The following is a 57671-nucleotide window of genomic DNA, read 5'->3' as shown; positions in this document are numbered from 1 at the left end:
ATTTGGTTCTAGGTTTTTGTCCACAAAGTGAGTTGTATATCTGTTGTCTAAACTTTCAATAAGTTTTAATCTTCTTCCATCTTTATGCATATTAGCTCTATAGAAGTTATATCCAACTACTCTTGGGTCTTCTACTTTTTTCCATTCAAAAGCAATAGATGTAATATCTGAAATAGCTTTGATAGAGTTATTATCAATTACTTCAAGAGTATCATCAATTTTAGGCTTAATAGGAGTGTTTAGGTTGTTTATACTACAACCACTAAGTAAAAGAACTAAAGCTGTTAATGATGTTGTTTTCACCAATGTTGTCATTTAAAATCTCCGTTTGAAAGTTGTTATTTAAAAAGTCATTCATATCATTTGGCAATTCTGCTTTAAAACTCATCTGTTTTTTTGTTATAGGATGAGTTAAATATAAATTATATGCGTGTAAATAAAATCTATTTATTTTATTTAAATCGCCCTTAAAACCATATAAATTATCTCCAAGTATATGCCTATTTATCGAAGCTAAGTGTACTCTAATTTGATGTGTACGTCCTGTAAATAGTTTTGCTGCAATTAGTTCATATTTTTCATTATTGCTTTGCATTATTTTTGAAAAAGCAGACTTTGCATTTTTTCCACTTACTTCTATTGACATTTTAAGTCTATTATTTGGATTTCTTCCAATTGGTTTTTCAATTATCATATTATCTTTTAAAGGTAAATCAATGATTGCAAGATAGTATCTTCCCATAGATTTATCTTCAAGTTGTTTTGATAAACCAATATGAGCCTCATTTGTTTTAGCAACCACCATAACACCACTTGTACCCTTATCAAGTCTATGTACTATTCCATGTCTTTCTTCACCTGAAATAGTAGATAAAGATATATTTTTAAGTTTTAACCAGTCTACTAAAGTCGCATCTTTTACACTTGGGGCATCATGAACTGTAAGATTATAAGGTTTATTTATAACTAAAATATGTTCATCTTCATAAATAACTTTTACATCTTTTCCTTCAAGAGATTCTTTTACAAAAGTTTCATCTTTTACAGGATTTAATTCTGTTTGTGGAAAATGAACTTCAATTTCTTGATTTATTTTTAACTTAAGACCTGTCTTACTAACGGTCTTACCATCTACTTTAACAAACTGTTTTTTTATAAGTTGTTCTATTTGGTTTCTAGATGCATCAATTTGTGATGCGAGAAATTTATCTAGTCTATTTGCTTCTTGAACAATAAAAATTTTATCCATATTTAGATACTCTTTCACTATGCGTTTATTTGATAAGAGAATTATATCCCATTTTGATTATTTATTACTGATATTTGTTTTACCTTTGGTGTTTTTATCGCACCATCTTATAAGTGAAACAAATGAAATATTAGCAAAGAAACAATTAATTTATTTTTCAATCTCATTATTTGCTTTTGCATTTGTGTTTATTTTACCAATTAGGAAAAAATTAAGACTAATTCCATTTTTATATTGGGTAGGAATAGCATTGCTTTTAGCTGTAGAGTTTTGGGGAGTAACAAAACTTGGTGCAAAAAGATGGTTGCCCGTACCTATTTTAAATACAACAATGCAACCCTCAGAGCTAATAAAACCTATCTATATTTTGATGTTAGGTTATTTAATACATAATAGACCTCCACCAAAATATGGTTATGGAGTGAAAGATTTTTTATATTTTTCATTTTATATTTTATTACCGTTTATTTTAATAGCCAAAGAACCTGATCTTGGAACAGCTCTTGTAATGCTTTTAGTAGGTTATGGTATTTTATTTATTATAGGTGTAAACTGGAAAATTTGGGCAACAATTATTTTAAGTATAGGTTTAGCTTCACCTTTGATTTATACATATTTAATTAAAGATTATCAAAAGAAAAGAATTAAAGATTTTATTTCTGAAAAACCAAGTTATCATGTCCAACAATCAATTATTGCTATTGGTTCAGGTGGTCTTGTAGGAAAAGTAAGTGAAGATGCAACCCAAACTCAATTGAAGTTTTTACCAATTGCTACAAGTGATTTTATTTTTGCTTACTTTGTTGAGAGATATGGTTTTTTAGGTTCTTTAGGTTTAATCTTTATTTATGCTTTACTAATAATGCATTTGCTTAGTATGAACTATTATTATAAAGATGATTACGTCATACGGTGTTTTGCTTCTGGATTGGCACTATTAATATTTTTTAATATGAGTGTGAATATTTTAATGGTTATTGGTTTTGCACCAGTAGTTGGACTTCCTTTACCACTATTTTCTTATGGTGGAAGTTCTTTTATTAATTTTGCGATAATATTCGCAATATTAGAAAATTTATTAGCTTTTAGATACATGGATATGTATAATTATGAGAGGAGATTATAAATATGAAAGCTCAAAGTAATACTTTTATAGGTTTTGAAGACGATTTTAGTTCTTCACAAGCAGTTTTATTTGGTGTACCATTTGATGGAACAACATCTTTTAAACCTGGAGCTAGGTTTGCACCAAGTGCAATGAGAGAAGAGTCTTGGGCAATTGAGAGTTATTCTCCTTATTTAGATAAAGATTTAGAAGATTTAAAGTTGTTTGATTATGGTAATTTAGAGCTTCCTTTTGGTGACAAAATGAGTGCTTTAGCAATGATTGAAGAAATAGTAGATGAAATAGTAGCTTCTGATAAAAAGCCTATTATGATAGGTGGAGAACATTTAGTATCTTATGCCCCAATAAAAGCATTGAGCAAAAAATACAAAGATTTAAATATTATTCATTTTGATGCTCATACAGATTTAAGAAAAGATTATTTAGGTGAAGAATTTTCTCATGCTACAGTTTTTAGAAGAGTTTATGATTTATTGGGAGATGGAAGATTAAATCAATTTTGTATTAGAAGTGGATTAAAAGAAGAGTTTGAGTGGGCAAAAACTCATGCGCACTTAGAAAAATTTACTTATAACACACTTGAAAGTAGAGTAGAGGCTTTAAAAAACAAACCTGTATATATTTCTATTGATTTAGATGTTTTTGATCCCTCTGTTTTCCCAGGAACAGGAACTCCTGAACCAGGTGGAATAAATTTTCATCAAATGTTAGAAATTATAGGAATTTTATCAAAATTAGAAAATGTTGTAGGTCTTGATGTTGTTGAGTTAAGCCCAAAACATGATGCAAGTGGCGTTTCAACGGCAGTTGCCTGTAAAACATTAAGAGAATTAGTATTAGCAACTATTAAATAACAGATTTACTTCTTTTTAAGGTTAAAAAAGTATCATTATTTTGTGTAGAAAAATTTATGCGAAAGGATAAGAATATGACACACGAATTAATGAAACTACCTTATGAAATGGATGCACTAGAGCCTTTGATGTCAAAGGAAACTTTAGAGTACCACTACGGAAAACATCACCAAACTTATGTAAATAAATTAAATGATTTAATTAAAGATACAAAATATGAAAATTTATCACTAGAAGAAATTATTAAAACTTCTGATGGTGGTGTTTTTAATAATGCAGCACAGGTTTTCAATCATGATTTTTTCTGGAATAGTTTAAGTCCAAATGAAAAACAAATACCAACAAATTTAGAAAATAAATTAGTAGAAACTTTTGGTTCAATCGAAGAGTTTAAAAAAGAATTTATTAATAAAGCTACAACTCATTTTGGTTCAGGATGGGCATGGTTGATAAAAGATGATGACAATAATTTGAGTATTATATCAACATCAAATGCAAACACTCCAATAGTAGAAGGTTTAAAGCCTCTTTTAGTATGTGACGTATGGGAACATGCATATTACATTGACTGTAGAAATGCAAGACCTACATATTTAGAAAACTTTTGGAAATTAGTAAACTGGGAATTTGTAGCCCAAAATTTAGAAAACTAAAAAAAAGGGCAACTACATTTGTAGTTGCCCTTTTTTATTATACTTTTATTTTTAATCTTTAATTTTCTTTTACTATTTTTTTTACTTCTTCAAGAAGCTCAACAGAAGCTTCAATCTCTTCTTTTCTAATAGCAACACTTTCTATATTACAACCTACAGGAATACCTCTTTTTTTACCAAAAATATAAAGTTCTTCAAAAATATCTCTTGATAGTTTTACTGATTCTTTTAAAATATTACCAGATTCTTTTAAATCTTCTTCTAAATAGTTTGGAATATTAATTCCCAACCATTTCATAAAATCAAGTGTTTTTGCACTACCACAAGGTGTCAATGTAAAAATAATTGGAACCATTTGTAGGTTATTTTCTTTTACATATTTTGCATAATCAGTTAAAAATATTTTAGAAGCTTCTAAATCATAAACACATTGAGTGATAAAAAATTCACAAGAACTATTTATTTTTGAAGCAACTCTTAAATGCTCATCATGTTTTTTTGAGTGACGTTCTGGTATTGCTATTCCACCTAAACAAAGATTGTCATTTACTTTTCTTTTTAATTCATAAGCTTGTTTCAATGTAATATTTGTTTGCTGCTCATGGGAAGCTGCTCCTACAAAAACTGAGTGAACTTGACTTTGTTTTGTTTCTTCAAGCCAAGCAGAAAACCTCTCTTCATTATAGTTTCCTACTGCTCTATATACTATTCTTGGAGTTTTTAATTCTTGTAAGTAGTTTTTTGAATACTCACAAGGATTGATAGTTTTGATAAATGGAAAAGGTCTTTTTTCATCAGTTCTATCTGATTCATCTTGAATATCATATAATACTAAACCATCAACATTTAGTTTTGAAATTCTTTCTACATGTTTTTTTGCTATTTGTTGTATTTCTTCTTCTGTATGTTTTACTTTAGGTGGCGTAATACCATATAAAATAATACCTTCTTCTTTATTTCTTATTTTGTCTGTTAACATCTAATACCTTAATATAAATCATTAAAATTATCGTATTTTACTATCTTATGTTTAAAATTATTTAAAAAATTACATTTGTCCTTGTTTGCTTAGTATTTCTTTTAAAATATCTAAATCATAAATACTTGGTCCACAAGTTTTTTTTGTAGTGTCTATATTGATAAGCTTGTTGCCTTTTTCATCTAAATAGCTATATTTTAAAACATAATCTTTTTTTAATAAGTCAAGTGTTGTTTCATCTTCACATAAAGAATTTTGAACATCTTTTTTGAAACTCTTTAAATTTAAATTGGCAATATGAGAAAATTTTTTATTTACAATTTGATAAGTATATAATATTTTATTTTCAATTTTATCAATATTTTTCAAGTTAGTGTATGAGTTTACTTTTATAGGAAGTTGTGCTTTATAGGCTTTTATTTGAGAACCAATAAAATAATCTTCAAAATAGTAAACTTTTAAAATATCAAGTGTTGAAAATAGAGTACTAATTAAATTTATTGTAACAGTAAGTTTAGCTAAAAAAGCTAAAAATTTAGAGCCTTTATATTGGTTTGCACTTTTAATTACAGCAATAAAAATAAATATAGTATAAATAAATAATAAAAAAAATAAAGCTAAATTAATATATGTTTGAGTTTTATTAAATGTTAATTCATAATAGCTATTATTTAAATCTATTTGAATAAAAATATTTAATAAAAATGTTACTAAAATAAAATATATCCAAAATACAATTTTTAATGGTATCTTTCCTTTAAGTAAATTTTTTATTAATTCTTTTATTCTTGTCATTTTAAGTATTCCTTTTAATAAAGTCTATAGTGTACATTAAAAATAAGTTTTGTAGGTGTTTTAGGTTTAGGATAGTCTTTATATGCTATTCTAATTAATTCCAATGAATATTCATCAAAAATAGAATATCCTGATGAGTTTGTGATTTTTAAATTTGTTATATCACCATTTGGATGAAAAATAAATGAAACTTGATTATTTCCTGATAATCTCATTTTTCTTGCAATATAAGGATATCCTAATCTATTTAAAACTCTTTGAGTAATAGCTTGAAATCTATTAAGATTCTTTTTTATAAATGCTTTTTGAACCTTAGTAAAAGTTTCAAATTCTCTTCCATAAAGACGTTCAACTTGACTTAACATTTTTTCTTCTTCTGGATTTCTTTGAGATAAAAAATCTTCAAGAGTTTTATGTTGAATAGAGTTTTCTTTTTTTACGATTTGATTCTTTAATATTTTATTTTGTAAGTCATTACTCTTTTTTATTTGTTTTTTTATAACTTTTTTAGTGGTTTTATTTTTTGCCTTTACTTTATTTTTTTTAACTAGTTTCTTTTTTGTTGTTTTTTTTATAATTTTTTTTGGGTTATCTTTTTTTTCAATTTTTTTTATAATATTTTCTTTTTCAACAACTTCTTTTTTCTTTAGTTTTACATATTTTATTTGTGTTTTATTTATTTGTTTTGTTTGTTCTTGTAAAGGTTTCTTCTCGACTTCTTTTTTAGTTATGGAAAAAAGAAATAAGAAATGAAGTGAAATTGATAGTAAAAAAGCAACAAGTATTATTTTCATAAAAAAGATTATATAAAAAAAATACTAATACAAGATTAACACAAGTATATAGATTTACTATAACATAAATGTTTTTTAGGTATCCTATGCCTAAAATTACTACTGAATAGGATATTAAATGTTTGATAATTCAATAAAAGCATACGAAGAAGCAAAAGAAGTTATTCCAGGTGGTGTAGATTCACCTGTAAGAGCTTTTAAAAGTGTAGGAGGAACACCACCTTTTATTGAAAAAGGTGAGGGTGCTTATCTTTTTGATATAGATGGAAATAAATATGTAGATTTTGTACAATCATGGGGTCCACTTATTTTTGGTCATGCCGATAAAGATGTAGAAAAAGCAGTTATTGAAACAGCTAAAAAAGGTTTATCTTTTGGTGCACCAACTACTTTAGAAACTGAATTAGCCCAAGAAATTGTTGAAATGTTTGATAATATTGATAAAGTAAGATTTGTAAGTTCAGGAACTGAGGCTACAATGTCAGCTATTAGATTAGCAAGAGGTGTAACAGGTAAAAATGATATTATTAAATTTGAAGGATGTTATCATGGTCATTCTGATTCACTATTAGTTCAAGCAGGTTCAGGGTTAGCTACTTTTGGAAGTCCTAGTAGTCCTGGTGTTCCAGCTGATTTAACTAAACATACACTTCTTTGTGAATATAACAATATTGAAAACTTAAAAAAATGTTTTGAAGATTCTTCTGATATTTCTTGTATTATTATTGAACCAATAGCAGGAAATATGGGATTAGTTCCTGCAAGTCCTGAGTTTATTAAAGCTTGTAGAGAATTATGTGATGAAAATGGTGCATTACTTATTTTCGATGAAGTTATGACAGGCTTTAGAGCTTCTTTAAAAGGTGCTAGTGGAATTTTAGAACAACAAGCAGATATTATTACTTTTGGTAAAGTAATTGGTGCTGGTATGCCAGTAGGTGCATTTGCAGCTTCAAAAGAAATTATGGGGCATTTATCTCCTGATGGTGCTGTATATCAAGCTGGAACATTAAGTGGAAATCCAGTTGCTATGAGTGCAGGATTAGTGAATCTAAAAAAATTAAAATCAAATCCAGAAATTTATGAACAGTTAAATGCAAAAGCAGTTAAATTAGTAACTGGATTAAAAGAAGTAGCAACTAAGAATAATATTGCATTACAAGTTGACACAAGAGGTTCTATGTTTGGTTTCTTCTTTTGTGAGGAAGTTCCGACAAACTTTAAAGAAGTAGGAAAATGTGATTTTGATAGATTTGCTAAATTCCATCATGAAATGATAAAAAAAGGTTTCTATTTCGCTTGTTCTCAATATGAAGCAGGATTTATGTCAACGGCAATTTCAGATAAAGATATTGAAGTTTGTATTGAAGCAGCTAATGAAGTTATGAAAAATTTATAGGAGAATAAAATGGAAATTTTAAAAAGCGTAGACCTAGTTAAAAAAGCAAATATATATTTTGATGGAAATGTAACAAGTAGATCTTTTGTTGATGCAAATGGAGAAGATAAATCTTTAGGTATTATGATGCCAGGATCGTATAATTTTGGGACTAATGCTGCTGAATTAATGGAAATACTTGATGGAGAAGTTGAAGTAAAACTTGCAGGGAGTGATACTTGGAATACATATACAGCAAACACTTCGTTTGATGTACCAGCAAATTCAAGTTTTGATATTAAAGTAAAAACAATTACTGATTATTGTTGTTCATATATAAAATAAAGGCTTTAAATGGAAAATAAAGAATTTAAAGAACCAAAACATCAAGGAAAACTAAGAGCATTAGATAACTTATCTTTGGGTATTTCAATGGTCGCTGCTGTTGCCATTGGCTTTGGTATTGGTTATGGACTTAAAAGTTTAACAGGCTATGAATGGACTTTATGGCTTGGTGTATTTTGGGGTTTAGCAGCAGCTGTTTTAAATATTGTTAAAGCATATAAAAGAGCGCAAAAAGAGTTTGAAGGATTAGAAAATGATCCTAGATATGCTCATAGAGCTAAACATGGAGACAAGTCATACGACGATGATGAAGATTAATAAAACTATTTTAGATTTTGCAAAGGTTTTTATTGTAATTGATTTTTGTTTAATTTTATACTCTTTATTTTTTCATGATAAATATTGGCTATTAAATGCACAAGTTGCATTTATAGCTTCTTTATTTATTACTATTACATCTTTCTTCTCTTATAAAAGAAATATACAAAATAGGCTTTCTACTGTTGATTATTCTAAGCAAGATTATTCAAGTGAGCAAAGAGATAAGATAGATGAAATTGATGATCCTTATGATTTATATAGTCAAAATGAGGAAATTCCAGAAGATGAACTTACTACTGAAAAAATAAAAGAAATAATAAATGATGAGAAATCAAAAGTAAAAAGAAATTCTTTGAAAAATACAATATTTTCAGCAGGTGGCTTTTTATCTATTTATAGAGTTTTAGGATATGGTTTATTAGTTTTTTCATTTTTTGCATTAAACAATAATAATTTATTTTTACCTATTGCTTTTTTAATTGGTCTAGGTGTAGTTCCTATTGGTGTTTTATTCTCTAAGTTTGTGTTTAGAACTTAGAGAATAATTTAAATAATCAGAGGTAGATCAATAATAATATTGTCTTCTTCACAGCTTAAAATAAAAGATGAATGATCTTTTGCTTTAAGTGTTGTAACATCTGCTTTTTTATCTGCTTGAAATTTTACACTTATTAAAGAGTATTTTTTCCCATCAATTCTAATATATTCACCAATTTTAAGCATTACAGAACATTTGATAGTTTCTGCATTGTTAAATGTTTGTAATATTTCATTTACTACTTTTATAAAAGAACTTGCTTCTATTTTAAAATCAGGAATAGAAGGGTCATAATTTTTTATATAGTTAATATTATTTTTGATTTTTTGTGTTGAGATAGCCAAATCAAGTATTGTAAAAATATTTGTATTATCAACATTAGAAATATTTAGTTTTGATTCTTTTTTTACCATTGCACTTTTATAAAGTTTAATGTGAATTTCGTCTTCATCTTCATACTTTACTGTAATGGCATAAAAAGTATAACTTTTCATAGTTAAATTAATGTATGAAGTTTTTACTCCAAAAGATTGAGAAGCATATTTCAATGCTAACTCAAAAAGCTCATTTTGCTTAATTCTACTAAGCAAAAATTGAGCTTCACTATTGGAGTAAGTAATTTTACCACTTTGATTAAAAGATATTATAGGGTTTAAATCTAAATCAACCCAGTCTTCAAAGAAGTTCATTTTAACTCTCTACGTAATTTTTAAGATTTTTACCTACTTTAGGATGTTTTAGTTTCTTAATTGCACTTGATTCAATTTGTCTTACTCTTTCTCTAGTAACTGATAACTCTTTACCAATTTCTTCAAGTGTTCTATCAGAAGCATCATCCATAAGTCCAAATCTCATTCTAACAACTGCTTGCTCTCTTTCATTAAGCTGTGCTAAAATTTGATCAATTTGTCCTTGTAAGTCTTCTTTCATAATATTATCAACTGGAGTTGGGGCTTTTTCATCAGGTACAAAGTCACCAAACTTACCATCATCATCAGATCCAATAGGTGCTTCAAGTGATACAGGTTCTTTCGTAATCTTAATTACTTGTTTTACCTTGTCAACTGCAAGTCCTACTTCTTTTGCGATATCATCAACATCTGGCTCTTTACCATTTTCTTGGATACCTTTTCTAATGATTTTATTAATTCTATTAATAGTCTCAATCATGTGAATTGGAATTCTAATAGTTCTAGCTTGATCTGCAATTGCTCTTGAAATTGCTTGTCTAATCCACCATGTTGCATAAGTAGAGAATTTATAACCTTTTTTATACTCAAACTTATCAACAGCTTTCATAAGACCAATATTACCTTCTTGAATTAAGTCTAAGAATGGTAAACCTCTATTTGTGTATCTTTTTGCAATAGATACAACAAGTCTAAGGTTTGATTTAGCCATTCTAGTCTTAGCCTTATCAGTAATTTGTTTACCTCTTTTGATTTGTTCTAAAACATCTTTAAGCTCTTCTGGTTCAAGATCAAATCCACCTTTTGAGGCTTCTTTAGTTTGAAATAACTTTTTAATTTCCATATAAGTAGAAACCATTGTTGCTTCTGGAACCATAGAAGTAATTTGTACTTTTGATAAATTAACAATATTATCTAAAATCTTTTGGTGATTAGCTAATAATGTATCATTAAATAAAGGTAATCTATACTCTAATCTTTTAAGTTCACTATCAAAACCAGTATCAGATTTAAGTGCAGTTTCCATAGCTTTTACAATTTCAGTAATAAGTTTAGATGTTGGACCTAAATCTAATAAAGCTTCTTTTAAAACTCTTTTTTTATAAGCAACTGCTAAATTAAATTGCATTTGATGAATTTCATCATCAGATTTTGCTGATTCTTTTGCTAAGAATTTAAGCCAATCTTTTTTAGCTTTTTCTAAAATTTTAAAAGAATCAATAATAGTTTGAGCTCTTTTATCAAGTTTTTTATTTTTCTTTCCAGCTTCATCATCAGAATCATCAGAATCTACTTCTGTTTCAACATCATCAGCAGAATCATCAGAATCTTCATCATCAAAGTTTCTGAAAAGTTCTTTTACTTTTCTCTCTCTATTTACAAGAGGTTCTTTGTACTCTAAAATAAAATCAATTAAGTATGGTACATAACAAATGGCATCAAGAATAACATCCTCACCCATTTCAATTTTTTTAGAAATTTCAATTTCTTCTTCTTTTGTAAGTAATGGAATTTGACCCATTTCTCTTAAATACATTCTTACAGGAGAATCAGATCTAGACCACTCTAATAATTCTTTATTCTTTAATAAATCAAAAACATCATCTTCATTTTCGATTAATTTTTCTCTTTGTTCTCTTTTCTTTTTGGCTTCTTCAGCATTCATTCTTTTTGCTTGTTCTTGAGAACTAATAACAGTTACGTTGTATAGTTGTATAAAAGCTAAAAGTTTTTTTACATTTGCTGCTGATGGAGCTTTAGGAAAGATTTTAATAATTTTTTCATAAGTTAAAATAGAGTCTTTGTATTCTTTTACAGTTTGCTCTATAGCTTTATTTAAATCTTTGGCACTCATTGACGAAAAATCCCCTTCTTAAGATAGGCATTTATTATACCGAAATTACATAAGAAACTTATTAAAAAAATGTTATTTAATCAAATATTACTAAAATTTTAGATAAAATGTATGTTTTCTGAAAATAATCATGTTTAATAGATTAAAGATTTATTGAATACAAGGATACAAAATATGAATAAAATTACTGGAAAAGTATGGAATTTTGGTGCAAATATTGATACAGATGTAATTATTGCAGCAAGATATTTAAATAGTTCAGACCCTGAACATTTAGCAAAATATGTAATGGAAGATGCAGATCCAGACTTCCCAAAGAAGTTACAAAAAGGTGATATTATCGTTGCAGGTGAAAACTTTGGATGTGGAAGCTCTAGAGAACATGCACCAATTGCTTTAAAAGCAGCAGGTGTTGCAGCAGTAGTTGCACCTTCATTTGCGAGAATCTTTTATAGAAATGCATTTAATATGGGTTTACCTATTTTTGAATTACCTGAGTCTTTAGAAATTAAAGAAGGTGAAGAAATTTCTATTAATTTAGATGCAGGTGAAATTACTAATAATACAACTAATAAAACATATAAATTTATTCCTATTCCAGATTTTATGCAAGAGCTAATTGCAGCTGGTGGATTAATTAACTTTGCTAATATTGAAGCAGCAAAAGAAAAGGAAAATAACTAAATGAAAAGATATAATATTTCTTTAATTAAAGGTGATGGAATTGGTCCTGAAATAGTTGATGAAGCTATTAAGGTTTTAGATACAGTTGCAGGGGCTTGTAATTTTACACTTGATTATAAAGAATACTTAATGGGTGGAATTGCGATTGATGAAACAGGTGTTCCTTTACCTCAAGAAACAGTTGATGGTGTTTTAAATTCTGATGCTTGTTTATTTGGAGCAATTGGAGGTGAAAAATGGGATACTTTACCAAGAGAATTAAGACCAGAAACAGGACTTTTAAAATTCAGAGAAGAAATGGGTGTTTATGCTAACTTAAGACCTGCAATTGTATATGACGAATTAGTTAATGCATCTACATTAAAACCTGAAGTTATTGAAGGTTGTGATATCATGGTTGTAAGAGAGTTAATCGGTGGTATTTACTTTGGTCAACCAAGAGCAAATGATGGACAAAAAGCTTATAATACTATGGTTTATACAAAACCAGAAATTGAAAGAATTGGTAGACAAGCTTTCGAATTTGCTATGAAAAGAGACAAAAGAGTTTGTTCTGTAGATAAAGCAAATGTACTTGAAGTATCTCAATTATGGAGAGATACAATGGAGGAAATTGCAAAAGAGTATCCATCAGTTGAGTTAACACACATGTATGTTGATAATGCAGCTATGCAACTTGTAAGAAATCCAAAACAATTTGATGTAATTGTAACAGGAAATATTTTTGGAGATATCTTATCAGATACAGCTTCAATGGTTGTTGGATCAATTGGATTATTGCCATCAGCTTCAACTGGTGATAAAACAGCAATTTATGAGCCAATTCATGGTTCAGCTCCTGATATTGCAGGACAAGGTATTGCTAATCCTATTGCTACTATTGAAAGTGCAGCAATGATGTTAAGATATTCATTAGGTGAAGAAGAAGCTGCAAATAAAATTGAAACAGCTATTAGAAATGTACTAAAAGATGGATACAGAACAAAAGATTTAGCCGCTTATGATGCTAAAGAAGTTGTAACAACTGCAGAAATGGGTGATATAATCGCTAACTACATTAAATAGTAAAAAAGGGAAACCCCTTTTTTACTAAACCTTTTAATACTTTTTAATTAAATATAATTATTTAATAGAATTTAATAATCATTTATGATAGAATAATCAAAACTTTAATTTAGGAAGTTCTTATGGATAAGAAATATAGACTTGTTACTAGAAGTGATATGGATGGTTTAGTGTGTGGAACACTTATGAAGTATCTTGGAATAATAGATGAAATTACATTTGTACACCCAAAAGATATGCAAGATGGAAAAGTAGAAATTACTTCTAATGATATTACTACAAATTTGCCTTACGTTAATGGTGTTTATTTAGCTTTTGATCATCATTTTAGTGAAACATTAAGAAATGAAAAAAAAGATAATCATATTATTGATGCAAAAGCACCAAGTGCCGCAGAAGTTGTATATCAATACTATGGAGGAAAAGAAAAATTTCCAGAAGCTTTTGATGATATGATGATTGCAGCTAACAAAGCAGATAGTGCAGCATTTACGAAAGAAGATATATTAAATCCTAAAGGTTGGGAGTTATTAAGTTTTTTAATGGACAGTAGAACTGGACTTGGAAGATTTAGAGAATTTACAGTGTCAAATTATCAATTAATGATGGATTTAATTGATTACTGTAAAGATCATACAATTGAAGATATTTTATCTTTGAGAGATGTTAAAGAAAGAGTTGATTTATACTTTAAATATGAAAAAGAGTTTAAAGAACAACTTGAAAGATGTACTACAGTTCATAAAAATTTAGTAATTATAGACTATAGAGATGAAGAAATAATTTATCCAGGTAATAGATTTTTAGTTTATGCTATGTATCCTCAAACAAATATTTCAATTCATGTTGTTTGGGGAAGAGATAAACAAAATGTAGTTTATAGTACAGGTAAATCTATTATAAATAAAACTTCAAAAACAAATGTAGGTGAGTTAATGCTTAAATATGATGGAGGAGGACATGAGGCAGCTGGTGGATGTCAACCAAGTCATGAGGATGCACCAAAAGTTTTAGAAGAATTAATTGCACAAATCAATGCAGATGGATAAACTCCATAAAATAAAGAAAAGTTTATAAACTTTTCTTTATTAATTCATAAAACCCTTCAAAAGAAGGTAGTCTAAGATCAGATTCTCTTTGTTTTTTTCCCCACATTGGTTCAGGGAAATATGAGTCTTCTTTAAATCTTGCCATTATATGAAAATGTACATGAGGTACATAATTTCCAAATGAAGCAATGTTTACTTTGTCACAATTAAAATAATCAAGCATTGTTTTTTCAATAATATCTAAACATCTAAATATTTCCATTTTAGTTTCAGTATCACAATGAGATAATTCTTTTAAATTTTTATTTGTGAAAATTTTAAGCCATGGAATTTCGCTTTGTTCAATTTGTATGTTTATTAATTCATTTGTAAAAATTTTAGACATTTAAATCCTTTTATAAGTGTTATTCGTATTTTACAACAACAAAGCTGAAATAAGTTTAAGCTTTAAACTATATTTAAGTAAAAATTAATTATAATCCGAATCCATTTTTTCAACCATCAAGGAAGTTTTTATAAAATATTTGTGTTTTATAAAGAGTTGGTAGGAGTAGCGTTAAAGCAAACGCTTTACTATAGCCTACTATTTTTACTCCTGAATATTTAGAGAAAATATAGGTTAAGACAAATGATACGGTAAAGATTATATCGTTTGTTTACGTCTCTTGCCTGTTGAAAAGTGGTAATAAACACAAAAAGAGGAATGACTGATGAAAGTTAGAGCTTCAGTAAAGAAAATGTGTGATAAATGTAAAGTTATCAAAAGAAATGGTATCGTAAGAGTAATCTGCGAAAACAAAAAACACAAACAAAGACAAGGATAAAAAGACATGGCAAGAATCGCAGGTGTTGATTTACCAAATAAAAAGAGAATGGAATACGCGTTAACTTATGTTTACGGTATTGGTTTACATAACTCTAGATTAATCTTAGATGCTGTAGGTATTGATAGAAACAAAAGAGCACACGAATTAACAGAAGATGAAGCAGCAGCAATTAGACTTGAAATCCAAAAGAACTACCAAGTTGAGGGTGATTTAAGAAAAAAAGTTGCTATGGATATTAAAGCTTTAATGGACTTAGGTTCATACAGAGGTTTAAGACACAGAAAAGGTTTACCTTGTAGAGGGCAAAAGACTAAGACTAATGCTAGAACAAGAAAAGGTAAAAAGAAAACTGTTGGTGCAGCAGCTAAATAAGGGATTGTAGATGGCAAAAAGAAAAGTTACTAGAAAAAAAATTGTAAGAAAAAATATTGCTGACGGTGTTGTACATATTGCTGCAACATTTAACAATACTATGGTTACTGTATCTGACAATGCAGGTAATGCAATCGCATGGTCAAGTGCTGGAAGCTTAGGATTTAAAGGTTCTAAGAAGTCAACTCCATTTGCTGCACAAGCTGCTGTAGAAGATGCAATGCAAAAAGCAATGGAACATGGAATTAAAAACGTTGGTATTAAAATTCAAGGACCAGGATCTGGTAGAGATACTGCAGTTAAATCTGTAGGTGCTATTGAAGGTATCAGAGTTACTTGGTTTAAAGATGTTACACCATTACCACATAATGGTTGTAGACCACCTAAAAGAAGAAGAGTGTAAGGGGCAATTATGGCAAGATATAGAGGACCAGTAGAAAAAATCGAAAGAAGATTAGATGCAGACCTTGGATTAAAAGGTGAAAGAAGACTTAACGGTAAATCTGCATTAGAAAAAAGACCATTTGCTCCAGGACAACACGGACAAAGAAGAACTAAAATTTCTGAATATGGTTTACAATTAAGAGAAAAGCAAAAAGCTAAATTCATGTATGGTGTTTCTGAAAAACAATTCAGAAAATACTTTAAAGAAGCTGCAAGAAGAGAAGGTAATACAGGTGCTAACTTAATTACTTTAATCGAGCAAAGACTTGACAATGTTGTATATAGAATGGGATTTGCTTCAACTAGAGCAAATGCTAGACAATTTACAACTCATGGACACATCTTAGTTGATGGTAAGAAAGTTGATATTCCTTCTTACGTTGTTAAACCAGGTCAAAAAATTGAAATCAGAGAAAAATCTAAAACTAACCCACAAATCGTTAGATCTTTAGAGTTAACTAACCAAACTGGACTAGTTGACTGGGTAGATGTAGATAAAGATAAAGTATTCGGAATTTTCACAAGAATCCCAACTAGAGAAGAAGTTGTTATTCCTGTAGAAGAGAGATTAATCGTAGAGTTATATTCTAAATAATTGAGAGCAAAAAGGTAGCCAATGAAGAAGTTTGCAGATACACCGTTTTTACCAACTGAAGTTGAAATTGAAGCTATTAGTGATAACGAAGCTAAGATTTCTGCATATCCATTTGAGAGTGGTTTTGCAATTACTTTGGCACACCCTTTAAGAAGACTTTTATTAAGCTCTTCAGTTGGTTACGCACCAATTGCAGTTAAAATTGAAGGTGCTTCTCATGAGTTTGACTCATTAAGAGGGATGCTAGAAGATATAGCTATATTTGTTATTAATCTTAAAAATATTAAGTTTAAAATAAATAGCGAAGAAGAGCAAGTAGTAGTTGAATACTCTTTTAACGGACCAAAAGAGATTAAAGGTGAAGATTTAATTAATGCTGATGTAGAAGTTGTTTCTCCAGATGCACACCTAGCTACTATTAACTCAGATTGTAATCTTACATTCTCTGTAATTATTCAAAAAGGTATAGGATATATGCCTTCTGAAGATATTAGAGATATTGTTGGACCAGATTACATTCCAATCGATGCTTTCTTTACACCAGTAAAAAAGGTAGTTTACGATATTGAAAAAATGTTAGTTGAAGATAATCCTAACTTTGAAAAAGCTGTATTTAACGTACAAACAAATGGACAAATTTCTCCAATTACTGCTTTTAAAGAAGCAGTATCTGTTATGTATTCACAAATGTCAGTATTTAACAAAGTATTTGATTTATCTGAAGTAACAGTAAGTGATGCAGGTGAAGAACCAGTAGAACTTAAAGATTTAATTATTAAAATTGATGATTTAAATTTAAGTGCTAGATCATTCAACTCTTTAGATAGAGCTGGATTAAAATTCTTAGGTGAATTAGTACTTATGAGTGAAGTTGAAGTAAAAAATATTAAAAACTTAGGGAAAAAATCTTACGATGAGATTGCTGAGAAATTAGAATCTTTAGGATTCCCAGTTGAAGATACACTTCCAGAAAATGTTGCTTCTGCATTAAGAAGAAAGTTAGAGCAACTAAAAGCATAATTAAGGGTTAGTAATATGAGACATAAGCATGGATATAGAAGATTAAGCAGAACTTCTTCTCATAGAAAAGCGTTATTAAAAAACATGGCAATCGCTTTAATCGAGAGAGAAAAAATTGAAACAACTGTTCCAAAAGCAAAAGAATTAAGAAGATATATTGAAAGATTAGTAACTACTGCTAGAAATGCAGATTTAAACACTCACAGAGCTGTTTTCAAAGCATTACAAGACAAAGAAGCTACTAAAAAACTTATCAATGAAATCGCACCAAAGTACGAAACAAGAAATGGTGGATATACTTCAATTGTTAAAACAAGAATTAGAAGAGGTGATGCTACTCAAATGGCATTCATTTCATTCGTATAATTTTTATTTATACAATATAAGAAAGGTAGAAGTTTTAACTTCTACCTTTTTTTTTACAAAAAAATAATACTTTCAAATACTATTTAGCTTAAAAATTTCTTTTTAATTTCATTTAATTTTAATTTACCAAAATTTAATCATTTTTTAGATAAAATCGGGTGTATACTATAATTGTAAAACACAGGAGAGCCTTTTGATAACTCTAAAAGAAGCACTTACTTTAAGTGATGATGAGATTAAAAAATTAAGAGATGATTTAAAACAAAAAATTAAAGATGATAAAACTGGTGCGTATGTTGAGCAATTAACTTCACAAAATATTTCTGAATCAGGTTCTGGTATTCCAATAGCTATTAAAGATAATATAAATGTTAAAAATTGGGAAATTACTTGTTCTAGTAATATTTTAAAAGGTTATAACTCACCATATAATGCAACTGTAATTAATAAATTAAATGAAGCAGGTTTAAGTGCGTTTGGTAGAACAAACATGGATGAGTTTGCTATGGGAAGTTCAACTGAATCTTCTTGCTATGGAAAAACTCTTAACCCTGTAGATAATACAAAAGTTCCAGGTGGAAGTTCAGGTGGTTCAGCTGCTGCAGTTGCTGCTGGTATTGCTGTTGCGGCACTAGGAACAGATACAGGTGGATCTATTAGACAACCAGCTGCTTATTGTGGTGTTGTTGGGATGAAACCTACTTATGGAAGAGTTTCAAGATATGGTATTACTGCTTATTCTTCTTCACTAGATCAGTGTGGACCAATCACTCAAAATGTAGAAGATGCTGCTATTTTATATGATATTATTTCTGGTAATGATCCAATGGATTCAACATCTGCAAATGTAGAATATGAGGCAGTTGCACCTAAACTTGATTCTAATAGAAAATTAACAATTGCAGTGATTGATAGTTTTGTTGAGCAAGCTAGCCCTGCTATTAAAGCTGGATATGAAAAAGCTATTAAAGCTTTAGAAGAAGCTGGTCATACTATTGTTCATAAAAATATGTTAGATACTAGTAAAATTTTATCATCTTATTATATTGTTGCTACAGCTGAAGCTTCTGCTAACCTATCAAGATTTGATGGGGTTAGATATGGAAATAGAAAAGGTGAAGCTGGTTTAAAAGATATGTATACTCAAACTAAAACTCAAGGTTTTGGTGAAGAAGTGCAAAAAAGAATTATGTTAGGTTCTTTTGTTTTAAGTTCTGGTTATTATGATGCTTATTATATTAAAGCTCAAAAAATTAGACATTTAATTAAAGATGAGTATGAAGCTATTTTTAATGATGCTGATTTAATTCTTTCTCCTGTTGCTCCTACAACAGCTCCTGAATTTGGAAGTTTTAAAACATCATTAGAGATGTATTTAAGTGATATTTATACAATTTCAGTTAACTTAGCTGGTTTACCTGCAATTTCATTACCTATTAATAGAGATCAAGATGGTATGCCTGTAGGTTTACAGTTAATTGGAAAAGCGTATGATGAACAAACTGTGTTTGATGGTGCTTTATCATTAGAAAAAGCCGTAGATTATAAATAAAGAAAAGATTAGGATAATATATTATGAGAATTAGAAAAAGAGCATTAACATTTGAAGACGTTTTATTAGTACCAGCAAAATCAGAAGTATTACCAAAAGAAGTTTGTATTAAAACTAAGCTTACAAAAAATATTGAATTAAATATTCCATTTGTATCGGCTGCTATGGATACAGTAACAGAATACCAAGCTGCTATTGCTATGGCAAGACTTGGAGGAATTGGTATTATTCATAAAAATATGGATATTGAATCACAAGCATTACAATGTAAGAAAGTTAAAAAATCTGAATCAGGAATGATTATAGATCCTATTACAATTGGTCCTGAACAAACTTTACAAGATGCAGAAGATATCATGGCTTCTTATAAAATATCAGGTGTTCCAGTTGTTGATGAAAATAATACTTTATTAGGTATCTTAACAAATAGAGATATGAGATTTACTAAAGATTTTAGTTTATTAGCAAAAGAAAAAATGACAGCTATGCCACTTGTTGTTGCTAAAGAAGGTACAACTTTAGATGAAGCTGCTGATGTAATGCATGCAAATAAAATTGAGAAATTACCAATTGTTGGTGAAAATAATAAATTAATTGGTTTAATTACAATTAAAGATATTAATAAAAAAAGAGAATATCCAAATGCAAACAAAGATGAATTTGGAAGACTAAGAGTTGGTGCTGCAATTGGTGTAGGACAAATGGACAGAGTAAAAGCACTTGTTGATGTAGGTGTAGATGTATTAGTTCTTGATTCTGCTCATGGACATTCAAAAGGTATTTTAGATAGTGTAAAGGCTATAAAAGCTGAATTTGATGTTGATGTTATTGCAGGTAATGTTGCTACTGCTGAAGCAACTGAAGACTTAATTGCAGCTGGTGCTGACGCTGTTAAGGTTGGTATTGGACCTGGTTCTATTTGTACAACTAGAATTGTTGCAGGTGTAGGTGTTCCTCAAATTTCTGCAATTGATGAGTGTGCAGCTGCTGGTAAAAAATTAGGTGTTCCTGTTATCGCTGATGGTGGTATCAAATACTCTGGTGATGTTGCTAAAGCTTTAGCAGTTGGTGCATCTGCTTGTATGATGGGTTCTGCTTTAGCAGGTACTGATGAGTCTCCAGGTGAAGTTGTATTATTCCAAGGAAGAAAATTCAAAACTTATAGAGGAATGGGTTCTATCGGTGCTATGACTAAAGGAAGTAATGATAGATATTTCCAAGAAGGAACAGCAGCTGATAAGTTAGTACCTGAAGGAATTGAAGGTAGAGTAGCTTACAGAGGAAGTGTAAAAGATATCATTCACCAAATGGTAGGTGGACTTAGAGCTTCTATGGGTTACTTAGGTTCTAAAGATATTCCTACATTCCAAGAAAAAGCTGAATTTGTAGAGATTACATCTGCTGGACTTAAAGAGTCTCACGTTCATGATGTTACTATTACTAACGAAGCTCCAAACTACCACGTATAAAAAAAGAGGTTTATAACAGCCTCTTTTCTTAAATTTCTGCGTTTATCGCAGAAATTTTTTTACTCACGTACTACTTGTATGCTCCCACAAAAAATTTTGCTCCTGCCTTGAACTTTAAAAAAATAGTCAATTCTAAACCTATTTTTGTTAACATATAAATTATAATTATATAGGATATTAATTTGCAAGAAATAAAAAATACGGAAGAGTGGAAACAATATGAATGGTTAATTTCAAAAATTTTTCATAATAGATATTATTCTATAGAAGTTAAAGTATTACCAAATACAAAAATTTCTGGTAAATATTCTGAACGTTCGCGACAAATAGATATTTTAGTTATTGATGGAGATAAAAAAATTATACTTGAGTGTAAACATTATTCTGAACCATTAGATGTTAAAAATATTGAATCATTTATTGGTATGTATAATGATGTAAAAGCATCAGAAGGAATTATTATATCTTCAAGTGGTTTTTCTAAGTCTGCAAAAAAGAGAATTAGTGAATATAAAGGCAGTATAAAATTAGAGCATATTGAGTGGGAAGAAGCCTATAGTTCATTTAAAGATATTCAATCAGGACATATTAATGATTTATGTGATAATTGTCGAAAAAAAACTGGGACACAAGTTGAAGTTCCGGGTTTACTTTTATGGAATTATGGGTATGCTATTGAAAAACTAGGAATAGTATATTTATTTCATTATGCTAAATGTTTAAAATGTAATAAGTTTACAATAGCCTGTGATAGTTGTGGACATAATTTTATTGCATATGAAGAAGAACCTTGTTGTAAGGAATCTATTAAATTTGAATATGAATTATTATGTGGTAGGTTAGATAAGGTGGATACTCCTCTCTATTCATGATGAAAATTCATATATAAATATTAATAATAGGTTACATATGAATTCCAAAGTAAAAGCTTTGGAACTAGACAGAGTTATATAAAAAATTGTTAAACTTTAATTATCTCGCTTAGCTTTTTTCATCGCTTTCTTTATATCTTTCTGACGTGTTGGCGTAAATTGATTTTCAGTTCTTTTATTCTCTGCTCTTTTTTTTCTAATAAAGTAGATAATAACGCCAGAACAAGCAAATGAGAGTAAAGCTATTAATTCAAACATTGATTTCCTTTTTTATGTAATCATAGTAAAAATATATGTAAATCTGATGTAATAAAAAATATACTCTGATTTAGAAAACAGAGCTTAAGTAATAGTGATGTTATCATTCAGAATGGATACTTAGAACATTATACTTTTAGTAATCCCTAATACTTTATTTAAAGCTTCTTCATCTACTCTTTCTACAAACTTGACTTTTCTAGCATTAAAATCTATAGATTTTATTTGCTCAGTCATTATGAATCCAGTTAATTTTTCACTTTTAACTTTTACATGAAAGGGGAAGTTTCTATTTGTATTTGTGATTGGGCAAGCTATTGCTAATCCTAAAGCTTTATTAAAGGCTTCATTACTTATTATAAGCGCTGGCCTTCGCCCTTTTTGCTCATGTCCAGCTTGTGGGTCAAAAGTAAGTATTACTAAATCTCCTTTTTTAGGAATATAGTTTTCTACCATTCCTCTTTTCCTATTGTTGTATCAAACTCTTCATTTGCTTTATAGTCTTGTGGTATTTTAGATATTAGTTCATTTAAATCATAATCTGGAATATTTTGTCTGATAGGTTCAATAATTGCTTTACCATCTACTATTGTAATATTTACATTGTCTCCAATATGAAGTTGTAAACTTTCCATTATGTCTTTTGGTACTCTAAGTCCTTGAGAGTTACCCCATTTTGAAATTTTAGCAGTCATTTTAACTCCTTAATGTATATCCTAAGTATATCTTTTATGCTAGATAATGTCAATAGATAAATTTAAAGTGTTAGAATTAAACCAAAATAGATATAATCAATATCACAAAAAATTAATTAGGAAAATTTATGAATGAAATGATAATCTATTCAATTCTTGTAATAGTAGCTTTCATATTTTATAAAAAATATACTCAATATAAGGTATTAAAACTTGTACCATCACTTTTAGAAGAGGGTGGACAAATTATTGATGTTAGAACAAAAGGTGAGTTTATAGAAGGTAATAAAGAAGGAAGTATCAATATTCCTCTAGGTTCTTTAAAATCAAGATTAGATGAGTTAGACAATAGTAAACCTATAATTGTTTGTTGTGCTAGTGGTAGTAGAAGTGCTTTAGCAAGACGACTTTTGATTACAAAGGGCTTTGAAAATGTACATAATACTGGTAGTTGGAAGTCTCTTCTAAAGTTTTAAAAGAGACTTTAAATGATAAAAATGAAGCTTATCTTATTAAGGGTTTTGTGAAAAGTCATGTGTAACAGCAAAATTATTTATATGTTCTTCTAATGCTAATTTATACTCTTTTGTAAAATACTCAATAATTTTTTCTTTTTCAGCTAACATATCTTCTGCATTGTCAAATGATGTACATGTCATATAAGTAGTAAATCTAGCTGAACCATACATAAGTGAAGCACTTACTTCTCCTAAAGTTAATCCTCTTTCTAATTGTTCATTAGCAACTGCTATGTGTTCATCTGCTCTTTGTAAAAATTCGTTTGATTTCTCGCTCATTAAAATTCCTATTTTTATTTGGATTATAGTTAAAAAATGATTATAGAATAAAACTTTTTAAACTTTTCTCTAGAATATTTGAAAATTTATCAATATTTTTATTCTATTTTTTCACTTTTTTTATCTATAAATGGTACTATTATTTATAAAAAGGAAGCTATTATGTTAGATAAGGTAAAAAAATATTATAAATTAGCTAAGCAAAAAGATATTGATGGCTATTTAATTAAGCTTGGAATTTTAGGTGTTATTATTGGTATTGTTTTTTCAATTCCTATTATAAATCAAGTTTTTGTATGGCTTATTTTATTTGGTATATGTATAAAGCTATATGATTTCACTGAAAAAATTGAACATGATATTGTACCTTATGATTTTAATAATATTTTACCAGCACCTAAAAAAGAAGATTAATATTTCTACTTTTTATAAAAATTTAACTACAATACCAAACTTTAAAAATAAGGTTGAAAATGTCTGGAAAAGAATTAAATATATCTAGTGTAAAAACTACAAAAGGTGATAAATTAGCAGCTAAAGGAAATCAAAATAAAAATGCCACAAGAGTTGCTTTTTCACAAGATAAAAATCAAAAAGAGCAAATAGTAAATGCTAGAAAAAGTACTAATGGTCAATTAGCTAAGAAAAAAGCAAAAAGAAAAGCTGCAAAAGCTTCTAAAAAGAAAAGTAAAAAGTAGTAAAGAAATTATATGAAAAAAGTATCTACTATCTCAACAAATAAAGATGATTTATCTAAATCAATTGAAGATGCTTTTCATAAACTTATTTCTGATTATAAACAAATATCTTTAGATTATATTCAAATAAATGAAATTGAGGGTAATTTAAAAAATACCAAAATAAATGTATGTGATACTTTATCTTACTTAATAGGTTGGGGTAGGCTTGTTCTTAAATGGTATGATAAAAAATCAAAAAATTTGGAAGTTGATTTTCCTGAAAGTGGTTTTAAATGGAGTGAGTTAGGCTCTTTAGCACAACATTTTTATTTGAGTTATAAGCAGTATTCATATTCAGAATTGCTATTAGAATTTGAAAATACGATAAATAGTATATTAAAGTTAGTTTCATCTTTAGACAATGAGGAATTATATGGAAGCAACTGGTATAAAAACTATACTTTAGGAAGAATGATACAGTTAAATACATCAGCACCTATGAAAAATGTAAGAACTAAAATTAGAAAATTTAAAAAAGTTTATAAGATAGATATTTAATTTGTATATCTAATTAATCTGTCTTAGGTGTTATTAACTACTTTTTTTATACAATCACGTAAAAGAAAATCAAGGAAATCTAATATGAATTTAATGTTATTTGGTGCACCAGGTGCAGGAAAAGGTACACAAGCAAAATTTTTAATTGAAAAGTATGATATCCCTCAAATTTCAACAGGTGATATTTTAAGAGCTGCTATTGCTGATAAAACTGAAATGGGTATGGAAGCTAAAAAATTTATGGATGAAGGGCAATTAGTTCCTGATTCAACTATTATTGGTATTATTAAAGATAGATTGGCTCAAGAAGATTGTAAAAAAGGTTTTATCCTTGATGGTTTCCCAAGAACGTTACCACAAGCAGAAGCTTTAAATGCTTTAATGAACGATATGGGAATTTCTTTAGATAAAGTTATTTCTTTAAATGTTCCAGATGAATTAATCGTAGAAAGAATTACAGGAAGAAGAACTTCTAAAGTTACTGGTAAAATCTACCACATGAAATTTAACCCACCAACAGATGAAAAAGAAGAAGATCTAATCCAAAGAGCTGATGATACAGAAGAGACTGTAACAAAAAGATTAGCAGCTTATCATGAGCAAACTGCTCCATTAATTGATTTTTATACTAACATGGGTGTTATTGTAGAACTTGATGGTACAAAAGATGTATCAGAAGTAACTGCTGATATGTTTGCTGCTATTGAAAAGTAGTAGTAAGGTTTAAGAGTTAAAGCTTTTGCTTTAGCTCTTAGTTTTAATACTATTATTGATTTTGTCTAATTCTAAGTTTGATTTTTTTTCTAACTCTTCTATTTTCTTTATAAGCTCTTCTTGCGTTGAAAATTCATAATTTTTACAAATATTTTCAATTAATTTATATTTAGTCTCTTTTGAATTATTTATTTTTGATTTTTCATTTTCTTTTTGAATATTATTTCTTTTCGTTATGACGTTTTTTAGGTATAAATCTACGGCTTTTGTGTTAAGCTCATCTTCAATCAAAAATATATCAACATTTTTTAATATCTTTTCAACTTTTTGTTTTAATTGTTCAAATGTATATGTTTGTTTATCATTTATTAAATCAATAATTTGTTTATCTATTATATCAAGTATATTTGTATTCATATTTGCCATTTTATATTGTTTTTTGAATTTTATCATAATATAAATCTAATTTAGTTATAAGTAAAAATATATAATTAAACATTTAGGATAAAAATGACAACAATTGAAAATATAGCTGATAAAGAAAACTATACAGCAGTAGATCTTGGAAATTTAGATAATTTAATGAAATACTCATTGATTCATAAAGTAAATAAGCAAAAAATTGAAGGAAAAGTATTTTTAAAAGATGCTACAAAAGCTACTGGTACAGAAATATCATTTAATTCTTTAGCTCCTAATACTGAACAGCCATACTTTCATATTCATACAAAAAATGAAGAAACATATATTATCTTAAAAGGCTTTGGCTATTTTCAAGTTGATGAAGATTGTTTTGAAATAAAAGAAGGTTCAGTTATAAGAGTAGCTCCTAAAGGTGAAAGAGGTATTAGAAATGATTCTAATGAAATTATGACTTATATGGTAATACAATCAAAAGAAAACTCACTTGAGGAACATACTACAGATGATGGTAAAAGAGTAGGGTTTAATCCAAAGTGGTAAAATAAAGATTATAAAGGAAAAATATGAATATTGAAACATTATTAGTTTATACAACTGTAACATTTTTTTATGTTACAAGTCCAGGCCCTGCAATAATTTTAGCAATTGTAAATGGTCTAAGAGCTGATATGAAAATAGTTATGATAAGTTCACTTGCAAATATTATTGGGTTATTTATCTTATCTACAGCATCTATTTTAGGTTTAGGTGTTATTTTAAAGACATCATCAACACTATTTATGATTGTGAAAATACTTGGAGCTTTATACTTAATATATTTAGGTTATAAATTTTTAAGAAATAAAGGAGGTTTTAATATCTCTGATTTAGAAGATGAAAAGATAGTAAAAAGTAAAAAGTCATATTTTTTAGAATCTTTTATTCTTGCCGTAACAAATCCAAAGCCAATACTATTTTTTACAGCGATTTTTCCACAGTTTTTAGATTTAAATAGTTCTATTGCTCCGCAGTTTTTCATAATGACAGGCATTTTTCTATTTATTTCATTTTCTTCTTTATGTACTTATTCTTACATATCGAAAAAATCAAAAGCATTTTTCAAAAATCAAAGAAGAATAAATATTGTAAATAAAATAACAGGTGGATTATTTATATTTATGGGATTGGGTCTTTTAAAAATGAAAAATCAATAGTTATTTCAATTTTATACAAGAGATAAAAATTCTATTGAGATATACTTATATAAAAAGGAAGTTTTATGAATAAGATATTTACTAAAATATACTCGAATAAGAAACTGCCTTTTCTTCAACTTAGATATTCAAATTCAAATAAGCACTATAAAAAGCATTTTCATTCTTCTTTTTCTTTAGGTATAAATAAAGAGGGTTTAAGTATTTATACCAATCAAAATAAGAAGTTTATTCTTGATAAAAATAGACTAAGTATCATGAATCCTTATGAGGTTCATTCTTGTAATTCTTGTGGAAGTACTTTGAATAAATATTATATGATGTATTTAGATACTTCTTGGTGCTCAAAAATACAAAAAATCATAAATAATCGTATATCAAAATTTGTAGCTGTAGATAAAAAATTATTAGAATCAAAAGAGTTTTATAATAGATTTCTAAATTTATGTGAGTTTATTTATGGAGATAATAGCATAGAGGATAAAAAAAATGAACTCATAGAGTTTTTCTTAGACTTTTTTGCTTTATATCTAAAAAAAGATGGGGAATTTAAAACAGATAAAAGGTTTGAAGAGATTAAGGCTTTTATAGATAAGAACTATAAAGAAAATATCACTTTAAAGGATATATCAGATAGTTTTGATTTAAATGAGTACTATATAATAAGACTTTTCAAAAAGCATTTAAATATTACGCCTCATTCATACTTATTAAATTTAAGAGTAAATCATGCAAGAGTATGTTTAAAAGAGGGGATGAGTATAGTTGAAACTGCTTTAGAGTCTGGTTTTTATGATCAAAGTCATTTACATAGAAACTTTTTAAATTTTGTAGCTACAACTCCAAAAGAGTATCAACTCAATTTTGTACAATAAAAAAATTTTCTTTACTTGTTATTTTTATTATTATGTATTTTATTGTTTGTTATATATGTTTAAGTTTGTGGGGTATTTTAGGACATAAGGCAAGTATATTTTTTAATACACCTTTAAAAATAAAAATTTTCAATATATTTATGGGAAGTCTATTAATTTTAAGTGCTTTAGTATTATTACTAAATAGTATCTAAATATTTTTTGAATAAAATGCCTTTATGATTAAAAAAACAGTATTTTCAACACTATTTATAGCATCATCTTTATATGCAGGTTTTCAAGAAGTAAGAATTGGAAAAATTGATAGTTATTATAAAGATAAAATCAATGAAAGGCAATTAAAAACTATTTTAGATGAAATAGAAGAGCATTTTGAATCAAAACTTGGCTTCGATGTGTTTGATTACTCTTCTATGGGAAAACCTATAGATATTTTATATGTAAAACCATCAAGTATGGAAAGAAGAATAAACAGAGCCATGGATAGATTTGAAAGAAAAAAAGAAAAAATACATGCCTATCAAAAAGAGTTCACTTCTAAAAAACTTACAATAGATAGACAAACAAAAAACTATAAATCCCTAGAAAAAGAAGTAAATAAAAAAACAGAAGAGTTAAATAGCTATATTCATAAAGTAAATCAAAGAAGAAGTATATCAAAAGAAGAGTATGAAAAAATACAAACTTATGTAAAAGCTAAAAAAGTAGTTATAAATCAAAAACTAAAAGAGTTAAGAGTAGAGAGAAGGGCTTTAAAAAGACTAGTAAATAGTTTTAATAATAAAGTTCATTTATATAATACTCATATTCAAAATTATCATAATTTAGCTAATGAAATTGAGTCTTTAAATAGAGGATTTAAAAAAGTAAAAGGTCAAGCAATAGGAGAAAAACAAATAGTTTTAAAAACCTATGTAAAAGATGGAGTTACTATAAAAGAAAAAACAGTAACAAATAGTATGAATAAAATAGAAATTTATGGCTTTGATAATCTAAAAGAACTAAAAGCAATTTTAGCCCATGAGATAGCTCATTTAGCAGGTATTCCTCATATACAAGAGCAGGGTGCTTTGCTAAACCCTATCTTGCAGAAAAATCAAAAGCAGAATTTGAATTTAACTTATGCAGATATTATAAATTTTAAAAATAACTTTTAAATTATAATATCGCCTTTTGGAGTAGCTCTTACTTCTTCAATTTTAAAACACTCATTTGCTGTATTTCTAGGAGAAGTTTCTAGGTATTTTTCTACAACTTTATGGATTGTAGTTAATTCTTCTTTTTCAAATAGTTCTTCATCAAACTCTTCTTCCATTTTGATAAATTTTAATTCAATAAACTTATCATTTGCTTTTACTTCAATATCTAAGTAATCTAATAATTCTTGAATTAAAAATAGTCTTGGATCTACTTCGTCTAAGTCTTCTTCATTTGCGATTATGTCAAATAATTCACTTAAAACTGCAGGTTCTGGATTTCTAGCTGCTTTTATGTACTCTTCATTGAAGATTTTATTTCCACAATGTTTTGAATGGTTAAAATCCATTAAAAAAAGCATTATTGATAGTTTTTTGTCATTTAGATGTTTTACTTGCTTATGTAACATATATAAAATTACATTTGCTACTTTAGTCATATCTATATTCAAATAGTTTCCTTTGTTTAAATTAAATGAAGTATACAATATTTATGATATATAATACATAATAAATAAAAGGCATAAAATGCAAATAAAACTATATTATGATAAAGAGTGTCCTTTTTGTAGAAAATATGCTCAGATTTTAAAGTTAAAACAAAATCATGAAGTAAATATATTAAATGCAAGAGAAAATCAAAAAGATATTCTATTATTCAAAGAAAAAGGCTTTGATATAAATGAAGGTTTTATAATCTTTATAGATGAAAAGAAGATTTTACAAGGAAGTGATGCAGTTATATTTTTAGATAAATTAAGTGAAAAAAAGTTGTTTTTAGTAGATACTTGGCTTTTTAAAAAGATTGCTTATCCAATAATAAAGCAAATAAGAAAAGTGATTTTATTAATACTTGGGAAGAACCCAAATATTAAGTTTTAGATTTGATAATCAGGTGTATTATCATCCCAGTCAAAAATAAAACACATAGGTAGTTTATCTCTTTTATTTAAGTATTTAGCAGTGATAACTGCACTTATAAAAATAGAAATAATCGCAACAGCAGAAGCTAAAGCTAAAGTAGAAAGACCCGTAAGCCCTTGACCAACTGTACATCCTATTGATAAAACACCACCTGTTCCCATAAGTGCCCCACCAAACATATTGTATTTTGATCTATTTATATTTTGGTTTACTGTACATCCAAAGCTATATTGTCTATTTATTTTAGACATAGCAAAAGCTCCTAAAACAACACCAATTACAACAGCAATACTAAATGTTAGAACATTTACTTGATAGAAACTAAATAACTCAAAAGTTTTGGCAGTAGGATATATAAAAGTAATACCATTTAATTCAATCATTCTTTCAATACTCTCTTCCCCCATAACTCCTGTTACATACCATGAAGCTGCAATTAAAAGACCAATTAAAAAACCATCAATTAAGCTAATTAATCTTTTTGTTCTTTTAATAACAAATGCAAGAATTAAAACTAAAATACCAACTACAAAATAAACATTCATAGTTACATTTCCAAGTATTGCAGACCAGCTAAGTAAAGTTTCATTTTTAGTAATGGGTGAAAAGAAACCATTTAAAAGTCCATTTGCAGTAGCAAAGGCAAAAATACCTATAAATACTAAAGCTATTAGTGCATTTGGATCACCTTGCGCAAACTTTACAAGTTGTCTATTTCCACAACCATCAGCTATCATCATTCCTGCACCAAATAAAGCTCCACCAATAATAATAGAAAAATAATTTATATTTTCTCTATAATAGTTTGACTCAGTTAAATCTATCTCAAAGTAGTGTGCAACTATTGTAGTAGATATAATAGCTATAATCATAGCCATAAGTACAGAAGAGCCTCTTTTAGTAGATTTTGTTAACATATAGTCTTTGATTGAGCCACTAAAACAAAACTGTTTTTTTTGAGCTATTGCTCCAAAAGCAAGACCTATTATAAGACCTAGTATGTTTATTATTTCAAATACTTCTAAATCCATTTTAAACCTCTTGGTTTTCTGTTCTCATATCTTCAAGACCTTCCAAAATATCAAGTGCTTGTTCTTCTGTTAATTTATCATTTTGTATATCTAAAATAACCTCATCAAAGTATTGTTTTACTTGCTTTATATATTCTAATTCAGCTTTTAAGTCTTTAGCATCTTTTTTACTGGCAGATTTTATATTTATTTCAAGTTCATTAATAGTTTCATTTACTTCTACAAGTACATCTGTTTTTAATAGTTCTTCTAATTTTTTAATATTACTCATACCTCTCCTTTTTTTGAAATTATAACCAAATGTTTATAAATAAGTTGCTGTAATAAAAATCATAAAAGAAATAAATTTAGTTAGTTATTTTATAAAGTATTTAAGAGAGTAAACCCCAAGTAGTCTTGGGGTTTTATAATTTAGATAATTGTATTAATAGTAATAGAGAAGTTTAATTCTTGTCCTGCTAAAGGATGGTTAAAATCAACTACAATTTCATTGTCTCTAATCTCATCAACAACAACTTGAATTGGTTGACCATTTTCACCTTGACCTTGTAGTGGCATACCAACTTCTAGTTCCATATCTCCAAATTGTTCTTTTGGTAAAGCTTGTTTTGCTTCTGGGTTATATTCTCCATAAGCTTCTGCTGCTGGTACAGTAACTTCTTTTGTATCACCTTCATTCATTTCATTGATTCTTGATTCTAAACCAGGAATTAATTGCCCAATTCCAAAAGTGAATTCTAAAGGATCTTTACCAATATTGCTATCAACTACCTCTCCATTTACTTTTAATTCGTAATTCATTGTTACTACTTGATTTTCTTGTATAGCCATATTGACTCCTTTATTTATTATTTTAAACATGGTATCTAAAAAAAATAACAGGCACCTAAAATAAATTATTATTTTTTATGATTTTGAACAGTACTTGGTATTGTATTCCCACTTGCTTGGTGTGTTAAAGCTTCTTTATTATTCTTATAAAATTCTCTAACTTTATTTGCTAAGCGTAGTTTAGTATCAATATCAATTAAACCTTTGTCATTTATGCACGATACTAAGTCTTGAACTAAAGATTTTTGAATATTTGGAACTTTTGTAATCCATGAATTTAATAACTGTTTATCTATATACTTAGGAAGAGAACCCATAATACCTGCATCATTTTGATTATGTACTAAAAGTCCTGAGGTTGTTCCTCTATCAAGTGTTAGAACTTGAAATAAGTATAAAGTATGATAATCTAATTGTTGTTTTATATCATTTACACTAAATAAAGCTTTTTGTTGTATAGCATTTTCTAAAATTTCAACATAAGTATCAATAATTCCCTCACCAAAATTCATGGCAAAATCATAATCAGCTTTTTTATCATCAGTTTTATAGTTTTCTAAATAAAAGTGACTAACTCCTCTGTGTCTATCAAGTGCTGGAATAAAGAAGTATTTTTCCCCTTGTTTTACACCTTCTTCATACTTTTCTTTTGAAAGTTCTTTAATTGCTGTTTCAAACTTTTGTTTGTCATCTTCATTTTCTATACTTGGATTTAAATCAGCCATAACCCTCCAATAAGAATGAGAATCTCTTAAACAAGTAAGTGAGATATGTATATGTATTGATGGAAGTTTTGGATTATTTGGATGAATAATAGTTGAAATAGCTGTGGCACTTTGTAGTTTTTTTTCTTTCATATCATCATAATGAACTTGAGATACATTTATACTTGCAGTATTAAATAAAGACTCATCTCTAGCTTCAAATCTACTTCCTCCTCCATGAGTTCCTTCATCTCTTAACCATAAAACTTCTTCAAACTTTTTGTTTTGTCCATATTTTTTACTTAATTCATTTAGCTTTTGTGCAAATCTTTTTTGTAAAGCTCTTGTAAGTGTATAAGCATTTTTAGCTTCTTGTGAGCTTGCCATAATCATTTTCATAAAATAAAACCTTCAAATTTTTTCCTAATTGTAACATAGCACTATAAAAAACTATTAAGAAAGTTTATATATGTTTAGTTATACTTCCGAAAATTTTTAAAAGGAAATTTATTGAATATCGGAATATATATTTATGAAAATGCAGAAGTTTTAGACTTTAGTGGGCCTTTTGAGGTTTTCTCAACTGCATCAAGATTTTTAAAAAATAAAGATAAATTCAATGTTTTTTTAGTATCAGAAGAAAATAAAGCAATACAAGCAAGGGGTGGATTTAGCGTTTATCCTAAGTATAGTTTTGCGGACTGTCCTACTTTAGATGTGTTAATAGTAGTAGGTGGAGTTCACAAAAAAGAGTTAAAAAAACAAAATGTAATCTCTTGGATAAAACACAAATCAGAAAATGCACAATATACAGCGTCTGTTTGTACAGGGGCTTTTTTATTAGCAAAAGCTAAGGTTATTAAAAAACAAAAAGTTACAACTCATTGGGAAGATATAAAAGATTTAAGAAAACAGTTCCCAAAGCTTGAAGTTATTGAAAATGTAAGATGGGTTGAACAAAAAAATATTATTACTTCAGCTGGTATTAGTGCTGGAATTGATATGAGTTTGTATCTAGTAAGTAAAATCAAAAATAAAAAGCTTGCATATAAAATAGCAAAACAAATGGATTTTGATTGGAAAGAAAATAAATAGATTAAGTAGGAATAAATATGAAAGAATTAATTGAAGCTTTACCAAAAGCAGAACTACATTTACATATTGAGGGTTCTTTAGAGCCTGAACTTATGTTTAAACTAGCAAAAAGAAATAAAATACAAATTCCATATAAAAGTGTAGAAGAAGTAAAAACTGCTTATAACTTTACAAATTTACAAAGTTTTTTAGATATTTATTATGCAGGTGCAAATGTACTTATAACAAAACAAGATTTTTATGATATGACTTGGGAATATATTTTAAAATGTAAAGAAAACAATGTAGTTCATACAGAAATATTTTTTGATCCACAAACACATACCCAAAGAGATATAAGCTTTGATGTAGTAATAAATGGAATAAAACAAGCCTTAGATGATGCACAAGAAAAGTTTGGAATTACATCTGAAATAATCATGTGTTTTTTAAGACATTTATCTCAAGAAGAAGCTTTTAAAACTTTAAATGAAGCCTTAGCATATAAAGATATTATTATAGGTATTGGACTTGATTCATCAGAGCTTGGAAATCCTCCTAAGAAGTTTGAAGAGGTATTTAAAAAAGCAAAGGAAGAAGGTTTTAAACTAGTTGCTCACGCAGGAGAAGAAGGAGATGTATCTTATATAGAAGATGCCCTTGATTTACTTCAAATACAAAGAATAGACCATGGAGTACAAGCTATAAATAGCAAAACTTTAATGCAAAGACTAAAAGATGAGCAAATACCTCTTACTGTTTGTCCAAATTCAAATATAGAGTTAAAAGTATTTAAAAACTATAAAGAACATAATATAAAAGAGCTTTTAGACTATGGGCTTAATGTTACAGTAAACTCAGATGATCCAGCTTACTTCAAAGGATACATGAATCAAAACTTTTTCAATCTTTATGAAAATATAGATTTAAATAAAGAAGACATTGTAACACTTGTAAAAAATTCTTTTAAAAGTGCTTTTATAAATGATGAATTAAAACAAAAGTATTTAAAACAAGTAGAGCAAGTAGCAAAGGAGTTTTAAAATGGAAGAACTTTTAAACTATATAAAGATAAATGAACTAATACATACAAGTGGACAACCAACAAAACAACAGTTTAAAAAATTAAAAGAAGAAGAGTTTGAAGTAGTAATAAATTTAGCTTTATGTAACTCTTCAAATGCAATAGAAGATCAAGATAAAATAGTAAGTCAATTAGGAATGAGTTATATTCACTTACCTGTGGATTTTGAGGAAGCAAAATTAAGTGATTTAAAGCTTTTTATTAATATTTTACAAGCTTTAGGATCAAATAAAGTTTTAGTTCATTGTGCTAAAAACTATAGAGTTAGTGCTTTTATGTATGTATATCATAAGTATATACTTCAAACTCCCTTTGATAATATAGATTTATCTATATTTGAGCAATGGAGTCCAAATAAAACATGGCAGACTTTGATGAAAACCAGCCTAGAAGACTTAAAAAAGGCTCTTTAAGAAATAATAACTAAACCAAATTCTTATAAAAATTTTGCTAATATAAATAGGATTAAAAATATTAAGTATATTAAAGAAGATAGGTAAAATTTGAGAATAGAGACTAAAACTGAAAAATTTGAAGAACCTTTACATTTAGAAAGTGGTAGGATTTTAGAGTCTTTTGAGTTGATATATGAAACTTATGGAGAACTAAATGAGGATAAATCAAATGTAATTGTAATCTGTCATGCATTAGCAGGTTCACATCATGCAGCAGGAAGATATGCAAACGAAGCAAAACCTGGATGGTGGGATAAGTTTATAGGTGATGGAAAAGTAGTAGATACAACTAAATATTTTGTTATTTGTTCTAATAACTTAGGAAGTACCTTTGGGTCAACTAATCCTTTAAGTATTGATCCCTCAACTGGAAAAGAGTATAGATTTAAATTTCCAATACTTACAATTTCAGATGTTGTAAAAGCTCAAATGAGGCTTTATGATAGATTAGGGATTAAAAAAGCAAAAGCTGTTATTGGGGGTTCTATGGGTGGAATGCAAGCACTTTGTTATTCTATTGAACAACCTGATTTTTCCGATACAGTAATAGCTATGGCAACAACAGCATATACAAGACCATGGGCAATTGCTATAAATAAAATAGCAATAGAATCTATCAGACACGACCCAGCTTTTAAAGATGGTTTTTATGAACCTGATGATTTACAAGCCAAAGGACTTCCAGGACTTGCTATTGGTAGAATGGCAGGCTTAATAGCATATTTAAGTCCTACATTATTCAATGATAAATTTGGAAGAGAGTATTCAAGAACAGACGGTTTATATGAACTATTTGGTAGATTTGAAGTTGAGAGATACTTAGAATATAACTCATATAGTTTTCCTAAGTTTTTTGATCCTTTATCGTATTTATATATTTGTAAAACAATGAATATCTTTGATGCAGCAAGAAATAAAGATAAACTAGAAGACTCTTTTGATAAAGTTAAGTGTAATTTACACCTTATATCTTTTAGAGATGATATGCTTTTCTTCCCTGAGGAAATGGAAGAAATAAGAGATATTATGATAAAACTTGGAAAGCAAAATCAAGTAACATATAAAATGGTAGATAGCCAATCAGGACATGACTCATTTTTAGTTGAGGTTGAGAAGTTTGAAGACCATGTAAGAGATATTTTAAAAGGAATAGAATAAATGAGTGAAGAAATAAAAGAAGAAAAATTAGTATTTGAAGATAAAATAATAAAAGCAAAAAATCTTTTAGATAAACTTTCAAATCCAGAAATCACACTAAGTGATTCACTAGAAGTATATAAAACAGGAATGAAAGAGTTAGAAGAAGCTCAAAAGCTTTTAGATGAAGCAAAACTTATCTTTACTACTGAAAATAAAAACTAATATATAACTTATAATATTATTATGTAAACTTAGATAAACTTCTTCTATATAGGAGAAGTTTATGAAAACACTCACACAAGATTTTGATGATTGGAATGGCATCAAGAAAACTACAAATAAAAATAAAAGAAAATTAGGTATTAAACCAAGAGAAATATTTTGGGCTAAGATTGGATTGAATATTGGAAGTGAAAAGTATGGGAAAGATAAACACTTCGCTAGACCAGTAATAATCATAAGAAGATTAACAAGTGATTTATTTATTGGTGTGCCATTGACAAGTACTATAAAGAATAATGACTATTTCCATTCTTTTAAATATGATAATAAACAAAATGGATGTGTATATAATTCAGCGATGATATTACAATTAAAAGTGTATAGTATAAAAAGACTTATGAATAAAGTCGGAATTGTAAATAAAAGTGATTTCAATTTTATTGTGGAGAAGTGTCAAAAAATAGTTAGCCCCACTTAAAAAAGCGGGTGTGCCCGTAGGCGAATTATGAAAAATTATAACATAGTAAAATATTTTTGTCAAATAAGGTATAGTTATGAGTAGTATAAAAAAACTTGAAAATATAGATAAACCAAGGGAAAGACTTCTAAAACTAGGAAGTACTAATCTAAAAAATTATGAGCTTTTAGCAGTTTTGCTTGGAAGTGGTGTAAAAGATAAAGATGTGATAACACTTTCAAAAGAGATAATCAAACTATTTGAAAATGATTTTGAAAGTTTAGATTTACAAAAACTTCTTTTAGTACATGGTTTAGGAAAAGCAAAAGCTTGTCAAATAGTAAGTGCTATAGAGCTATCAAGAAGATATCTTATAAAAAACAATAGGATAAAAATATCATCTTCCAAACAAGTCTATGAAGAACTAAAAAAATATCACCACAAACAACAAGAATACTTCTTAGCTCTTTATCTTGATGGAGCAAATCACCTAGTAGACACAAAAGTTATAAGTATTGGTACTTTAAATCAAAGCTTGGTACATCCAAGGGAAGTTTTTTCTTATGCTATTGAGAAAAGATGTGCTAGTATTATAGTAGCTCACAACCACCCAAGTGGTATTTTAAAACCAAGTAATGAAGATATAAACGTAACAAAAAGACTAAAAGAGTCTGCAAAAATACTAGGAATAGAACTTCTTGATCATCTGATATTTACAAAAGAGGGCTTTTATAGTTTTCAAGAAGAGGGGATTTTGTAAAATTTTATTATTTTAGATAGAGTTATTAAACTCTTTTAATTCAGTTAATTTAAGTTTTAAATTTTCAAGTAGTGGTTTAGGAGCATAAGGTAAAAGAGAAATAACTTCATTTTCTAAACTTTTTGAATTATTATATTCACTTTTAGGTTCATTTACTACAAAGTTTTCATACTCTTTTATTTCTAGTTTATTTTTTATCATCTGCATCTCTTCATTTGTTGCAGATTTTAAAATATTTTGAAAAAATTTCTTTCTACTTTTTTTATCGTTTGTAAAAAGCTCTTGCTCTGTTACTTGAAGAACTTCTGCAATATAAGGAATAAGTTCAATTTTAATTGCATTGCTTCCATCGAGATATTTATAAATAGTTTTTTCTGTAGGAGTTTCTCCTGTGCTATTTAGCTTAGGTTCTAGATCTCTTAATCTCTTAGAAAATTCTCTTTTTGTAAGATTCTTTTCTTGTATTAAACTATTTATTCTCTCGTGTATATTCATCTAGTTCCTTTTTTCATAATTGTATTTAAAAATATTATTTAATTAATAGAACTTTAATTCTCTTATTTGTAGAATATAAAAGTAATTTACTTTAATATAAATTGCTTCTTTTCCTAAGATTATAAAGGTCTATGTATGATAGAAAAAATAGTGAATTTTATTCTGTTTTTAATATTTTGTTGTTTAAATTATTTTTTTTATTTAAAGATATATGAATATGAGGTGGCTGGAATAATTGGAAATAAATTAAGATTATTTTTTATTTTATTGATTTTTTTTAATATTATACTTTTAACTTTTATTTTTTTTAAAATGAAAAACAAAAAGACAGTATTTCTTAAAAGAATAGATGACTATGAAGAAAAGATATCAAAACTTCATTTTGGTTTAGAACAAGCTAAGCAAAAATCTATAAAAGAACTCCTGTCAAATATAGCACATCATTGGAGACAACCTCTAACTATAATATCCTTACTATCAACATCAATGCAAATGTATAAAAAAGAAAACATAGAATTAAGTGAAATAATAAAAAATGGACAAATCATAAATGATAATGCTCAATATTTATCAAAAATAATAGAAGAATTTTCTAAAAAACATATAGTTAATGAGAAAAAAGAAATGTTAAAAATAGATTTAATATTAGAAGATTTTTTATTAACTTATGATTTTTCAGGAATTAATATAAGTTTTGATTTAAAAGAAAATTTATATTTATATACATATAAAAAAGAATTTATAAAGATTTTAGATTATATCTTAACAAATGCTAAAGAAAAGTTTATAGAAAGAGATATAAAAAATAAGATGATTTTGATAGAACTTTTTGAAAATAAAAACTTTTTGATTATACAAATAAAAGATAATGCAGGTGGAATAAAAGAAGAAATTATAAATAGGATTTTTGAACCATACGTAACAACAAAATTTAAATCTAAAAATGTAGGTTTAGGTTTATATTTAACATATAAAATAGTAACACAAGAATTAAATGGCAAAATAGAAGCTAAAAATATAGAATTTTACGATGAGATAAGTCAAAAAAAATATAAAGGTTCACAGTTTATTCTTCAAATACCAAGAATTTAATATTATCTAAACTTATTTACTTGATTATATTTTGATACAAGTCAAAGAAATTTAACCTAAATGTGTTATCATTACAAGATAATATAACTTTTATAAACTTTACTTATTTACTAAGGATTTAAACATGAGTGAAATACATGAATTTTTTAACAGACAGATAAAACTTTGGGGTGAAGAAACACAGGACTCTTTACAAGACAAAAAAGTAGCTATTATTGGTAGTGGTGGTTTAGGTTGTACTTTAGGTATTGCTTTAGGTGCTTCTGGTATTGGAGAATTTGCTTTTGTTGATTTTGATGAAGTTGGTGTTCATAATATTCATAGACAAATTGGTTTTAAAGTTGGTGATGATGGAAAAGCTAAATGTGAAGTATTAAAGCAATTAGTTGAGGATAGATGTCCTTATACAAAAGTTACAGCTTACAATGAAAGCTTTGAAGAGTTTGCTTCAAGAGGTTTAGAGTTTGATTTAATCATAGATGCAACAGACAATCTACCAACAAGAGCAGCTATAAATGAATACTGCATGAAAAATAATCAAGCTTGGATTTATGGTAGTGTTGAAGAGTTTCATGGACAGGTATGTTTCTTTGATAAAGCATCTTATGAAGCTGTTTTCCAAATCAATGATAGAAAACCAAATGGTATTGCTTGTCCTATTGTAATGCATATTGGTTCACTTCAAGCAAATTTAGCTATTAGATATTTAGCAGGACTTCCTGTAAAAAAAGATGTTTTATATTACCTTTCATTTGATGAAGAGGGTGTCATTTCTACAAAGAAATTTAACTTACCTACAGCATAAACTATAAAAAAATAGCATTATGAGAAAGTAATGCTATTTTTTTAAGAAAATTTCTCTTATACATTTCGTGTAACCCTAGTTTAAGTCCTTTTTAGCTATACTTCCCAAATTTATAAAAAAATATGTGGGGAATTTTTTATGCCAAAAAGAGAAGATATAAAATCTATTTTACTTATTGGTTCTGGGCCAATCGTAATTGGACAAGCGTGTGAGTTTGACTACTCAGGTACACAAGCTACTAAAACGCTAAAAGAACTAGGATACAGAGTTGTTTTAATTAATTCAAATCCAGCTACGATCATGACTGATCCAGAATTTGCTGACAAAACTTATATTGAACCTATTACAGAAGAAGTTGTTGCTAAAATCATAGAAAAAGAAAATATTGATGCTATTTTACCTACTATGGGTGGACAAACTGCATTAAATGTAGCAACTACTATGTATGAAAAAGGTATGCTTGATGGAGTACAATTCCTTGGAGCACATCCTGATGCAATTAAAAAAGGTGAAGATAGACATCTTTTCAATGAAGCAATGATTAAAATTGGTATGGATTTACCAAAAAGTGCTAATGCTTATTCTGTTGAAGAAGCAATAGCAAAAGCTAAAGAGATTGGTTTCCCTGTTATTTCAAGAGCTTCATTTACACTAGCAGGTGGTGGTTCGGGTGTTGCTTATAATATGGAAGAGTTCAAAAAACTTGCAGAAGAGGGTATTGAAGCATCTCCAATCAACGAAATTGAGATTATGGAGTCTATGCTTGGTTGGAAAGAGTACGAGATGGAAGTTATCAGAGATAGAAAAGATAACTGTATTATTGTATGTTCTATTGAAAACTTAGACCCTATGGGAGTACATACAGGAGATTCTACTACAATTGCTCCTGCTTTAACTCTTACAGATAAAGAATATCAAGATATGAGAAATGCTTCTTTTGCTATTCTTAGAGAAATTGGTGTTGATACGGGTGGTTCAAACGTACAATTCTCAATTTGTCCAAAAACAGGAAGAATGATTGTAATTGAAATGAATCCAAGAGTTTCAAGATCTTCTGCTCTTGCTTCAAAAGCAACAGGTTATCCTATTGCTAAAGTAGCAACTTTATTAGCTGTTGGATTTACATTAGATGAAATTGAAAATGATATCACTGGTACAACTGCATCATTTGAACCTGTAATTGATTATGTTGTTACAAAAATTCCAAGATTTACTTTTGAAAAATTCCCTAAAGCAAACTCTACACTTACAACTGGTATGAAGTCAGTAGGTGAGGTTATGGCTATTGGTAGAACATTTAATGAATCAATTCAAAAAGCTTTATGTTCTATGGAAACAGGAATTCATGGCTTTGATCCTATTTGTGATGATTTAGAAAAAATAAAAGCAGAAATTAGAAGACCAAATGCTGATAGATTAAGATATCTAATGGACGGATATAGACAAGGTCTTACAAATGAAGAACTATTTGAATTATGTAACATTGATCCTTGGTTCTTATCTAAATTTAGAGAAATTTATAACATTGAAACATCAATTAGTGAAACTATTTTAAATAGTGAAGAAGCTATGAGAGAAGCAAAAACAAATGGTTTCTCAGATGCTATGATAGCTTTACTTATTGGTAAAACAGAAGAAGAAGTTTATAGTGCAAGAAAAGCTTTAAATATTGATTTTGAATACAACGAAGTTGATACTTGTGCAGCTGAATTTAAAGCCTTAACTCCATACCTTTACTCTTCTACAAATATTACAAAATTACCAAAAAGTGAAGCACCTAAGTCTTCTGATAAAAAAGTATTAATCATTGGTGGTGGACCAAACAGAATTGGTCAAGGTATTGAGTTTGATTATTGTTGTGTACACGCATCATTTGCATTAAATGAAATGGGTGTTAAAACAATTATGTACAATTGTAACCCAGAAACTGTATCAACTGACTATGATACTTCTGATATTTTATACTTTGAACCAATTGATTTTGAACACGTAAGATCTGTAATTGAGCAAGAACAACCAGATGGAATTATCGTACACTTTGGTGGACAAACTCCTCTTAAATTAGCAAATGCTATTCATGCTGCTGGTGGTAAAATCATCGGTACTACAGCAGAAGTAATTGATTTAGCAGAAGATAGAGAAAAGTTCTCAACTTTTGTTGAAAAAGTAGGATTATTACAACCAGATAATGGAACAGCTGTTGAAGTAACACAAGCAGTTGAAATTGCCCAAAGAATTGGATATCCAGTATTAGTTAGACCTTCATTCGTACTTGGTGGTAGAGGAATGAGAATTGTTTATTCTACTGATGAGTTAAAGCAATACATGGATGAAGCAGTATCTGTATCAAATGATGCACCTGTATTAATTGATAAATTCTTAGATAGAGCTATTGAACTTGATGTTGATTGTATTTGTGATGGAAAAGAAGTTTATATTGGTGGAATCATGCAACACATTGAGGAAGCTGGTGTTCACTCAGGTGATTCTGCTTGTTCTTTACCTCCTGTATCAATTTCAGAAGAGTTAATCAAAGAGTTAGAAGAGAAAACAAAAGCTATGGCACTAGGTCTTGGTGTTGTTGGTCTTATGAATACTCAGTATGCTATTCATAAAGGTAAAATCTTCTTAATCGAAGTTAATCCAAGAGCTTCAAGAACTGTACCTTTTGTATCAAAAGCAACAGGTATGCCTTTAGCTAAAATTGCTACTAGAGTTATGTGGGGTGAGAGTTTAAGAGATGCACTTGCAGTATATGATAAAAATATTGTACAAGAAGATAATGGTGTATTAAAACCTAAATTAAAAGGTCACATTGCTGTTAAAGAAGCTGTATTCCCATTTAATAAATTATCAGGTTCAGATCCAATTTTAACTCCTGAGATGAAATCAACAGGTGAAGTTATGGGTATTTCAGATAACTTTGGAGAAGCTTATGCTAAAGCACAAAGTGCTGCAAAAAATGGATTACCTGTAAGCGGTAAAGTATTTATTTCATTATGTGATTTAGATAAAGAGTTTGCTCCTGAAATTGCAAAAGGTTTAGTTGATGAAGGTTTCTCTGTAGTTGCTACTGGTGGAACTCATAAAGTGATAACAGAAGCTGGTATTGAGTGTGAAAAAGTTCTTAAAATTAGTGAAGGTAGACCAAATATTACTGATGCTATTACAAATGGTGAAATTGCACTTGCATTTAATACATCAGATGGAAAAGAATCATCAAAAGATGATGGTAAAAATATTAGAAGAGCTGTATTAAAAGAGAATGTTCCTTATGGTACAACTGCTGCAACAGCATTAGCTTGTATTGAGGCTATGAAAGCACTGAAAAGTACTGAGGGTGTAAATGTTCAATCTATTCAGGAATTTTTAGAGGACTAATGAATTCATCATTAGTTTATTTAGTACAAACTGATACAACTGTAGGTTTCTCATGTGCTTCACATGAGAGACTATCAGATGTAAAACAAAGACCTAGAAGTAAAAAAATACTAAATACGGTCGATTCTTTTAAAACTTTAAATCAAAATACAAGAGTGCCTAAAAGCTTTAGAAAACAAGTAAGAAGAGCTTCAAAAACTACATATATTTATCCAAATCAAAAATCTTTTAGACTTATAGATAAAAATTCAAAATTTCATCCTTTTATTTCAAAGTTTAAAATATTATATTCAACTTCTGCAAACCTTACAGGAAATAAATTTGATGAAAAGTTTGCTTTAGAAAATAGTGATATTATAGTAAATGAAAAAGATGGTTTTAGTGAAAAAATATCTTCTTCAATTTATAAGTTAAGTAAGATAAAAAAAGTTAAAATAAGATAATTTAAAATAAAGTAAAAAAATGTTTCTACAAAGAGAAGATGAATTAAGACTTTTAAACAATGATTATCAACTACCTTATGCAACTTTTGAGTTTGTATATGGAGCAAAAAATAGTGGTAAAACAGCACTTTTAAATGAGTTTACAAAAGATAAAAAAACACTTTTTATATCTAATTTTGAAATGATAAATACGCATTTTTTTACTTCCTTAGCAAATATAATTAGTAACTATTTTGATCAAAAAGATTGTAAGTTTACTTTTTCTAACTTTAAAGAGGTTTTAGAGTTTTTATCAAAACATGAAATTGAAAAAAAGTTAGTTATTATTTTTGATGATTTTCAAAATATACAAAAAATTGATAAAAATGCATTGTCTGAGTTATTAAGCTTTTGGAAAAAAAATTTAAAAAATAGAAATATACAACTTATTGTGTCCTCTTCTTTACTTTTTAATGAAAATCTACAAAGAAATATTGATAAGTTTGTTAGTAATATTATAAAACTTAAATATTTAGATTTTAGTGCTTTAAAAGAGTTTTTTCCAGAAATAAATAAACTAGATTTATTGTATATTTACTCTATTTTAGGAACAAGTACTACAAATCTAAAGTATTATAATACTAAAAAAAATTTTAGTGAAAATATTTATAATTTATTTTTATCTTCAAATGCTTATCTTTTTGACTATGGTATTAGACTTTTAAAAAATGACCTTTCTGATATAGGTGCTTATGCTTCTATTTTGCATGCAATATCTTTAGGAAACACTAAAATAGGAGATATTGCTCAATTCTTAGATGTTAAATCTACTTATCTTTCGAGATATATGCAAAAATTGCTTGATATGATGATTGTAAGTAAAAATGTGCCTTTAGGTGAAGATATTAGAAAAACAAAATATGGTAGATATGAAATTGAAGATAATACTTTAAAGTTTTGGTTTTCATTTATTTATCCAAATTTTGCTAAGTTAAAAGCCTCAAATGTTGAAGATGTTACTAAACTTATTGAAGATGAATTTATTAGTAAAATAGTTTTTAAATCATATAAAAAATGTATAAAAGAATTTATTCTTAAAAATAAAGATAGTACATTTGGATATAAACCACAAATCATAGGTTCTTGGTGGGATAATAGTAATAGTATTGATTTAATTGCTTATGATAATTTAAACATCACTTATGTACAAATACTATGGGAAGATAAAGATATGGCTAAGATATCTTATGGAAAATTAAAAGCCAGCTCTGAAAAATATAATTCATCACTAGAAAAAAATTTTTTAATAATAACTAAAGAAACCTTTTTTAATATCATTTAATATGTAGTATAACATAATAAAATTATTCTATAAATATCACTTGAAATAGCTATATTATATATAAATATGTAATATAACATAATAAATACAATAAATATAACATATAATGTTAATAATTTAGATATAATTTACTAATAATGTATTATTAGGAATAAATTATGGCAACAGATAACAAATATGTAAAGTATCAAAATAAAAGTGTAAAAATCATTGACAAACCAAAGTCTGGTGAAAATGTTTCAGTTTATGTAAGACCTGGAGATTTAGTAGATTTTAAAATACCAGGAATTAATTTAGAAGATTTAGAATATGAATTAGTTGGTGGGGATATTGTAATAGATATTCCAAATCAAGGAACTTTCACTTTTGTATCTATGGCTTTAATGGGATACAATGACACTCCACCTAGCTTTGCTAGTAACTCTGGTAAAAAGCTAAGTTTAGGTGATATTTTATCTGAGGTAGAAGAAATAAACTCTCTACCAATTGATGCCTTAGTTTCTAATATTGATGTTAATATTCCTGATAATACAGCAAAAGAGAATGAAGAAGGTGATGAAACACAACAAAATGCACCAACAACTCCACAAGTTATAATTCAAGAAGTAGAAGTTGCCCCAGAAGAAGATCTTGAAGAAAAAACTGATGAAAATGAGTTTGAATTACCACCTGAGCCAGCACCTGAAATTATTGAGGTTGATTTTACTGATGATGCACAAGATAGTTCAAGTAGTTCTGAAACATCTAAAACAGAGGGTGTTACGCCTACTTTAGAGTTTGATATAGATATTCAACACGTAAATGCTATTGATTCATCTGATGGTACAACACTTACTGTTCAAGGTGGGGGTGGAGTTGCTTATGGAAACTACTATCCATCTGAAAATGATACAAACATAAGTAGTGATGTTTTAAATCAATCTCAAAAAGAGACTTTAGATTATTCTGCTATTGAAGCAAGTCAATATAGTAACGTAGTAATTCATGCTGATGATAGCTCACTATTTGATACAAATAAGACTTCAAGAACTATTACAATCAAGCCAAATCAAGGTACTGGTTTTGCTCTTGATAAAATTGTAATTAGTGGAGATGATTTACCAAGTGGTTTTGATGTTAAATATGCAACAAAATCAGGGAATACATATACTTTAACAAAAGATAATCCTGATACTGATGAGATTGAAGGCTTCACTGTAGATGGTAGTGGAAATGCTCAAATTACTTTTTCAATTGATACTACAAATGTAACTGTAAATAATCTTGAAACTGCTACATTAAAAATAGAAGCTACTTCAAAATTTGATATAAACAATGTATCAGAAGATAAAAAAGCAGATGTAGAAACACCTGTTTTAACTGAAATTGTTGCACAAAATGAGTATGGGTTAAATATCAAAGAGCTTCTTGAAAATCCTACTAAATCAGATTATTACTATAAGGAAGGGGCTGTTGATAGTGCTGGAAATGAACTTCCTACAGGATTTGTAGTAACTGCAAATATAAATGACAACTTAATCAAAGGATCAGTAACTTTAGATAATACAATCTATGGTGGAATAGCAAATGATACTGTTATAACTGGAAGTGGTAAAGATAGTATTTATGGTAATACTGGTAAGGATATTATTGATTCTGGTGCAAATGATGATGTTATTGAATCAGGTGAAGATGATGACACTATAAATGCTGGAAGTGGAAATGATGATATTGATTCAGGAAGTGGTAATGATACTATTGTTTTAGGCCTTGGAGATGACTCTTTAGACGCAGGTGAAGGCATAGATACTATTGACTTCTCAGCTATTGATAATCAAAATAATATAGGTATTAATGCTAACTTAGAAACTGGAATCATCACAGGTGATGGATTAGATACTGTAAGAAATGTTGAAAATATTTTAGGTACGCAAGATAATGATATTCTAATTGGTTCTAGTGTAGATAATACTATAAAAGGTAATAAAGGTGATGATACTATCTTTGGTAATGCAGGAAATGATCTTATTGAAGGTGGAGAAGGTAAAGACACTATAGATGGTGGGGAAGGAGATGATTATTTAAATGGTGGAGCTAATAGTGATACCGTATCTTTTGAAAATAGTACACAAAAAGTTATTGTAGATTTAGAGACATCAACTACAAATAACCAAATAGGATCTGCAACTGGTGAGGGTGTAGATATCCTAGAAGATTTTGAAAATGTTATTGGTTCAATGTTCGATGATACTATTGAAGGAAATTCAGAAAACAATAGCATTTCAGGAAAAGCAGGAAATGATGAACTTAAGGGTTTAGAAGGAAATGATATCCTTGATGGCGGAGAAGGTAATAATAATTTAGCTGGAGGAGAAGGGAAAGATACTTTAACTTCAGGTTCTGGAAATGATAAATTAGATGGTGGAGAAGGAGATGATACTCTTGAAGCTGGAGCTGGAGATGATTCTTTAATTGGTGGAATTGGTAATGATACTTTAAAAGGTGGAGAAGGAAATGATACAGTTGATTTTTCAAATGCTTCATCTTCTGAAGAAGTAAACTTATCAACTAATCAAGCTTCTGGGGGAGAAGGAATTGATGATATTTTTGGTATTGAAAATGTTATTGGTTCAAAATTTGATGATAAAATTACAGGTGATAATGAAGATAATATTTTAAAAGGTGATAGAGGTTCTGATATTCTTGATGGTGGAATAGGAAATGATACTTTAAAAGGTGGAACTCAAAATGATGTACTTACAGGTGGATTAGGTGATGATACTCTTGATGGTGGAGATGGTTCTAGTGATACAGCTAGCTATGCAGATATTACAGCAGGTGGAGTTAATGTATCTTTAGAGATTACAACTGAACAAGATACAAAAAATGCAGGAACAGATACTTTAAAAGATATTGAAAATTTAACTGGTACAAGTTCTGATGATACATTAAGTGGAAATGCCCAAGATAATACTCTTTTAGGTGGAGCAGGAAATGATACTTTATATGCAAATGGAAGTTCAGCTTCTGGGTATGATTACTTAGATGGTGGAGCAGGAAATGATGACCTTGTAAGTTTTAGTAATTTAAATAGTTCAATTTCTATTGACCTTTCTTTAACAGATAAACAAAATACTGGTACACAAGACATAATTGTAAGAAATATTGAAAATGTAGAAGGTAGCTCTCAAAACGATTCAATAATTGGTTCAAATATTTCAAATGATTTATATGGTTTAGATGGGGCTGACTATATAGATGGAAAGGGTGGAAATGACACTATTTATGGTGGAAATGATTCAGATACTCTTTTAGGAAATAGTGGAAATGATGAACTTTATGGTGAAGCTGGAGATGATACACTAGAAGGTGGAGCAGGTGATGATAAACTTGATGGTGGAGCAGATAATGACACTTTAATTGGTGGTTTAGGAGATGACTTAATTGATGGTGGAACAGGGGTTGACTTAGTTGATTATTCTGCTTCAAATGCTGTTAAATTGACTTTAGCAGAAGCTGATCAAGAAGCAACAGCTACTATTGGTTTAGAAGAAGATACTGTTAAAAATGTTGAAAATATTAAAGGTTCACAATTTAAAGATATTTTAGGTGGGAATAGTGAAAATAATGAACTTGATGGTAACAGTGGAGATGATATTTTACTTGCAAGTGATGGAAATGATATTCTTAATGGTAATGAGGGAAATAATGATACTATAGATTATAGTGCTAGAAATAATGGAGGTATTGAACTTACTTTAGATTCAAACAACCCTGCAACCTTAAAAGAAAATGGAGTTGATAAAGATACTATTCTTCAAGTTGAAAATGTAATAGGTTCACAAGCAAATGATAAAATAACAGGTGATGAGAAAAACAACATCATAGAAGGTAAAGAAGGAGATGATACTCTAGCTGGTGGTAAAGGTAATGACTATCTTGATGGTGGAGATGGTGTAGATACAGTTGACTACTCTTATATTGATAATATTAAAGCTGATAATAAAGGTGTTAATGTTGATTTATCAAATAACAGGGGTACTGATTTAAATAATAATAACATTGACACTTTAGAAAATATTGAAAATGTTACTGGTACAAAACATGATGATATTATTACAGGAAATAGCCAAGATAATATCTTAGATGGTAAAGAAGGTGATGATACTTTAAAAGGTGGAGCTGGTGATGATAGTTTTATTGGTGGAGAAGGACTTGATACAGCTGATTATTCAGATGTAGATGAAAAACTATTTATTGATTTAAAATCTACAACACCAAGAGAGGTTTCTACTGGTTTAGGTGTAGATTCATTTGATTCAATTGAGGGTGTTTTAGGTGGATCTAATGATGATACTTTAATAGGTACAAACACAGAAAATAACTTAGTTGGTAACGGTGGAAATGACACTTTAATTGGATTTGGTGGAGATGATACTTTATCAGGTGGAGCTGGAAATGACTGGGTTAGTTTTGGGTTTACTCATGAAGATGTAAAACTTGATTTATCTGATACAACATTGCAAGAAAACACAGGAGCAGGGAATCTTATCGTTTCAGGTGTTGAAAATATTGAAGGAAGCTTTGGTGATGACACTTTTAGAGGTAATAGTGATGAGAATACTTTAGAAGGTGGATATGGAAATGACACTTTAATAGGTAGAGGTGGAAATGATGTACTTGATGGAGGTAAAAACCAAGACTCTTATACTTTAAGAATCACAAATCCATCAATAGCTGTATCTTTTGTAATTGGAGCTTTAACGATTTCTACAAGTGCAAGTGCAAATGAAGATATGATGCTAGATGCCTTAGTAGATGATTTTAATTCTAAAAATACAGATTTATCTTTAGGTAATCTAGTTCGAAATGGAAATGAACTTTTACTTCAGACTTCACAAAATGTAGACTCTTTTACAAATGTTACAAATACACAAAAACAGTTTATTGATACTGCTGATTACTCTGAACTTTCAGGTTCTTCTATTGATGTAGATATGGAAAATGAAACTGTAGATGTTAGTGATGGTTCAAGTGATAGAATTATTGATATTGAAAGAATTGTTGGTACAAAACAAGATGATAGAATAGTAGGTGATAGTAAAAATAACATCTTAGAAGGTAATGATGGTGACGATTTCCTTTTAGGTGGAGCTGGAAAAGATATTTTAAAAGGTGGAGCTGGAAAAGATGTTTTAGAAGGTGGTGCAGATGACGATACTATTGATGCAGGTGCAGATGATGATAAAATAATTGCAAATTTTCAAGCTTCTAGTTTTGATACAAATGGTAAAAATGATGATGTAGATGGTGGTTCAGGTGTTGATACTATTGATTATAGTAGAACTGATTTTACTAATCATAAAATAACTGCTAATTTATCTCAAAATAAAATTGAGGTTGAAGGTGGTGACTATGATAACGTACGAAATGTTGAGAATATTGTAGGTACAGATTATAATGATGGGGATAATTCTACTGTAGAAGATGTTATTGTTGGTGATGAAAAAGACAATACTTTTGAAGGTAAAAAAGGTGATGATTCACTAAATGGTGCAGCAGGAAATGATAAGCTTTATGGTGGAGAAGGTTTTGATAAACTAGATGGTGGATCTGGTGATGATAAGCTATTTGGTGATACAGGAAATGATACATTAGTTGCAGGAAGTGGAACAGATGAACTTGATGGTGGATTAGGTGATGATACTTTAAGTAGTGGTTCAGGAGATAATGTACTTAATGGTAATTTAGGAATTGATACAGCTGATTATAGTGGAAGTAAAGCTATAAATGTAGATTTAAATATTACAACTTCACAAAATGTATTTTCTGATGGAACTTCAAATGATACACTATTATCAATAGAAAATGTTACAGGCTCTAATGCCAATGACATTATAAAAGGAAATGCAGAGGATAACTCATTATTTGGTTCTAGTGGAAATGATACTTTAGTAGGAAATGCTGGAAATGATACTTTAAATGGTGGCGCAGGATTAGAAGATGTAGCTGATTATTCAAATCAAACAAGTGCAATTACAGTCAATCTAAAAACACCAGATTCAAATGGAAACCAAGTAACGAATGATGGTCAAGGCTCTTTTGATACTTTAGAAAATATAGAAATTATTAAAGCTTCAAAAGGCAATGATGATTTAACAGGAAGTGATAACTCAGATACATTTATAGCAAATGAAGGAAATGATGTTATAGATGGTCAAGGAGGAAATGATGTTCTTGAAGGAAATGCCGGAAATGACACTTTCAAGGGGAGTAATAATGATGGAATTGACTTTATAGATGGTGGAGAAGATTTAGATACACTAGATTATAAAGATATTTCAGGTGATATAGAAGTAACTTTAAATGGCTCAACAGAAGCTACTTTAAAAATTGATGGTGTTGATAATGACAGCATCAAAAATATAGAAAATATCACAACAGGTGATGGTGATGATACTATTACAGGTGATGATTTAAATAATACTATTATTACAAATGCAGGTGATGATAATGTACAAGGTGGAAGAGGAAATGACTATTTAGATGGAGGTTCAAATACTTCTGTTGGTGATAGTGTTGATTACTCTTATTTAGATGATATTACTGCATATACAAGTGGTGTAAAAGTAGATTTATCAAATGAAACAGCAACAGATTTAAATGCAGGTGATGCTGTTGGTACTGACATCTTAAAAAACTTTGAAAATGTAACTGGTTCAAAAAATGATGACTCACTTATTGGAAATAACTCAGAAAATACTTTAAAAGGTAATGATGGGGATGATATACTAGAAGGAAAAGATGGAAATGATTCACTTGATGGAGGTCTAGGAGAAGATACTTTAAAAGGTGGAGCTGGTGATGATATTTTAAATGGTGGTATTGGTGATGATATTGATACTGCTGATTTTTCTGATGCAAATGGAGATTTAAATATTGATTTAAATGCTTCTGGTGAAGTTGATATAGGTGCAGGATTAGGAAAAGATACATTTATTTCTATTGAAGGTGCTATTGGTGGGGATTTTAAGGATACTATCAAAGGAACATCGGGTGCAAATACTTTAAAAGGTAATGATGGAGACGATACTTTACTTGGTGGTGGAGCTTCATCTGGTTATGACTATATAGATGGTGGAAATGGTACAGATTTTGTAAGCTATAGTTATATCAAAGATGAAACTCAAGATGTTACTATAAATCTTGGTTTAGAGTATGACGGAGATGGGCATGCTTATAATGACTCTGATGGAGATGTAGATACTTATCAAAATGCAGGGGCAGCAGGAAATTTATTTATTAAAAATGTAGAGAACCTTGAAGGTGGAGCAGGAAATGATACACTAATAGGAAATCAGAAAGAAAATAAACTAATTGGTGGAGTTGGTGATGACTGGCTTATTGGAGGTACGAATAGCAATACTTTAATAGGTGGAGAGTCTAAAATATCAGATAGCAAAGAGATTGATGAAACAAATAATGATGCCCTATCAGGTTTAGGTATAGATACTGTTGATTACTCAGGTATTACAAGTAGTATTGGAATAAATGCCAATATGAATGATGGCGATGATACATCAAGTCAAGCAGGAGAAGTTCAATACAATGGGAGTTTTGTAGATAAACTTTTTGGAATTGAAAATATTAGAGGCTCAAAAAACAATGATAATATTAAAGGTGATACAGATGATAATGTAGTAAATACTTTTGAAGGTATGGGTGGAGCTGATGTTATCTCTGGTGGAGCAGGAGATGATACTATTTATGGTGCATCTGCTACTAATGACTTAACATTTACTGATGGTGCTGATGAATTATCAGGTGGAACTGGAAATGATAAACTTTATGGTCAAACTGGAGATGATACTTTAATAGGTAATGAAGGAGATGATAGCTTAATAGGAGGAGATGGAAATGATACAGCTGATTACTCTTATTTAGATACAAGCTCAAATAGTGTAATTGCTGATTTCACTACAAATACTGCAACTGTTTCAAATGGAATTGATACAGATACTTTTAATAGCATAGAAAATGTTACAGGAACAAAAAACAATGATACTTTTATCATGCAAAGTGGAAATGTAGCAAATGTTATAAAGGGTGGAGCAAATGGTGTTGACACTATTGACTACTCAAACTACACAACAAATGGAATTAAAATAGATTTAAGTCTTACAGCCGCTCAAGAAATTGTATCAGGAGATTTTGATACAGTTGAGGGAATAGAGAATATCATAGGTTCTCAACTAAAAGATACTATCACGGGAAATGATGAAAATAATGACATAGATGGGCATGAGGGAAGTGACGCTATTATAAGTAGTGCAGGAACTGATAATATCAATGGTGGAGTTGATGCTACATCAAATGATATTGATACTGTTGATTACTCAAATCAAACTCAAAAAGTAGTATTGACTACACAAGCAGGAACTTCAAATTATACAGTAAATAAAACAGCTAGCTCATCTTCTGACTCTCTAACAAATATAGAAGAAGTTATAGGTTCATCGTATGATGATAATATGACAGGGGATAATCAAAAAGATGTATTTAAAAGTGGTTCTGGAAATGATGAACTAACAGGTAATGCAGGTGATGACTCATTATATGGTGAAGACGGTGATGATAAGCTTATTGGTGGAACTGGAAACGATATTTTAGATGGAGGAGATAATACTTCTATTGGAGATACAGTTGATTATAGTTTAAGAACTGATGAGATTAAAGTTGACCTTACAAATAGTGAAGCAATTATTGATACGTCAAATGATGATTCATTTGATGCAACAGATGAACAAGATTCACTTTTAAATATAGAAAATGTAGAAGCTACTGCTGGAAATGATACTTTAATAGGTGATAACTCTAATAATACTTTAATAGGTAATGCAGGAAATGACTTACTTGAAGGTGGAATGGGTGCTGATTATCTTACAGGAAATGCAGGTGATGATACTTTTACTTTCAAAACTTCTAATGAAACTACAGGTGATTTTATTGATGGTGGAGAAGGTAGTGAAGTTGCTGGAGATAGAATTGATTATAGTTTAGTAACTGATGGAGTTAATGTAACATTAGGAGAAGCTGGAGTTGAAACTAATGTAATTATTTCAAATGCAAATGATCATAAAATAAAAGATATAGAAAATGTAGATGGAACAAATCAAAAAGATATTATCACAGGAAACTCAGAAAATAATACTCTAAAAGGTAATGATGAAGATGATGTTTTAACTGGAAATGCAGGAGATGATAAACTTTATGGTGGAAATAATAATGATGTTTTATCAGGTGGAGCAGGAAATGATCTTCTTGATGGAGGAGATGGAAATGACACTGTAGATTACAAGAATGCAAGTGAAGATTTAGATGTAGATATTACAGATGGAACTAAGTTTATTTCAACTTCACAAGGAACTGATACTTTTAAAGATATTGAGGGAATTATTGGTGGAAGTGGAAATGATAAGCTTACAGGAAATACAGGTGCAAATACACTTATAGGAAATGATGGTAATGATACTTTACTAGGAAATGGTGTAAGTACAGGTTCAGGAATTGACTATTTAGATGGTGGTGACAATACTGCAAATGGTGGTGACTTTGTAAGCTTCTCTTATAGCTCAACTGGAATTAATGTAGATTTATCAATTACAACACAGCAAGATACTGATGGCATAAATGGTGCTGACTTAATTATCAAAAACATTGAAAACGTAGAGGGAAGTAATGGTAATGATATTATTACTGGAAATAGCTCAAAGAATATCATAAAAGGTTTAGATGGAGCAGATTCTATAAATGCAAGTGCAGGAGATGACTATATTTATGGAGGAAATGAAACATCAGATAATTCATTAAATGATATAGTTGATTATTCAACACAATCTAAAAAAATTATTCTTACACAAGATTTGGGTAGTGCAGATTATACAGTAAATAAAGTAGCAGGTGGAAGTGATACTTTAGATGGCATAGATACAGTTATTGCTACAAATTTTAACGATGAGCTTACAGGAACAGATGAAAAAGATATTTTCATAGCAGGTGATGGGAATGATGAATTAACAGGAAATGCAGGAGATGATACTCTAAAAGCAGGTAATGGAAATGACATCTTAAAAGGTGGTTTAGGAGAAGATTTACTTGATGGTGGAGAAGGAGTTGATAAGCTTGACTATAGTGATAGATTAAATGCTGTAAAAGTTGACTTAGAAAATGGACAAGCAACAGTTGATACACAAAATGATAATGACTTTGATATAGATGATGAAAATGACTCTATTTTAAATATTGAAAATATTGATGCTACAAATTATGATGATTACTTAATAGGTGATGAAAAAGTAAATACTATTGTAGGTAATGATGGAGATGACACTATTCAAGGTGGCGGTAAGGGAGATGTTTTATATGGAAATGCAGGAGATGATACCTTTAAATTTAGTTCAGCTGCCGATGAATCAAGATTTGATGTAATTGATGGTGGTGAAGCAAATGAAGATAATGGTGGAGATACTCTTGATTATAGTTCATTAACTTCAAAAGTAGATATTATATTAGGTGAAAGTGGTGTTACTACAGGGGTTACAGTAGGAACTAGAACAGAAGATCATGAAATAAAAAACATTGAAAATGTTAAAGGAACTAATTTAGGCGATAGTCTATTTGGAAATAGTGAAAACAACTCTTTATATGGTAATGATGGAGATGATACCTTAAGAGGTGGTGCAGGTGATGACTACCTTGATGGTGGAGAAGACAATGATACAGTAGATTATAGACAAGCAAGCGAAGACTTAAATGTTGATATTGAAGATGGAACTAAATTTATTAGTACATCTCAAGGAACAGATACATTTAAAGATATTGAAGGTGTTATTGGTGGTTCTGGTGATGATATATTAAAAGGAAATGACAAAGCAAATACTCTTATTGGTAATGCAGGAAATGACACTTTATTTGCAAGAGGTACTACTACAGGTACTGACTATCTTGATGGTGGTGAAAATGCCGATGGAAGTATAAGTTTAACTGATGAAGATTATGTAAGCTATGCAGATAATACAACAACAGGTGTAACACTAGATTTATCAAAAACAACTGCACAAGATACAAATGGTGATGGAAATAATGATTTAATCATCAAAAATATAGAAAATGCTGAGGGTTCAAACTTCAAGGATATTCTTACAGGTGATGACCAAGCAGGTGGAAATACTCTAAAAGGTTTAGATGGTGATGATACTATTTATGCAAGTGCTGGAGATGATTATATTGATGGTGGAGCAAATAATGACCAAATGTCTTATGAAAACCAAAATCAAAAAATCATTCTTACTTCATCAGGAACTGACTATAGTGTAGATAAAGATACAGATGGAACAGATACTTTAACAAATGTAGAAAAAGTTGTAGGAACTGATTACAAAGATACTATGACAGGTGGTTCTAATGATGATATTTTCATTGCAGGAGATGAAGCAGATACTCTAAGAGGTGAAGCAGGAACTGACACTTTACAAGGACAAGATGGTGATGATTCACTTTATGGAGGAACTGGCGAGGATTTACTTGAAGGTGGAGCAGGAGCTGATACTTTAAGCGGAGAAGCTGGCGATGATAATATCCAAGGTGGAACAGGTAATGATAAGATAGTAGCAAGCTACCAAGCATCAGGAGAAGATGCAGATAATGATAATGATATTATCGATGGTGGAGCAAATAATGATACAATAGATTATAGTGGAAGTGAATTTGATAGTCATAAGATAAATGCGAACTTGTCAACAAATACAATCACAGCAGATGGAGCAGATAGTGATACTGTAACAAATGTAGAGAATATCATAGGAACAAACTATGATGATTCAGATATAAATACAATAGATGATATCATCATAGGAGATAATAAAGCCAATAGTATAAATGGAATGGCAGGAGATGATTCACTAGTAGGAAATGATAATGACGATATTATCCGAGGTGGAACAGGCTATGATACTATAGATGGTGGAGCAGATAATGATACATTATACGGAGATGCTGGAAATGATTTAATTCTTGGAGGAACAGGAGAAGATTCACTATATGGAAATGCAGATGATGATGTATTAGATGGTGGAGATAATGATGACTACTTAGATGGTGGAGCAGGGAATGATACACTTAAAGGTGGAGCAGG

Annotated in this window: 61 protein-coding genes (1 of these 61 running past the window's edge); 42 read left to right on the top strand and 19 right to left on the bottom strand. The window is 28.8% G+C overall.

Features of this window, described 5'->3' with window-relative positions:
• A protein-coding gene (locus ACH5BH_RS10475; protein ID WP_404303780.1) for a hypothetical protein crosses the window boundary here: on the bottom strand, positions 1-315 show its beginning. 957 nt of this gene lie to the left of the window's left edge; the window shows 315 of its 1272 coding nt (coding positions 1-315); it begins with the start codon at positions 313-315; the stop codon falls past the left edge of the window.
• Positions 263-1249 (bottom strand): RluA family pseudouridine synthase, encoded by a 987-nt coding sequence (locus tag ACH5BH_RS10470; protein ID WP_404303781.1) that lies wholly within the window; start codon positions 1247-1249, stop codon positions 263-265. Before ACH5BH_RS10470 ends, ACH5BH_RS10475 begins: the two co-directional genes overlap by 53 nt.
• A 19-nt stretch (positions 1250-1268) precedes the next feature.
• Between ACH5BH_RS10470 and ACH5BH_RS10465 the strand changes: the two genes are divergently transcribed.
• From ACH5BH_RS10465 to ACH5BH_RS10455, 3 genes are all read left to right on the top strand, one after another.
• Positions 1269-2375, top strand: coding sequence for an FtsW/RodA/SpoVE family cell cycle protein (locus ACH5BH_RS10465; protein ID WP_404303783.1), 1107 nt, complete (start codon positions 1269-1271; stop codon positions 2373-2375).
• A gap of 2 nt (positions 2376-2377) precedes the next feature.
• On the top strand, positions 2378-3229 hold the full coding sequence (gene speB / locus ACH5BH_RS10460; protein WP_404303784.1) for an agmatinase: 852 nt from the start codon (positions 2378-2380) through the stop codon (positions 3227-3229).
• 74 nt (positions 3230-3303) lie between these two features.
• On the top strand, positions 3304-3882 hold the full coding sequence (locus ACH5BH_RS10455) for a superoxide dismutase (protein ID WP_404303786.1): 579 nt from the start codon (positions 3304-3306) through the stop codon (positions 3880-3882).
• A 58-nt stretch (positions 3883-3940) separates the two neighbouring features.
• Here ACH5BH_RS10455 and ACH5BH_RS10450 read toward each other — a convergent pair whose 3' ends face one another.
• The 3 genes from ACH5BH_RS10450 to ACH5BH_RS10440 form a co-directional block, all read right to left on the bottom strand.
• Complete coding sequence (locus tag ACH5BH_RS10450) at positions 3941-4861, bottom strand: methylenetetrahydrofolate reductase (RefSeq protein ID WP_404303787.1); 921 nt, start codon at positions 4859-4861, stop codon at positions 3941-3943.
• Positions 4862-4930: 69 nt separating this feature from the next.
• Positions 4931-5656, bottom strand: coding sequence for a hypothetical protein (locus ACH5BH_RS10445; protein WP_423298303.1), 726 nt, complete (start codon positions 5654-5656; stop codon positions 4931-4933).
• A gap of 14 nt (positions 5657-5670) precedes the next feature.
• Entirely contained in the window at positions 5671-6450 is a 780-nt protein-coding gene (locus tag ACH5BH_RS10440) for an energy transducer TonB (protein ID WP_423298302.1), read from the bottom strand.
• Positions 6451-6568: 118 nt separating this feature from the next.
• Here ACH5BH_RS10440 and hemL point away from each other — a divergent pair, with 118 nt between their 5' ends.
• The 4 genes from hemL to ACH5BH_RS10420 are packed head-to-tail and all read left to right on the top strand — an operon-like array spanning position 6569 to position 9032.
• Positions 6569-7849 (top strand): glutamate-1-semialdehyde 2,1-aminomutase, encoded by a 1281-nt coding sequence (gene hemL / locus ACH5BH_RS10435; protein ID WP_423298301.1) that lies wholly within the window; start codon positions 6569-6571, stop codon positions 7847-7849.
• Between the two features lie 9 nt (positions 7850-7858).
• Positions 7859-8173 (top strand): pyrimidine/purine nucleoside phosphorylase, encoded by a 315-nt coding sequence (ppnP, locus tag ACH5BH_RS10430; protein ID WP_404303792.1) that lies wholly within the window; start codon positions 7859-7861, stop codon positions 8171-8173.
• A gap of 9 nt (positions 8174-8182) precedes the next feature.
• Positions 8183-8491, top strand: coding sequence for an AtpZ/AtpI family protein (locus ACH5BH_RS10425; protein ID WP_404303793.1), 309 nt, complete (start codon positions 8183-8185; stop codon positions 8489-8491).
• Positions 8427-9032, top strand: coding sequence for a hypothetical protein (locus tag ACH5BH_RS10420; RefSeq protein ID WP_423298300.1), 606 nt, complete (start codon positions 8427-8429; stop codon positions 9030-9032). The genes ACH5BH_RS10425 and ACH5BH_RS10420 overlap by 65 nt, the downstream gene beginning before the upstream one ends.
• 8 nt (positions 9033-9040) lie before the next feature.
• Here ACH5BH_RS10420 and ACH5BH_RS10415 read toward each other — a convergent pair whose 3' ends face one another.
• Both ACH5BH_RS10415 and rpoD read right to left on the bottom strand, forming a co-directional pair.
• On the bottom strand, positions 9041-9721 hold the full coding sequence (locus ACH5BH_RS10415) for a hypothetical protein (protein WP_404303796.1): 681 nt from the start codon (positions 9719-9721) through the stop codon (positions 9041-9043).
• A 1-nt stretch (position 9722) separates the two neighbouring features.
• Positions 9723-11576 carry an RNA polymerase sigma factor RpoD gene (rpoD, locus tag ACH5BH_RS10410; protein WP_404303798.1) on the bottom strand — a complete coding sequence of 618 codons (1854 nt, stop codon included), beginning with the start codon at positions 11574-11576 and terminating at the stop codon, positions 9723-9725.
• 174 nt (positions 11577-11750) lie between these two features.
• Here rpoD and ACH5BH_RS10405 point away from each other — a divergent pair, with 174 nt between their 5' ends.
• The 3 genes from ACH5BH_RS10405 to ACH5BH_RS10395 all read left to right on the top strand — a co-directional run bounded on the left by ACH5BH_RS10405 (position 11751) and on the right by ACH5BH_RS10395 (position 14374).
• Entirely contained in the window at positions 11751-12260 is a 510-nt protein-coding gene (locus ACH5BH_RS10405; RefSeq protein WP_404303799.1) for a 3-isopropylmalate dehydratase small subunit, read from the top strand.
• Entirely contained in the window at positions 12261-13325 is a 1065-nt protein-coding gene (leuB, locus tag ACH5BH_RS10400) for a 3-isopropylmalate dehydrogenase (protein WP_423298299.1), read from the top strand. It begins immediately after the preceding gene.
• 122 nt (positions 13326-13447) lie between these two features.
• Positions 13448-14374: an exopolyphosphatase gene (locus ACH5BH_RS10395; protein ID WP_423298298.1), complete on the top strand. Its 927-nt coding sequence runs from the start codon at positions 13448-13450 to the stop codon at positions 14372-14374.
• Positions 14375-14396: 22 nt separating this feature from the next.
• Here the strand turns inward: ACH5BH_RS10395 and ACH5BH_RS10390 are convergent, their stop codons facing one another.
• On the bottom strand, positions 14397-14759 hold the full coding sequence (locus ACH5BH_RS10390; protein ID WP_423298297.1) for an HIT family protein: 363 nt from the start codon (positions 14757-14759) through the stop codon (positions 14397-14399).
• A 325-nt stretch (positions 14760-15084) separates the two neighbouring features.
• On the opposite strand from ACH5BH_RS10390, the gene rpmJ reads away from it, so the two are divergent.
• The 9 genes from rpmJ (at position 15085) to ACH5BH_RS10345 (ending at position 21891) form a co-directional block, all read left to right on the top strand.
• The gene (rpmJ, locus tag ACH5BH_RS10385; RefSeq protein ID WP_254577927.1) at positions 15085-15198 is read left to right on the top strand and encodes a 50S ribosomal protein L36; all 114 of its coding nucleotides are present in this window, start codon (positions 15085-15087) and stop codon (positions 15196-15198) included.
• 6 nt (positions 15199-15204) lie between these two features.
• Complete coding sequence (gene rpsM / locus ACH5BH_RS10380; protein ID WP_404303804.1) at positions 15205-15573, top strand: 30S ribosomal protein S13; 369 nt, start codon at positions 15205-15207, stop codon at positions 15571-15573.
• A gap of 10 nt (positions 15574-15583) precedes the next feature.
• Positions 15584-15976, top strand: a complete 393-nt coding sequence (rpsK, locus tag ACH5BH_RS10375) for a 30S ribosomal protein S11 (protein WP_404303805.1) — start codon at positions 15584-15586, stop codon at positions 15974-15976.
• Positions 15977-15985: 9 nt separating this feature from the next.
• Positions 15986-16612, top strand: a complete 627-nt coding sequence (gene rpsD / locus ACH5BH_RS10370) for a 30S ribosomal protein S4 (RefSeq protein WP_404303806.1) — start codon at positions 15986-15988, stop codon at positions 16610-16612.
• Positions 16613-16633: 21 nt separating this feature from the next.
• The gene (locus tag ACH5BH_RS10365; protein ID WP_404303807.1) at positions 16634-17632 is read left to right on the top strand and encodes a DNA-directed RNA polymerase subunit alpha; all 999 of its coding nucleotides are present in this window, start codon (positions 16634-16636) and stop codon (positions 17630-17632) included.
• 15 nt (positions 17633-17647) lie between these two features.
• A complete protein-coding gene (gene rplQ / locus ACH5BH_RS10360) occupies positions 17648-17998 on the top strand; it encodes a 50S ribosomal protein L17 (RefSeq protein WP_404303808.1) in 351 nt (116 codons plus the stop codon).
• 193 nt (positions 17999-18191) lie between these two features.
• Positions 18192-19550 (top strand): Asp-tRNA(Asn)/Glu-tRNA(Gln) amidotransferase subunit GatA, encoded by a 1359-nt coding sequence (gene gatA / locus ACH5BH_RS10355; RefSeq protein WP_423298296.1) that lies wholly within the window; start codon positions 18192-18194, stop codon positions 19548-19550.
• A gap of 23 nt (positions 19551-19573) precedes the next feature.
• A complete protein-coding gene (gene guaB, locus ACH5BH_RS10350) occupies positions 19574-21019 on the top strand; it encodes an IMP dehydrogenase (protein ID WP_404303810.1) in 1446 nt (481 codons plus the stop codon).
• A 182-nt stretch (positions 21020-21201) separates the two neighbouring features.
• Positions 21202-21891, top strand: a complete 690-nt coding sequence (locus tag ACH5BH_RS10345) for a restriction endonuclease (protein WP_423298295.1) — start codon at positions 21202-21204, stop codon at positions 21889-21891.
• Between the two features lie 96 nt (positions 21892-21987).
• Here ACH5BH_RS10345 and ACH5BH_RS10340 read toward each other — a convergent pair whose 3' ends face one another.
• The 3 genes from ACH5BH_RS10340 to ACH5BH_RS10330 form a co-directional block, all read right to left on the bottom strand.
• Complete coding sequence (locus tag ACH5BH_RS10340) at positions 21988-22149, bottom strand: hypothetical protein (RefSeq protein WP_423298294.1); 162 nt, start codon at positions 22147-22149, stop codon at positions 21988-21990.
• Positions 22150-22269: 120 nt separating this feature from the next.
• A complete protein-coding gene (locus tag ACH5BH_RS10335; RefSeq protein WP_423298293.1) occupies positions 22270-22605 on the bottom strand; it encodes a type II toxin-antitoxin system PemK/MazF family toxin in 336 nt (111 codons plus the stop codon).
• Entirely contained in the window at positions 22599-22844 is a 246-nt protein-coding gene (locus tag ACH5BH_RS10330) for an AbrB/MazE/SpoVT family DNA-binding domain-containing protein (protein ID WP_423298292.1), read from the bottom strand. Before ACH5BH_RS10330 ends, ACH5BH_RS10335 begins: the two co-directional genes overlap by 7 nt.
• Before the next feature lie 128 nt (positions 22845-22972).
• Here ACH5BH_RS10330 and ACH5BH_RS10325 point away from each other — a divergent pair, with 128 nt between their 5' ends.
• Positions 22973-23320 (top strand): rhodanese-like domain-containing protein, encoded by a 348-nt coding sequence (locus ACH5BH_RS10325; RefSeq protein ID WP_423298291.1) that lies wholly within the window; start codon positions 22973-22975, stop codon positions 23318-23320.
• Between the two features lie 36 nt (positions 23321-23356).
• Here ACH5BH_RS10325 and ACH5BH_RS10320 read toward each other — a convergent pair whose 3' ends face one another.
• Entirely contained in the window at positions 23357-23641 is a 285-nt protein-coding gene (locus ACH5BH_RS10320) for a DUF3144 domain-containing protein (RefSeq protein ID WP_404303816.1), read from the bottom strand.
• Positions 23642-23803: 162 nt separating this feature from the next.
• On the opposite strand from ACH5BH_RS10320, the gene ACH5BH_RS10315 reads away from it, so the two are divergent.
• The 4 genes from ACH5BH_RS10315 (at position 23804) to ACH5BH_RS10300 (ending at position 25593) form a co-directional block, all read left to right on the top strand.
• On the top strand, positions 23804-24055 hold the full coding sequence (locus ACH5BH_RS10315) for a hypothetical protein (protein ID WP_404303818.1): 252 nt from the start codon (positions 23804-23806) through the stop codon (positions 24053-24055).
• Between the two features lie 59 nt (positions 24056-24114).
• Positions 24115-24339, top strand: a complete 225-nt coding sequence (locus ACH5BH_RS10310) for a hypothetical protein (RefSeq protein ID WP_404303819.1) — start codon at positions 24115-24117, stop codon at positions 24337-24339.
• Positions 24340-24351: 12 nt separating this feature from the next.
• On the top strand, positions 24352-24879 hold the full coding sequence (locus ACH5BH_RS10305) for a ClbS/DfsB family four-helix bundle protein (protein ID WP_423298290.1): 528 nt from the start codon (positions 24352-24354) through the stop codon (positions 24877-24879).
• 84 nt (positions 24880-24963) lie between these two features.
• Complete coding sequence (locus ACH5BH_RS10300; protein ID WP_423298289.1) at positions 24964-25593, top strand: adenylate kinase; 630 nt, start codon at positions 24964-24966, stop codon at positions 25591-25593.
• A gap of 30 nt (positions 25594-25623) precedes the next feature.
• Here the strand turns inward: ACH5BH_RS10300 and ACH5BH_RS10295 are convergent, their stop codons facing one another.
• Entirely contained in the window at positions 25624-26046 is a 423-nt protein-coding gene (locus tag ACH5BH_RS10295) for a hypothetical protein (protein WP_423298288.1), read from the bottom strand.
• Between the two features lie 57 nt (positions 26047-26103).
• On the opposite strand from ACH5BH_RS10295, the gene ACH5BH_RS10290 reads away from it, so the two are divergent.
• The 4 genes from ACH5BH_RS10290 to ACH5BH_RS10275 all read left to right on the top strand — a co-directional run bounded on the left by ACH5BH_RS10290 (position 26104) and on the right by ACH5BH_RS10275 (position 29241).
• A complete protein-coding gene (locus ACH5BH_RS10290) occupies positions 26104-26556 on the top strand; it encodes a cupin domain-containing protein (RefSeq protein ID WP_404303824.1) in 453 nt (150 codons plus the stop codon).
• Between the two features lie 23 nt (positions 26557-26579).
• Positions 26580-27209 (top strand): LysE family translocator, encoded by a 630-nt coding sequence (locus tag ACH5BH_RS10285; protein ID WP_423298287.1) that lies wholly within the window; start codon positions 26580-26582, stop codon positions 27207-27209.
• Positions 27210-27274: 65 nt separating this feature from the next.
• Positions 27275-28084 carry an AraC family transcriptional regulator gene (locus tag ACH5BH_RS10280; protein ID WP_423298286.1) on the top strand — a complete coding sequence of 270 codons (810 nt, stop codon included), beginning with the start codon at positions 27275-27277 and terminating at the stop codon, positions 28082-28084.
• Positions 28085-28302: 218 nt separating this feature from the next.
• Positions 28303-29241 (top strand): matrixin family metalloprotease, encoded by a 939-nt coding sequence (locus ACH5BH_RS10275; RefSeq protein WP_423298285.1) that lies wholly within the window; start codon positions 28303-28305, stop codon positions 29239-29241.
• Here the strand turns inward: ACH5BH_RS10275 and ACH5BH_RS10270 are convergent.
• Positions 29238-29732, bottom strand: a complete 495-nt coding sequence (locus ACH5BH_RS10270; RefSeq protein ID WP_423298284.1) for a type II toxin-antitoxin system antitoxin SocA domain-containing protein — start codon at positions 29730-29732, stop codon at positions 29238-29240. The genes ACH5BH_RS10275 and ACH5BH_RS10270 overlap by 4 nt on opposite strands.
• A gap of 76 nt (positions 29733-29808) precedes the next feature.
• Here ACH5BH_RS10270 and ACH5BH_RS10265 point away from each other — a divergent pair, with 76 nt between their 5' ends.
• Entirely contained in the window at positions 29809-30162 is a 354-nt protein-coding gene (locus ACH5BH_RS10265) for a DCC1-like thiol-disulfide oxidoreductase family protein (RefSeq protein WP_404303832.1), read from the top strand.
• Here ACH5BH_RS10265 and ACH5BH_RS10260 read toward each other — a convergent pair.
• The 4 genes from ACH5BH_RS10260 to ACH5BH_RS10245 all read right to left on the bottom strand — a co-directional run bounded on the left by ACH5BH_RS10260 (position 30159) and on the right by ACH5BH_RS10245 (position 33169).
• Entirely contained in the window at positions 30159-31235 is a 1077-nt protein-coding gene (locus ACH5BH_RS10260) for a YeeE/YedE family protein (protein WP_423298283.1), read from the bottom strand. The genes ACH5BH_RS10265 and ACH5BH_RS10260 overlap by 4 nt on opposite strands.
• Before the next feature lies 1 nt (position 31236).
• Positions 31237-31506, bottom strand: a complete 270-nt coding sequence (locus ACH5BH_RS10255; protein WP_404303836.1) for a hypothetical protein — start codon at positions 31504-31506, stop codon at positions 31237-31239.
• 140 nt (positions 31507-31646) lie between these two features.
• Positions 31647-32066, bottom strand: a complete 420-nt coding sequence (locus ACH5BH_RS10250; protein WP_423298282.1) for an FKBP-type peptidyl-prolyl cis-trans isomerase — start codon at positions 32064-32066, stop codon at positions 31647-31649.
• Between the two features lie 68 nt (positions 32067-32134).
• Positions 32135-33169 carry a coproporphyrinogen III oxidase gene (locus tag ACH5BH_RS10245; RefSeq protein ID WP_423298281.1) on the bottom strand — a complete coding sequence of 345 codons (1035 nt, stop codon included), beginning with the start codon at positions 33167-33169 and terminating at the stop codon, positions 32135-32137.
• A 111-nt stretch (positions 33170-33280) separates the two neighbouring features.
• Here ACH5BH_RS10245 and ACH5BH_RS10240 point away from each other — a divergent pair, with 111 nt between their 5' ends.
• The 7 genes from ACH5BH_RS10240 to radC all read left to right on the top strand — a co-directional run bounded on the left by ACH5BH_RS10240 (position 33281) and on the right by radC (position 37962).
• Positions 33281-33865 (top strand): DJ-1/PfpI family protein, encoded by a 585-nt coding sequence (locus tag ACH5BH_RS10240; RefSeq protein ID WP_423298280.1) that lies wholly within the window; start codon positions 33281-33283, stop codon positions 33863-33865.
• Between the two features lie 17 nt (positions 33866-33882).
• Positions 33883-34887 carry an adenosine deaminase gene (locus ACH5BH_RS10235; RefSeq protein WP_423298279.1) on the top strand — a complete coding sequence of 335 codons (1005 nt, stop codon included), beginning with the start codon at positions 33883-33885 and terminating at the stop codon, positions 34885-34887.
• A 1-nt stretch (position 34888) separates the two neighbouring features.
• Positions 34889-35341 carry a protein tyrosine phosphatase family protein gene (locus tag ACH5BH_RS10230; RefSeq protein WP_423298278.1) on the top strand — a complete coding sequence of 151 codons (453 nt, stop codon included), beginning with the start codon at positions 34889-34891 and terminating at the stop codon, positions 35339-35341.
• 90 nt (positions 35342-35431) lie between these two features.
• Positions 35432-36541 (top strand): homoserine O-acetyltransferase MetX, encoded by a 1110-nt coding sequence (gene metX / locus ACH5BH_RS10225; RefSeq protein WP_404303846.1) that lies wholly within the window; start codon positions 35432-35434, stop codon positions 36539-36541.
• On the top strand, positions 36542-36745 hold the full coding sequence (gene xseB / locus ACH5BH_RS10220) for an exodeoxyribonuclease VII small subunit (protein WP_404303847.1): 204 nt from the start codon (positions 36542-36544) through the stop codon (positions 36743-36745).
• A 61-nt stretch (positions 36746-36806) separates the two neighbouring features.
• On the top strand, positions 36807-37223 hold the full coding sequence (locus tag ACH5BH_RS10215) for a type II toxin-antitoxin system PemK/MazF family toxin (RefSeq protein ID WP_423298277.1): 417 nt from the start codon (positions 36807-36809) through the stop codon (positions 37221-37223).
• 76 nt (positions 37224-37299) lie between these two features.
• Positions 37300-37962 carry a RadC family protein gene (radC, locus tag ACH5BH_RS10210; protein ID WP_423298276.1) on the top strand — a complete coding sequence of 221 codons (663 nt, stop codon included), beginning with the start codon at positions 37300-37302 and terminating at the stop codon, positions 37960-37962.
• Between the two features lie 12 nt (positions 37963-37974).
• On the opposite strand, the gene ACH5BH_RS10205 is transcribed toward radC, so the two are convergent.
• Positions 37975-38457: a hypothetical protein gene (locus tag ACH5BH_RS10205; protein ID WP_423298275.1), complete on the bottom strand. Its 483-nt coding sequence runs from the start codon at positions 38455-38457 to the stop codon at positions 37975-37977.
• Between the two features lie 312 nt (positions 38458-38769).
• On the opposite strand from ACH5BH_RS10205, the gene ACH5BH_RS10200 reads away from it, so the two are divergent.
• The 6 genes from ACH5BH_RS10200 to ACH5BH_RS10175 form a co-directional block, all read left to right on the top strand.
• On the top strand, positions 38770-39549 hold the full coding sequence (locus ACH5BH_RS10200) for a sensor histidine kinase (protein ID WP_423298274.1): 780 nt from the start codon (positions 38770-38772) through the stop codon (positions 39547-39549).
• 124 nt (positions 39550-39673) lie between these two features.
• Positions 39674-40354: a HesA/MoeB/ThiF family protein gene (locus ACH5BH_RS10195; RefSeq protein WP_404303853.1), complete on the top strand. Its 681-nt coding sequence runs from the start codon at positions 39674-39676 to the stop codon at positions 40352-40354.
• Between the two features lie 138 nt (positions 40355-40492).
• On the top strand, positions 40493-43735 hold the full coding sequence (carB, locus tag ACH5BH_RS10190) for a carbamoyl-phosphate synthase large subunit (protein ID WP_404303855.1): 3243 nt from the start codon (positions 40493-40495) through the stop codon (positions 43733-43735).
• Positions 43735-44178 carry a Sua5 YciO YrdC YwlC family protein gene (locus tag ACH5BH_RS10185; protein ID WP_423298273.1) on the top strand — a complete coding sequence of 148 codons (444 nt, stop codon included), beginning with the start codon at positions 43735-43737 and terminating at the stop codon, positions 44176-44178. The genes carB and ACH5BH_RS10185 overlap by 1 nt, the downstream gene beginning before the upstream one ends.
• A gap of 19 nt (positions 44179-44197) precedes the next feature.
• The gene (locus ACH5BH_RS10180) at positions 44198-45499 is read left to right on the top strand and encodes an ATP-binding protein (RefSeq protein ID WP_423298272.1); all 1302 of its coding nucleotides are present in this window, start codon (positions 44198-44200) and stop codon (positions 45497-45499) included.
• Between the two features lie 158 nt (positions 45500-45657).
• Positions 45658-57671 (top strand): calcium-binding protein (locus ACH5BH_RS10175; protein WP_423298271.1); only part of this gene is annotated, 12014 nt, incomplete at its 3' end.

It is taken from the genome of Arcobacter rhizosphaerae, from assembly GCF_049472155.1.
Classification (GTDB): Bacteria; Campylobacterota; Campylobacteria; order Campylobacterales; family Arcobacteraceae; genus Arcobacter_B.
Note: the sequence above shows the minus strand (reverse complement) of the source record. Positions and strands in the feature narration are given on the sequence as shown.

Bases quoted from the DNA above. Each gene is read 5' to 3' on its own strand.
- ACH5BH_RS10470 (WP_404303781.1), bottom strand. From the start codon at position 1,249: ATGGATAAAATTTTTATTGTTCAAGAAGCAAATAGACTAGATAAATTT.
- ACH5BH_RS10465 (WP_404303783.1), top strand. From the start codon at position 1,269: ATGCGTTTATTTGATAAGAGAATTATATCCCATTTTGATTATTTATTA.
- speB (WP_404303784.1), top strand. From the start codon at position 2,378: ATGAAAGCTCAAAGTAATACTTTTATAGGTTTTGAAGACGATTTTAGT.
- ACH5BH_RS10455 (WP_404303786.1), top strand. From the start codon at position 3,304: ATGACACACGAATTAATGAAACTACCTTATGAAATGGATGCACTAGAG.
- ACH5BH_RS10450 (WP_404303787.1), bottom strand. From the start codon at position 4,861: ATGTTAACAGACAAAATAAGAAATAAAGAAGAAGGTATTATTTTATAT.
- ACH5BH_RS10445 (WP_423298303.1), bottom strand. From the start codon at position 5,656: ATGACAAGAATAAAAGAATTAATAAAAAATTTACTTAAAGGAAAGATA.
- ACH5BH_RS10440 (WP_423298302.1), bottom strand. From the start codon at position 6,450: ATGAAAATAATACTTGTTGCTTTTTTACTATCAATTTCACTTCATTTC.
- hemL (WP_423298301.1), top strand. From the start codon at position 6,569: ATGTTTGATAATTCAATAAAAGCATACGAAGAAGCAAAAGAAGTTATT.
- ppnP (WP_404303792.1), top strand. From the start codon at position 7,859: ATGGAAATTTTAAAAAGCGTAGACCTAGTTAAAAAAGCAAATATATAT.
- ACH5BH_RS10425 (WP_404303793.1), top strand. From the start codon at position 8,183: ATGGAAAATAAAGAATTTAAAGAACCAAAACATCAAGGAAAACTAAGA.
- ACH5BH_RS10420 (WP_423298300.1), top strand. From the start codon at position 8,427: ATGATCCTAGATATGCTCATAGAGCTAAACATGGAGACAAGTCATACG.
- ACH5BH_RS10415 (WP_404303796.1), bottom strand. From the start codon at position 9,721: ATGAACTTCTTTGAAGACTGGGTTGATTTAGATTTAAACCCTATAATA.
- rpoD (WP_404303798.1), bottom strand. From the start codon at position 11,576: ATGAGTGCCAAAGATTTAAATAAAGCTATAGAGCAAACTGTAAAAGAA.
- ACH5BH_RS10405 (WP_404303799.1), top strand. From the start codon at position 11,751: ATGAATAAAATTACTGGAAAAGTATGGAATTTTGGTGCAAATATTGAT.
- leuB (WP_423298299.1), top strand. From the start codon at position 12,261: ATGAAAAGATATAATATTTCTTTAATTAAAGGTGATGGAATTGGTCCT.
- ACH5BH_RS10395 (WP_423298298.1), top strand. From the start codon at position 13,448: ATGGATAAGAAATATAGACTTGTTACTAGAAGTGATATGGATGGTTTA.
- ACH5BH_RS10390 (WP_423298297.1), bottom strand. From the start codon at position 14,759: ATGTCTAAAATTTTTACAAATGAATTAATAAACATACAAATTGAACAA.
- rpmJ (WP_254577927.1), top strand. From the start codon at position 15,085: ATGAAAGTTAGAGCTTCAGTAAAGAAAATGTGTGATAAATGTAAAGTT.
- rpsM (WP_404303804.1), top strand. From the start codon at position 15,205: ATGGCAAGAATCGCAGGTGTTGATTTACCAAATAAAAAGAGAATGGAA.
- rpsK (WP_404303805.1), top strand. From the start codon at position 15,584: ATGGCAAAAAGAAAAGTTACTAGAAAAAAAATTGTAAGAAAAAATATT.
- rpsD (WP_404303806.1), top strand. From the start codon at position 15,986: ATGGCAAGATATAGAGGACCAGTAGAAAAAATCGAAAGAAGATTAGAT.
- ACH5BH_RS10365 (WP_404303807.1), top strand. From the start codon at position 16,634: ATGAAGAAGTTTGCAGATACACCGTTTTTACCAACTGAAGTTGAAATT.
- rplQ (WP_404303808.1), top strand. From the start codon at position 17,648: ATGAGACATAAGCATGGATATAGAAGATTAAGCAGAACTTCTTCTCAT.
- guaB (WP_404303810.1), top strand. From the start codon at position 19,574: ATGAGAATTAGAAAAAGAGCATTAACATTTGAAGACGTTTTATTAGTA.
- ACH5BH_RS10340 (WP_423298294.1), bottom strand. From the start codon at position 22,149: ATGTTTGAATTAATAGCTTTACTCTCATTTGCTTGTTCTGGCGTTATT.
- ACH5BH_RS10335 (WP_423298293.1), bottom strand. From the start codon at position 22,605: ATGGTAGAAAACTATATTCCTAAAAAAGGAGATTTAGTAATACTTACT.
- ACH5BH_RS10330 (WP_423298292.1), bottom strand. From the start codon at position 22,844: ATGACTGCTAAAATTTCAAAATGGGGTAACTCTCAAGGACTTAGAGTA.
- ACH5BH_RS10325 (WP_423298291.1), top strand. From the start codon at position 22,973: ATGAATGAAATGATAATCTATTCAATTCTTGTAATAGTAGCTTTCATA.
- ACH5BH_RS10320 (WP_404303816.1), bottom strand. From the start codon at position 23,641: ATGAGCGAGAAATCAAACGAATTTTTACAAAGAGCAGATGAACACATA.
- ACH5BH_RS10315 (WP_404303818.1), top strand. From the start codon at position 23,804: ATGTTAGATAAGGTAAAAAAATATTATAAATTAGCTAAGCAAAAAGAT.
- ACH5BH_RS10310 (WP_404303819.1), top strand. From the start codon at position 24,115: ATGTCTGGAAAAGAATTAAATATATCTAGTGTAAAAACTACAAAAGGT.
- ACH5BH_RS10305 (WP_423298290.1), top strand. From the start codon at position 24,352: ATGAAAAAAGTATCTACTATCTCAACAAATAAAGATGATTTATCTAAA.
- ACH5BH_RS10300 (WP_423298289.1), top strand. From the start codon at position 24,964: ATGAATTTAATGTTATTTGGTGCACCAGGTGCAGGAAAAGGTACACAA.
- ACH5BH_RS10295 (WP_423298288.1), bottom strand. From the start codon at position 26,046: ATGATAAAATTCAAAAAACAATATAAAATGGCAAATATGAATACAAAT.
- ACH5BH_RS10290 (WP_404303824.1), top strand. From the start codon at position 26,104: ATGACAACAATTGAAAATATAGCTGATAAAGAAAACTATACAGCAGTA.
- ACH5BH_RS10285 (WP_423298287.1), top strand. From the start codon at position 26,580: ATGAATATTGAAACATTATTAGTTTATACAACTGTAACATTTTTTTAT.
- ACH5BH_RS10280 (WP_423298286.1), top strand. From the start codon at position 27,275: ATGAATAAGATATTTACTAAAATATACTCGAATAAGAAACTGCCTTTT.
- ACH5BH_RS10275 (WP_423298285.1), top strand. From the start codon at position 28,303: ATGATTAAAAAAACAGTATTTTCAACACTATTTATAGCATCATCTTTA.
- ACH5BH_RS10265 (WP_404303832.1), top strand. From the start codon at position 29,809: ATGCAAATAAAACTATATTATGATAAAGAGTGTCCTTTTTGTAGAAAA.
- ACH5BH_RS10260 (WP_423298283.1), bottom strand. From the start codon at position 31,235: ATGGATTTAGAAGTATTTGAAATAATAAACATACTAGGTCTTATAATA.
- ACH5BH_RS10255 (WP_404303836.1), bottom strand. From the start codon at position 31,506: ATGAGTAATATTAAAAAATTAGAAGAACTATTAAAAACAGATGTACTT.
- ACH5BH_RS10250 (WP_423298282.1), bottom strand. From the start codon at position 32,066: ATGGCTATACAAGAAAATCAAGTAGTAACAATGAATTACGAATTAAAA.
- ACH5BH_RS10245 (WP_423298281.1), bottom strand. From the start codon at position 33,169: ATGAAAATGATTATGGCAAGCTCACAAGAAGCTAAAAATGCTTATACA.
- ACH5BH_RS10235 (WP_423298279.1), top strand. From the start codon at position 33,883: ATGAAAGAATTAATTGAAGCTTTACCAAAAGCAGAACTACATTTACAT.
- ACH5BH_RS10230 (WP_423298278.1), top strand. From the start codon at position 34,889: ATGGAAGAACTTTTAAACTATATAAAGATAAATGAACTAATACATACA.
- xseB (WP_404303847.1), top strand. From the start codon at position 36,542: ATGAGTGAAGAAATAAAAGAAGAAAAATTAGTATTTGAAGATAAAATA.
- ACH5BH_RS10215 (WP_423298277.1), top strand. From the start codon at position 36,807: ATGAAAACACTCACACAAGATTTTGATGATTGGAATGGCATCAAGAAA.
- radC (WP_423298276.1), top strand. From the start codon at position 37,300: ATGAGTAGTATAAAAAAACTTGAAAATATAGATAAACCAAGGGAAAGA.
- ACH5BH_RS10205 (WP_423298275.1), bottom strand. From the start codon at position 38,457: ATGAATATACACGAGAGAATAAATAGTTTAATACAAGAAAAGAATCTT.
- ACH5BH_RS10200 (WP_423298274.1), top strand. From the start codon at position 38,770: ATGAAAAACAAAAAGACAGTATTTCTTAAAAGAATAGATGACTATGAA.
- ACH5BH_RS10195 (WP_404303853.1), top strand. From the start codon at position 39,674: ATGAGTGAAATACATGAATTTTTTAACAGACAGATAAAACTTTGGGGT.
- carB (WP_404303855.1), top strand. From the start codon at position 40,493: ATGCCAAAAAGAGAAGATATAAAATCTATTTTACTTATTGGTTCTGGG.
- ACH5BH_RS10185 (WP_423298273.1), top strand. From the start codon at position 43,735: ATGAATTCATCATTAGTTTATTTAGTACAAACTGATACAACTGTAGGT.
- ACH5BH_RS10180 (WP_423298272.1), top strand. From the start codon at position 44,198: ATGTTTCTACAAAGAGAAGATGAATTAAGACTTTTAAACAATGATTAT.